45 protein-coding genes (2 of these 45 cut by a window edge) are annotated in these 57671 nt (G+C 42.7%); 30 read left to right on the forward strand and 15 right to left on the reverse strand.

Features of this window, described 5'->3' with window-relative positions:
- Both DZC72_RS14430 and DZC72_RS14435 read left to right on the forward strand, forming a co-directional pair.
- Positions 1–1172 carry the 3' end of a VCBS repeat-containing protein gene (locus DZC72_RS14430; RefSeq protein ID WP_125223605.1) on the forward strand. Its footprint begins 2146 nt before the window's first position, so 1172 of the gene's 3318 nt are visible here — the last part of the coding sequence; its start codon lies beyond the left edge, outside the window; it ends in the stop codon at positions 1170–1172.
- Between the two features lie 128 nt (positions 1173–1300).
- Positions 1301–2797, forward strand: a complete 1497-nt coding sequence (locus DZC72_RS14435) for an FG-GAP repeat domain-containing protein (RefSeq protein WP_165869331.1) — start codon at positions 1301–1303, stop codon at positions 2795–2797.
- 31 nt (positions 2798–2828) lie between these two features.
- Here DZC72_RS14435 and DZC72_RS14440 read toward each other — a convergent pair whose 3' ends face one another.
- From DZC72_RS14440 to DZC72_RS14450, 3 genes are all read right to left on the reverse strand, one after another.
- Positions 2829–4313 (reverse strand): sulfatase family protein, encoded by a 1485-nt coding sequence (locus DZC72_RS14440; protein ID WP_125223607.1) that lies wholly within the window; start codon positions 4311–4313, stop codon positions 2829–2831.
- Between the two features lie 28 nt (positions 4314–4341).
- On the reverse strand, positions 4342–5061 hold the full coding sequence (locus DZC72_RS14445; RefSeq protein WP_165869332.1) for a carboxylesterase family protein: 720 nt from the start codon (positions 5059–5061) through the stop codon (positions 4342–4344).
- Positions 5062–5238: 177 nt separating this feature from the next.
- Positions 5239–13836 carry a T9SS type B sorting domain-containing protein gene (locus tag DZC72_RS14450; protein ID WP_125223609.1) on the reverse strand — a complete coding sequence of 2866 codons (8598 nt, stop codon included), beginning with the start codon at positions 13834–13836 and terminating at the stop codon, positions 5239–5241.
- 138 nt (positions 13837–13974) lie between these two features.
- Between DZC72_RS14450 and DZC72_RS14455 the strand changes: the two genes are divergently transcribed.
- Positions 13975–15096, forward strand: coding sequence for a PQQ-dependent sugar dehydrogenase (locus DZC72_RS14455; protein WP_125223610.1), 1122 nt, complete (start codon positions 13975–13977; stop codon positions 15094–15096).
- A gap of 116 nt (positions 15097–15212) precedes the next feature.
- Here DZC72_RS14455 and murQ read toward each other — a convergent pair whose 3' ends face one another.
- Complete coding sequence (gene murQ, locus DZC72_RS14460) at positions 15213–16022, reverse strand: N-acetylmuramic acid 6-phosphate etherase (protein WP_125223611.1); 810 nt, start codon at positions 16020–16022, stop codon at positions 15213–15215.
- 7 nt (positions 16023–16029) lie between these two features.
- Complete coding sequence (locus DZC72_RS14465; protein ID WP_125223612.1) at positions 16030–16779, reverse strand: DeoR/GlpR family DNA-binding transcription regulator; 750 nt, start codon at positions 16777–16779, stop codon at positions 16030–16032.
- 196 nt (positions 16780–16975) lie between these two features.
- Here DZC72_RS14465 and nagB point away from each other — a divergent pair, with 196 nt between their 5' ends.
- The 8 genes from nagB (at position 16976) to acs (ending at position 28394) form a co-directional block, all read left to right on the forward strand.
- On the forward strand, positions 16976–18901 hold the full coding sequence (gene nagB / locus DZC72_RS14470; protein WP_125223613.1) for a glucosamine-6-phosphate deaminase: 1926 nt from the start codon (positions 16976–16978) through the stop codon (positions 18899–18901).
- A 53-nt stretch (positions 18902–18954) separates the two neighbouring features.
- Complete coding sequence (locus DZC72_RS14475) at positions 18955–20487, forward strand: glycoside hydrolase family 10 protein (RefSeq protein WP_125223614.1); 1533 nt, start codon at positions 18955–18957, stop codon at positions 20485–20487.
- A complete protein-coding gene (locus DZC72_RS14480) occupies positions 20471–21736 on the forward strand; it encodes an MFS transporter (protein ID WP_125223615.1) in 1266 nt (421 codons plus the stop codon). Before DZC72_RS14475 ends, DZC72_RS14480 begins: the two co-directional genes overlap by 17 nt.
- 1 nt (position 21737) lies before the next feature.
- Positions 21738–23300, forward strand: a complete 1563-nt coding sequence (locus tag DZC72_RS14485; RefSeq protein ID WP_125223616.1) for a glycoside hydrolase family 3 protein — start codon at positions 21738–21740, stop codon at positions 23298–23300.
- Between the two features lie 7 nt (positions 23301–23307).
- Entirely contained in the window at positions 23308–24384 is a 1077-nt protein-coding gene (locus DZC72_RS14490; protein WP_125223617.1) for an anhydro-N-acetylmuramic acid kinase, read from the forward strand.
- A gap of 44 nt (positions 24385–24428) precedes the next feature.
- Positions 24429–24689 (forward strand): DUF4212 domain-containing protein, encoded by a 261-nt coding sequence (locus DZC72_RS14495; protein ID WP_125223618.1) that lies wholly within the window; start codon positions 24429–24431, stop codon positions 24687–24689.
- Between the two features lie 67 nt (positions 24690–24756).
- Positions 24757–26451, forward strand: a complete 1695-nt coding sequence (locus tag DZC72_RS14500; RefSeq protein ID WP_125223619.1) for a sodium:solute symporter family protein — start codon at positions 24757–24759, stop codon at positions 26449–26451.
- A gap of 35 nt (positions 26452–26486) precedes the next feature.
- Positions 26487–28394, forward strand: coding sequence for an acetate--CoA ligase (gene acs / locus DZC72_RS14505; RefSeq protein ID WP_125223620.1), 1908 nt, complete (start codon positions 26487–26489; stop codon positions 28392–28394).
- Positions 28395–28396: 2 nt separating this feature from the next.
- Here the strand turns inward: acs and DZC72_RS14510 are convergent, their stop codons facing one another.
- Complete coding sequence (locus tag DZC72_RS14510; RefSeq protein ID WP_125223621.1) at positions 28397–29617, reverse strand: multidrug effflux MFS transporter; 1221 nt, start codon at positions 29615–29617, stop codon at positions 28397–28399.
- 109 nt (positions 29618–29726) lie between these two features.
- On the opposite strand from DZC72_RS14510, the gene udk reads away from it, so the two are divergent.
- The 9 genes from udk (at position 29727) to DZC72_RS14555 (ending at position 36604) form a co-directional block, all read left to right on the forward strand.
- A complete protein-coding gene (udk, locus tag DZC72_RS14515) occupies positions 29727–30341 on the forward strand; it encodes a uridine kinase (RefSeq protein WP_125223622.1) in 615 nt (204 codons plus the stop codon).
- A complete protein-coding gene (locus tag DZC72_RS14520) occupies positions 30341–30676 on the forward strand; it encodes an FtsB family cell division protein (protein WP_099543320.1) in 336 nt (111 codons plus the stop codon). Before udk ends, DZC72_RS14520 begins: the two co-directional genes overlap by 1 nt.
- 172 nt (positions 30677–30848) lie before the next feature.
- Complete coding sequence (locus tag DZC72_RS14525) at positions 30849–31622, forward strand: ParA family protein (RefSeq protein ID WP_125223623.1); 774 nt, start codon at positions 30849–30851, stop codon at positions 31620–31622.
- 1 nt (position 31623) lies between these two features.
- Positions 31624–32523, forward strand: coding sequence for a ParB/RepB/Spo0J family partition protein (locus tag DZC72_RS14530; RefSeq protein WP_125223624.1), 900 nt, complete (start codon positions 31624–31626; stop codon positions 32521–32523).
- A complete protein-coding gene (locus DZC72_RS14535) occupies positions 32516–33151 on the forward strand; it encodes a DUF5683 domain-containing protein (RefSeq protein WP_125223625.1) in 636 nt (211 codons plus the stop codon). Before DZC72_RS14530 ends, DZC72_RS14535 begins: the two co-directional genes overlap by 8 nt.
- Positions 33152–33153: 2 nt before the next feature.
- Complete coding sequence (gene dapB / locus DZC72_RS14540; RefSeq protein WP_125223626.1) at positions 33154–33855, forward strand: 4-hydroxy-tetrahydrodipicolinate reductase; 702 nt, start codon at positions 33154–33156, stop codon at positions 33853–33855.
- Positions 33856–33951: 96 nt separating this feature from the next.
- Positions 33952–35652: a signal peptidase I gene (gene lepB / locus DZC72_RS14545; RefSeq protein ID WP_125223627.1), complete on the forward strand. Its 1701-nt coding sequence runs from the start codon at positions 33952–33954 to the stop codon at positions 35650–35652.
- Between the two features lie 12 nt (positions 35653–35664).
- Positions 35665–36291 (forward strand): WbqC family protein, encoded by a 627-nt coding sequence (locus DZC72_RS14550; RefSeq protein ID WP_125223628.1) that lies wholly within the window; start codon positions 35665–35667, stop codon positions 36289–36291.
- A complete protein-coding gene (locus DZC72_RS14555) occupies positions 36284–36604 on the forward strand; it encodes a DUF6122 family protein (RefSeq protein ID WP_125223629.1) in 321 nt (106 codons plus the stop codon). The genes DZC72_RS14550 and DZC72_RS14555 overlap by 8 nt, the downstream gene beginning before the upstream one ends.
- Here the strand turns inward: DZC72_RS14555 and DZC72_RS14560 are convergent.
- The 7 genes from DZC72_RS14560 to DZC72_RS14590 form a co-directional block, all read right to left on the reverse strand.
- Complete coding sequence (locus DZC72_RS14560) at positions 36581–37597, reverse strand: endonuclease/exonuclease/phosphatase family protein (protein WP_125223630.1); 1017 nt, start codon at positions 37595–37597, stop codon at positions 36581–36583. The genes DZC72_RS14555 and DZC72_RS14560 overlap by 24 nt on opposite strands.
- Before the next feature lie 14 nt (positions 37598–37611).
- A complete protein-coding gene (locus DZC72_RS14565; protein ID WP_125223631.1) occupies positions 37612–38487 on the reverse strand; it encodes a rhomboid family intramembrane serine protease in 876 nt (291 codons plus the stop codon).
- Positions 38487–39233 (reverse strand): rhomboid family intramembrane serine protease, encoded by a 747-nt coding sequence (locus tag DZC72_RS14570; protein WP_125223632.1) that lies wholly within the window; start codon positions 39231–39233, stop codon positions 38487–38489. Before DZC72_RS14570 ends, DZC72_RS14565 begins: the two co-directional genes overlap by 1 nt.
- The gene (gene mutL / locus DZC72_RS14575) at positions 39234–41078 is read right to left on the reverse strand and encodes a DNA mismatch repair endonuclease MutL (protein ID WP_125223633.1); all 1845 of its coding nucleotides are present in this window, start codon (positions 41076–41078) and stop codon (positions 39234–39236) included. It lies immediately after the preceding gene.
- On the reverse strand, positions 41078–41377 hold the full coding sequence (locus DZC72_RS14580) for a riboflavin synthase subunit beta (RefSeq protein ID WP_125223634.1): 300 nt from the start codon (positions 41375–41377) through the stop codon (positions 41078–41080). Before DZC72_RS14580 ends, mutL begins: the two co-directional genes overlap by 1 nt.
- A 136-nt stretch (positions 41378–41513) precedes the next feature.
- Positions 41514–41996: a 6,7-dimethyl-8-ribityllumazine synthase gene (gene ribH, locus DZC72_RS14585; RefSeq protein ID WP_125223635.1), complete on the reverse strand. Its 483-nt coding sequence runs from the start codon at positions 41994–41996 to the stop codon at positions 41514–41516.
- Positions 41996–42763: a tetratricopeptide repeat protein gene (locus DZC72_RS14590; RefSeq protein WP_125223636.1), complete on the reverse strand. Its 768-nt coding sequence runs from the start codon at positions 42761–42763 to the stop codon at positions 41996–41998. The genes ribH and DZC72_RS14590 overlap by 1 nt, the downstream gene beginning before the upstream one ends.
- A 122-nt stretch (positions 42764–42885) precedes the next feature.
- Between DZC72_RS14590 and recF the strand changes: the two genes are divergently transcribed.
- The 3 genes from recF to DZC72_RS14605 are packed head-to-tail and all read left to right on the forward strand — an operon-like array spanning position 42886 to position 44681.
- A complete protein-coding gene (gene recF, locus DZC72_RS14595; protein WP_125223637.1) occupies positions 42886–43965 on the forward strand; it encodes a DNA replication/repair protein RecF in 1080 nt (359 codons plus the stop codon).
- 3 nt (positions 43966–43968) lie between these two features.
- Positions 43969–44382 (forward strand): hypothetical protein, encoded by a 414-nt coding sequence (locus DZC72_RS14600; protein WP_125223638.1) that lies wholly within the window; start codon positions 43969–43971, stop codon positions 44380–44382.
- Between the two features lie 2 nt (positions 44383–44384).
- Entirely contained in the window at positions 44385–44681 is a 297-nt protein-coding gene (locus tag DZC72_RS14605; protein WP_099543358.1) for a DUF721 domain-containing protein, read from the forward strand.
- 61 nt (positions 44682–44742) lie between these two features.
- On the opposite strand, the gene DZC72_RS14610 is transcribed toward DZC72_RS14605, so the two are convergent.
- Positions 44743–45162, reverse strand: coding sequence for a nucleoside-diphosphate kinase (locus DZC72_RS14610; RefSeq protein WP_125223639.1), 420 nt, complete (start codon positions 45160–45162; stop codon positions 44743–44745).
- A 133-nt stretch (positions 45163–45295) separates the two neighbouring features.
- Between DZC72_RS14610 and DZC72_RS14615 the strand changes: the two genes are divergently transcribed.
- Genes DZC72_RS14615 through DZC72_RS14625 form a run of 3 tightly spaced genes read left to right on the forward strand, consistent with a single transcriptional unit; the run spans position 45296 to position 48005 of the window.
- Positions 45296–46312, forward strand: a complete 1017-nt coding sequence (locus DZC72_RS14615; protein ID WP_125223640.1) for a DHH family phosphoesterase — start codon at positions 45296–45298, stop codon at positions 46310–46312.
- Entirely contained in the window at positions 46309–46860 is a 552-nt protein-coding gene (gldI, locus tag DZC72_RS14620; protein ID WP_125223641.1) for a gliding motility-associated peptidyl-prolyl isomerase GldI, read from the forward strand. Before DZC72_RS14615 ends, gldI begins: the two co-directional genes overlap by 4 nt.
- Before the next feature lie 8 nt (positions 46861–46868).
- On the forward strand, positions 46869–48005 hold the full coding sequence (locus tag DZC72_RS14625; protein WP_394340655.1) for a peptidylprolyl isomerase: 1137 nt from the start codon (positions 46869–46871) through the stop codon (positions 48003–48005).
- 48 nt (positions 48006–48053) lie between these two features.
- Here the strand turns inward: DZC72_RS14625 and DZC72_RS14630 are convergent, their stop codons facing one another.
- Positions 48054–49508 carry an aminoacyl-histidine dipeptidase gene (locus tag DZC72_RS14630; RefSeq protein WP_125223643.1) on the reverse strand — a complete coding sequence of 485 codons (1455 nt, stop codon included), beginning with the start codon at positions 49506–49508 and terminating at the stop codon, positions 48054–48056.
- Between the two features lie 60 nt (positions 49509–49568).
- Here DZC72_RS14630 and DZC72_RS14635 point away from each other — a divergent pair, with 60 nt between their 5' ends.
- From DZC72_RS14635 to DZC72_RS14650, 4 genes are all read left to right on the forward strand, one after another.
- Positions 49569–50636, forward strand: coding sequence for a DUF3810 domain-containing protein (locus DZC72_RS14635; protein WP_125223644.1), 1068 nt, complete (start codon positions 49569–49571; stop codon positions 50634–50636).
- 215 nt (positions 50637–50851) lie between these two features.
- A complete protein-coding gene (locus tag DZC72_RS14640; RefSeq protein ID WP_125223645.1) occupies positions 50852–53806 on the forward strand; it encodes an amidohydrolase family protein in 2955 nt (984 codons plus the stop codon).
- Between the two features lie 28 nt (positions 53807–53834).
- Positions 53835–55127 carry an amidohydrolase family protein gene (locus DZC72_RS14645; RefSeq protein WP_125223646.1) on the forward strand — a complete coding sequence of 431 codons (1293 nt, stop codon included), beginning with the start codon at positions 53835–53837 and terminating at the stop codon, positions 55125–55127.
- A gap of 230 nt (positions 55128–55357) precedes the next feature.
- Positions 55358–57671 carry the 5' portion of a penicillin acylase family protein gene (locus DZC72_RS14650; protein ID WP_125223647.1) on the forward strand. It continues 83 nt past the right edge of the window, so the window shows 2314 of its 2397 coding nt (coding positions 1–2314); the start codon lies at positions 55358–55360; the stop codon falls past the right edge of the window.

The raw sequence follows: 57671 nt of genomic DNA on the forward strand, positions 1-57671 counted from the left end.
GAAGCAATGAATTTACCCCTGATGACAGCTATTATCTGGATAGATTATTGATCAACGATGGCAATGGCAATTTTACTCCGGCACCGAACAAATTACCAGAAATCAAGAAAAGCGGATCTGTGGTAGCGGCAAATGATTTTAACCACGACGGTTTTGTAGATCTATTTGTTGGCGGCAGAACCCCTTTCGCAAAATATCCCATTGCCGAAAAAAGCTTTCTCCTTAAAAACGAAAATGGAACTTTAGTGGATGTAACAGATTCAATGGCACCTGAGTTACGGGAAATTGGTATGGTAACCGATGCTACTTGGGCAGATATCGATGGGGACGGCCTAAATGACTTGGTTGTGGTTGGTGAATTTATGCCCATCACCGTTTTCAAGAATAACAACGGAAATTTAACAAAATTGGAGGGAACCGGAATTGAAAATTTATATGGTTTTTGGGAAAGCATAATTGCTAATGATTTCGACAAGGATGGGGACCTGGATTTTATAGTTGGAAATTTAGGGGCAAACAATTTTCACCAACCTTCCCCTGAAAGGCCTACCAAACTGGTATCCAAGGATTTTGACAATAATGGCACAGTAGACCCGGTCATGTTTGGTTACTTAAAATATAGCTTTGACAATCCGGAATTTAGGGCATTTCCTTTAAAGTTTTGGGGCGATTTAAATGGTCAGAGTCCTTTATTCCGTTCTAAATACAATACTTACAAAAGCTTCGCTAAAGCGGATATCAATACCTTGTTCACAGAAGAGGAAATGGAAGGTGCACTAGTATTGACAGGAAATTATGATAGAAGCATTTACTTGGAAAATTTAGGAAATGGTACGTTTAATTACAAAGAGTTACCTTGGGAAACCCAAGTGGCACCAATTAATAGTATCGCCATAACCGATTATAACAATGACGGACATGATGACGTCCTGCTTGTTGGAAACGATTACGGCAATGAGGTATTTATTGGAAAATATGATGCCTCAAACGGGTTTTTATTGGAAGGGGACGGAAAGGGTAATTTTTCTGTTGTAGATATCCAAAAAAGTGGATTTGTAACCCAAGGTGATACCAAGGATATTACCATTGTAAATAATGCCAATGGGGGCAATCCATTCATTGTGGTTTCACAGAACAGGGGCCCGTTAAGGGTTTTTCTTAAAAATGAGTAGTCTTTAATTAATCTGCCTTTATCGAAAACTTTTAGGGATATCTATTCACTTTGATTAGGATTGAAGCAAAGGAAAGATTTCTTCTTTAAAATAGTATGACAATGTCTACCAACATGAAATTCCTTTTTTTGCTTTCAGTAGTAACATCCCTAATTTCATGTAGGTCAAAGGAAAAAAAGGCCATCGCACTTTATGAATCCTATTGTGCAAGTTGCCACCTGCTTCCGGACATCGATAACTTACCTAAACATATTTGGAAAGATGGCATTTTACCGGATATGGGCGCGCGTATGGGAATCAAGGACAGTGCTTATGACCCCTATGAGGGTATTTCACGCATGGAACAATTTGCCATTGTTCAGTCCGGGGTGTATCCTGAAAAACCTAGTATATCCATAGAGGATTGGAATTTACTCAAAGACTATATCCTTAAAATGGCCAGTGATTCCCTTGATATGGGCACTGTTAAGTCACCAACCAATATAATATCCCAATTTAAGGTTCAACCAATTGTTCTGGATAGTATCAAGGGGGCACTATTTACATTTTTGAAATTCGATTCGGTTCAAAAAAAAATATTAACTGGAAATCTAAATAGCAGGTTAATTCATTATGACCCTATTCTAAAAAAAGTTACCAAAACAGATCGTACTGAACAGGCACTTACCTCCTACTCTAAAAAGGATACCTTAAAATATTTTACTTATGTGGGATATCTTGACCCTTCCGAGCTACCACAAGGCAGTTTAAGTGTTATCGAGCCAAGCAAAAGAAAAATAAACCGAGCTAATACTCAACTACATAGACCTGTTCATAGCCTTGTCCATGATTTTGACAAGGATGGCAACGACGAAGTTGTGGTCTGTGAATTTGGGGATTTGACAGGGAAACTTACCCTTTTAAGCCATAATGGGGATTTTAATTATAAAGACCAGGTAATATTGAACCAACCAGGAAGTACAAGGGCTATGGCAAAGGACATGAATAAGGATGGCCTGGATGATTTGGTGGTACTAACTTCACAAGGTAGGGAGGGCATCAGCATTTTTTACCAAGAGGCCGATTTAAAATTTAGAATGGAAACCCCCATACACTTTAGTCCGGTTTATGGTTCTAGTTGGTTTGAGATTATTGATTATAATAATGATGGATATAACGACATTGTAACGGTTCAGGGCGATAACGCCGATAAAAGTTATGTTCATAAACCCTATCACGGATTACGAATCCATATCAACGATGGGAGCAATAATTTTGAGGAAAATTATTTTTATCCTATGAACGGTGCTACCAGGGTTGTTTCAAACGATTTTGATCAAGATGGGGATATCGATTTTGGAATCCTATCTACTTTTCCAAATTATAACCAAACACCTTCTTATTCATTTGTCTACCTTGAAAATAAGAAAAGTGATCGATATCTATTTGAGCCTTATCGTATGGACACGAGCGATTTGGGCCGATGGATGTTAATGGATGCGGGAGATGTGGACCAGGACGGAGATACGGATATTATTCTTAGCGCCTTTAGTTATTCTTTCACTCCCGTTCCAGATAATCTCAACGAGGCCTGGAGAAAATCCGAAGTGGATCTCTTGATTCTTGAAAACAATTTAAACCCATGATTTTCTAAAGGGGGTTCCCAATCCCTAGAACTTAATGCTCATTCTTATGTTTGTAATCGCCAAAGCGGTACTTCACGGTCCGCTTTAAAGGAATCTGCATCCCTCCAGTTTCTTCCAACCAATCATATATGGCGGCGGACATCGATTTTGCTATCTCCTGTTTATCGGGATCTGCAATGAGGTTATACATTTCCTCCGGATCGTTTTCCAGGTCATACAATTCATTACGATCCCAAATACCATGGTACTTCATGTATTTATATTTGTCGGTTCTCATCCCAAAAACAGTGGGGGTCATTGGAAAATCGTATTCCCAGTAATATTCATAAAACACCTCTTTTCGGATATTTTCATTGTTCTCCCCAGTGAGAATGGGAATAAACGAAGTACCCGGCATGTGCTCAGGTTGCTTTACTCCTGCTTCGGCCAAAACTGTGGGTCCAATGTCAATATTCTGTACCATTTGCTCCGGACGGATACCACCCTGGAACAATTCCGGACAACGCACCAATAAAGGCACTTTTACGGACTCCTCATAAAAATGACGTTTATCGATCAATCCGTGTTCCCCCCAACTAAAACCATTGTCGCCCATATAAATAACCAAGGTCGATTCGTCCAAACCTTCCCTTTTTAAATAGTCCATCACAGTACCTATACTCTCATCAACACCCAAAAGTGTTTCGCAATAATCCACCACCATTTCATGGATATCCCTATTTTCATGGTACATATAATCCACACCGTGCCAGCTTACCCTTTGGTCCGCTACCCATTGTGGCCATTTTAGGTCACGATAAGCGCCTGTTTTTGTTTGCTCATAGGTTGTTGGAAGGTCAATCCGTTTTCCTTTGTACTTTCCCTTGTGCCTTTTGGCCGGCTGAAATCCGGCATGAACCGCTTTATGGGAGAGGTACATGAAAAAGGGCTTTTTCCTGTCCCTTTTTTCAAGCCACCCGATAGCATGATCGGTCAAAAGATCTGTAATATATGTGGAGTCCTTGTAGGATATTCTTTCTCCGTTAATGTTCAAGGTGGGGTTGTAATATACACCCTGACCTGGAAAACTCTCCCAATGCGTAAATCCGGGTTGTGGTTCATCCCCATGGTCACCCATATGCCATTTACCAAAAAAACTGGTTTGGTATCCGGCCTTCTCTAAATATTGTGGAAAATAAGTAAGGTTGCCCGGATCCGGTGCCTGATTGTCCACTATGGTGTGACTATGGGAAAACATACCCGTCAAAATAGATGCCCTGCTGGGGGAGCACAGGGAAGTTGTTACAAAGGCATTGGACAAATAAGCTCCTTCCCTGGCAAGCTTATCCATATTTGGAGTTTCCAACCAAGGAACTTTTCCTGTAAAACCCATGTAATCATAGCGATGATCATCTGTAAGAATGAAAATTACGTTCCTTGGTTGCTTTTTTTTAGGAGCCACTTCATTGGGCATGGAATTTCCAGTATCAATAAAAAACAAAGAGAAGGTAAAAAAAACTAGTGAATATAATTTCATAATGTTAGTTTTTAGTTAGATGTACTAATCAATTATTTAATTTTTGCCTCAAAAACCAATCATAAAGTTCTTCTGTTGCGTACGCTTTTGACCAAGCATCATGGCCTACATTTTCATATTTTGTAAAACGGACATCGTACCCAAACTCCTTGAGTTTATTCACCATGGACTCGGATTCTTCGACCGGAATCACCGCATCGTCTTCGCCATGGAAAACCCAAATAGGCATTTTCTTATTGATCCATGAAGCATAGGGCAACGGGGTCATCCCACAAACAACTGCCATGGCAGCAAAAGTTTCTGGATATTGGACCGCCATCTCCCAAGCCGCACCTCCGCCACGACTTATCCCGGATAGGTAAATCCTATTCCTATCGATACGGTTTTTTGAAACCACGGAATCCAAGAGCTGTTTTACGGCCCGGGTATTCCACCAACTTTTCGCATAGGAATTTTCAGGAGCTAAAATCAAAAACGGAAATTCTTTCCCTTGTAAAATAAGGCTTGGCGGCGGAATTCTTTCGTTGGGACCTAAATCTTCGGCCACCTCTCCCCCACCATGCAGGAACAACAAAACTGGGAATTTCTTTTCGGGTTCCAATTCGTATTCCGGTGGATAGTACAGGTAATACTTTAAGGTTTCCTTTACCGATGTCTCCAACTTCTCGTCCACCAATGTATAACTAGGCTGTGAAGCACAACTATTTATTAAAAGGACAAGGAAAAGAAAGAAGCTATATTTGAGCAAATCAATCGTATTATATCCTTTGAAGATACATAATTCGAATTAAAAATCTATTGAAATACTCATGGCAAAAACCTTGATATACATCAAAACGAGAAAGTGAACTTTATATATGAATACATGAAAAAAGAGTATCATATGAAAAAAAAGGGAAGCTTTCCCAGATTCCCTTACTAAATGTTATCTGTACAATGTAAAGTGTCCCACATAGCGGGATTTACGATTACCCAGTTCATTGACCACATACCAATAGTCGCCGGTTGGAACTTCCTTACCTTCATAGGTACCGTCCCATCCGGTTACCTTATCCAAAACGGCCACTACCCTACCGTATCGATCGTAGATTTTCACCTCCAATTCATCGAAAAATTCAGTATTGCGTATTTGCCATAAATCATTTTGTGCATCTCCATCCGGGGTAAAGAAGTTAGGAATTTCCAACATTCCCGTAAATTCAAAGGGAAGGTCCACTTCTGCAACACAGCCGTTTGCATCCACTACCCGAATATTAACCATACCACTGCGATTTGTGGTATAGGTTGTTTCACTGCCATAGGAAGCACCGTTAAAGAAGTATTCATAACCGCCAAAACCTCCTTGAGCCATCGCCACCAGTTCGTTGGGCCCCGTCTTTTCTGCCGATAGGGTCAATGGGTCATAACCATCCACAGAAAACTCCACAAAATTGGTACATCCGTTCTGATGATAGATGTAAACGGTGTGGTCACCTGGAGCAAGATCCCCCCATTGAAACTCCATTCCCGCGTTTGCCGATATGGCATCAGTTGGGTCTATGGGGTCCAAGGCGAACATTAAATCATCCATGGCTACATCGCCCAACATGTCAATGGTTACCGTACTATTTGGAAAAATTCCCTCGCAGCCATACACAACCAATGGTTCTGCCGTAAGATCGACACCTATTCCAATATTAAAAAGTTCCAATCCTGTACATAGATTGGCATCCCTAATATGAATGGCGTAGGAGGCACCGCCCTGTAAATTCTCAATTAATTGTCCAGGCACGTATGGGGCAAAAGTTCCTGTGCCCGTTTCATCGATAGGGTCTATCATTTCTACCTTATACTCATAATAAGGTATAGCATTTACCATGGGGTCATTAAAGGGAGTTCCCCCGGTTATCTCAAAAGTCATTGTGCCATCATTTGCGCCTATACACAATTCTGGCGTAGTTTGAATGTTGATGGCTTGTAAAACTTCTGGTTCGTCCACAGTGATGAAATCACGTTCAAAACAGCCATTTTCATCCTGAATCAATATTTCATAGGTACCCTGAGCTAAATCCTCGAAGGTATAAGTGCCCGGAGTTGCCGGATCACTAAAGAACTCATTGAAATTTGGGCCTATGGCGAACTGAATCAAACCGATACCTCCAGATAACACCTCAACGGTGATGGTTCCATCTTGCTCCCCGTTACAACTTACCGCTGTAGGTGTAGCATCGAATACGATAGGATCTGGCCTAACAATTTGAAAAGGCCCTGCAATATCCATACACGTGGCCCCACTAGTTACGGCAATATAGTAGTCCGTACCTTCGGGCAAGCCTTCGAAAGTCCCATTATCCTGTGGTCCCCTGAACAAGGTAGCCGATGCGGACGGATTAAAGGCGTCCACTGGGTCCCCGTTGTACAGGTAGAAGGTATCGTCACCCACACCGCCATTTACAAAAGATTCTATTCTTCCGTCCAGCTCCGAAGCACAGGAAATGTCATCCGGCAAATTGGGCAATAACGTAATTCCTGTGGCGTTGGTCATTGTTATACCGTTGGACCTTATTGCCAAACAGGTACTTGCCGCACTGGTCTTTCTAACATCAAATTGATAGGTGATTCCTTGTACTCCAGGTACCAAAACAGAAGTTCCAACCATGGTCTGATAAGGACCCACCACAACCCCATTCTCCACAGGTGCATATTCATAAGTAAAAGATGGATCCGGGTTTTGGATGGACAGGCGCATTTCACCATCACCGCCGCAGCCAGGTACCCTGGTTTGGACCAATAAAGGGGCTACAGGTGGTGGTGGATTTACAAAATAAGGCTCTGTAACGAATAAACATCCAAAACTTGAGGAAACCTCAATGGCATACCATCCGGCACTTATAAAACCACCGCTTGATCCAATAAATGTAGGCGTGTTCTGTAATCCGCTGGTAGATGCGATATCCGTATTATCGTTACCGTTCAAATACAGTAATCGATAATTATATCCAGCGCCTGGAAACCCTCCAGAGGCCCCCGCTGTGGCCGTAGTGGCATCACCCGTTGTGGGGTCAAAAGCTTCCAATACGGCGTTATTTCCATTGGGACAATCCAGACCTTGCGGCTGTCTTATACCGGCATCTATCTGCGGTACTTCGTCCAGTTCAATATCAAAGGTATTCGTACAAAGCTCAGCATCCCGGATCTCCACTCGGTAGAAACCATATTCCAATCCGGTAAACGTGTTATTGTTGGAGAAAGGCGCTACTTCAGTGGTGTAACTTGTACCACCATCGGTACTGAACAATAATCGGTATTCATAAGGCGTACCGTCCCAACCACCTGTTCCGGTAGCCTGAATTTCACCACTGTCATTACCACAGCCCACATTACCCACAGAATTGGCGGTTACCTGTAAGGGCCCGTTAGGGGTACGAATATTGGCAACATTACTATCATTGCTACAAAATGGCACATCCGTAGATACTACTTCCACTATTAAATTACCACCTGGCAGGCCGGTTATCCTAGCCTCCTCCCCATTCACATCGGGGAAATTCGTGGTATCAAAACTTCCGGTAGCTATAGGCGTACTTTTAGTTGTATCGTCAGCCATATAGACCGTATAGTTATAAGTTCCTACATAGTCCGAGACCGTAATGAACAACTCGCCATCATTGGTTCCGAAACAGCTTACCGGTTTGGCTTCCGTAATAAAAACCGTTGGTAATTGCGGGTCGTTGACCGTATGTATGGGAAGTGGATAAGTACATCCACCGGTATTGTCCACAATTTCCATGATATAATCGCCCGATGCCGGCAAATCCACAAACCCAAAGGAAGCACCACTAACATTTACATTGGCTATCGGTACGACCGAGTTAGTGACAATGGTAAAATCCGTAGTACCCACCACATCAATGCGAACGCGTTCATCATTGGCACAGTCCAATGCACTCACTACGCTCAATGTTGGAACAACATCGGTTGGTGGATTGATCGTAGGTAGGTCAAAGGTAGTCTGACACCCATTCCCGTCGATGGCATATACGGTTATATCCTGCGGAGAACCATTGTCCACAATTTCAAAGGTATTACCCGATTGATAGTTGGAAAAACCGGTAATACTATACTGATATCCCGAACCAACGGTCCCAACATCAACTACGTTTACTGTTATTATTGTTGAACTATAGCGATTTGCCCCGGGCTCGCAGGCAAAATCAGGAGCCGAAGCTGTAATGCTAAAGTCGGCCGGATTTGTTATCGTATGCACTGCGGATAATACCTCGCATCCACGTTGTGTCACAACCTGAACCTGATAATCCCCTTGTGGTAAATTGGAGAAGGTTCCCGTATTGTTTCGATCGTGTTCCGTGGATGTCAAAGTATTGTTCAAAATATATGTAATGGGCATATCCTGAGAAGTAAATGGCACCAAAGCATTTGCAGGTCCCACGACCACTTCAATCGTTCCATCGTTGTTATCACGACAGGTGATATCCGTAGCCAATTCTGAAGTAATGATTGGTTGGGCAGCCTGATTCAAATTGATTCCGGCTACATTATATTCGCAGAAATTGGTTCCGTCGAACATGATTCTGTCCACCACCATAACATCATAGGTACCGGGAGTCAATCCGGTGAAAACAGGGTCGTCCTCTTGGGTAATGGGTCCAACCGAAGCACCTGTGTAATCGGTTCCCGAAAGGATGTATCCAAAATCACCGCTGCCGCCAAAAGTCGCAATCGTAATCTCGCCATCGGCATCGTTACAGGTTGAATCCGTAGAAAAAGTGCCCGTAGCCGAAAGGAAGTTATAGACGGTCGCTGTCCCCTGACTGGTGCATCCGTTCGCATCGACCACATCGACCACATAATCCCCCGGACTTGCCACGGTAAAAGTATATACCCAATTTGTTCCATTATCCGTTGGAATCTGTTCATCTCCCGCCAAAGTAAAACGTGGTGTGTTGACCGAATTTGGCATGGCCACTGTAATGTCAAAGGATGTTGAACTGGGATTACACTGGTTCACGACCGTAAACGTGGGTACGGGAAGGTCTGGGTCCAGTTGGATCACCGTGGCGATATCAAAAGAGATACAACCACCGCTATCGCGCACATAAATATCGTAGTCTCCGGCAGGGCCCACAAAAGTCGTAGTACTCACATAATCTGCCGGATAGGCGGGTTCCGGGGAACCATCGGGCACAAAAGCATACTCATATGGACCTCCCGATCCGCCACGGCCCTGTACCGTTATCTGTCCGAATGCATTACAATTCGCAGGAACATCGGAAATGACATCTATGGCCGGTAAATTTTGATCTATGATGACAGCTGCAGCGTCCCTACAGGTATCCGTTTCGTTCACCACGATAATTTGGTAATCCCCAGGCAACTCCGGATAAGTATTGTTATAAGGCGGTGCGGGTGCCGTAAATGAAGGAACAATAACCGTTGTGGTATTGGTGTCATTGTTCAATAGTTCTATTCTTAAAACATCCCCAGGATTATAGCCTATGACCTCATAGGCAATCTCCCCATTTCTGTTCACATCACAAGCTCCAGGTGTTGAGGTAGCGGTAATTTCCAATGTGGAAGGTGCATCAACTGGAGGTATTTCCTGCTCGTACAAACAACCTGTAACCACATCCCTCACCTGTACGGTATAGGCAATACCGTATTGAATACCGTCCGTGGCATTGCTAAAGGTATGATCATTAACACCTGGTGTATTGTTCAAGGGATAGAACGATGGCTGCTGTGCCAATTTGATTTCATACGAGCCTGAACCGCCGCTTACGCTAACCGCATAGGTAAATGCACTGTCGTCGCAATTTGGAGGTAGGGGTGGCAATATAGGGGTGATAACAACCTCATTAGAAGTAATGGTTACGGTATCAATATCCGTACATCCATTGGCATCCAACGTAATCACCGTATAATTCCCTGGAATCAAGTTGGTATCGCTAATGGTAATTGGAAATGCCGATTGATTTTCCAAACGCGTAATTTCCGTACCCGTATGGTCCTCGATCCTAAAATCGAAATTTGGAGTTCCATCGGTAACCCCATTGATGGTAATTCCTCCGCTGACAACACCACTACCGTCACAAATAGCTGCATCTTGGGTAACCGATGCATCCGGTGGCAAGGTTGTATCGGTACCTATGACGGCATTTGCCGGTACGGTTTCACATCCTCTTGAATCCCTAACTAAAAAAGGATATGTACCTGCAGGTAAATCTGAGTATACTGTTTGCGAACTCCATCCCATACCGTTAAAGTTGACTTCGTACGGCGGCACGCCACTGGTTCCGTCGGGTATAATGGTTACGACCCCATTATTTGGAGCACCGCAACTTACAGGCCTTGTTATTACCGAAGCAGCGGCAATATTCGCTGGTGGATTCAATATGAGCGGTGCCGATGTGGCCTCGCAACCTGCATTGGTAGTATTATTATCGGTTATTCTAAATATATAGGTGCCATCAACAGCGGTATCGTAGAAGAAGGTAGTGGAGGTATAGGGTGCAGGCGCACTAAACGTTGCCCCGTTATCGGAACTTACTTCAAAGAGACCAGTACTCGAAGCATATCCTCCTGATACATCCACCCGAATCTGACCGGGCGAGCCACCACAAGGTATTTCCGTTACGATTGAAGTATTTACCCTAAGTTGGGGAGCTATATTGATTACTATGGAATCGCTACAGTTGTTACCGTCTACCACCTCGATGGTATAATTACCGGGAGTCAATCCATTAAAGGTACCTGTTGGTTGCAACGCGCCTCCATTGATTCGGTATTCATGGGTTCCCAATGCTGCTGTACCCGCAGTAGAAGTTACCACCGCCGTTGCTCCGGTTCCCGGAACATAACAAAAATCCGAGGCCGCATTGTCCAAGCTTACCGTAGGTGCATCAATTGGAGCAAGAACAAAAACAAAAGAATCCGTACAACCTTCCGCGTCTTCGGCGGTCAATGTGTAGGTACCGGGTATTGTCAGGTTACTAAATGTCCTCCCCGATCTAGGTCCGATCGCAGGACCCGAAGGTGGCGTCAGCGTATATCTGTTTCCGCCCCATCCACCAGTAAAATTGGCCCGTACACTTCCAACGTTTCCATTGGCACAGCTCATTGGGGTCACGGTACTACCGCTAATGTCCAATGCAGGTGCGTCCACAATATCAAAGGAAGCGGTATCCGTACAACCGGTATCAGCATCGGTAACGGTAATGGTATAGGTTCCTATTCCGGATAGCGGCAAATCTACCTCCGCATTGTTTTGCGGGGCACTTTCGGGACCTCCGTTTATATTATAGGTGTAGTTGTTCGCAAATCCGTCGATTATAAAAGTGCCGGTACCATCCGTGGCTCCGTTACAAACCCTTAAATCTCCACCGGATTTGACGCGGGCCCGAATAGAACTGATAACGGCCGGACTAAAACCTTCAGTATACGTACAGTTGTTAGCATCGGTTATTTGAAAGATATAGGACGTGGAAGTACTCAATCCAACAAACGTAGCGCTACCCCCATTGTTAAAGGGAACAGGGCTAACGATGGAATAATTGACAATTGGTGCGTTTGATGTCGGTGTCAGGGTGACATCGGACGTACCGGCCGAGCAGCTAATATTGCTTTGGGCGAAATCAAGGTTCGTTGGAGGATCTACATCCAAAATATCTATCGGTGTCAGTTCCAATCGACAACCACCACCATCCCTGATAATAGGTGTATACGTTCCTGCAGATAAATTCGTATATGAGGTAATCGCGGTAAAATTTACCCCATCAATACTGAATTCATAGCCGCTACCCGAACCTCCAGTAAAAGGCCCCACAAAGTCTATACGACCTCCATTGGTACCTCCACTGCCATCACAGGTTACATCGGAGATTTTGGTTGCCGAGCCGCTGATATTCCCAACTGTGGTTACTGATACGGAAGGAAGGGTTATGGTACATTCAAAACCTCCTTGCTGATATCGAACTTCAATATTGTTATAGGTTCCCGCGGGAACTGAAATCTGGGGGGCGGTCACCCAAGGATCCCCGGAATTCACCCGATAGGAAAGGTTATATCCTCTGGCATCGTTTACGGTAAAATTAATTCGGGCACCCCCATTACTGCACGTTCCGTCAATTCCGGATGCTGTTACATCTGGCGGCAGCAAGTCTTCCACATTGGAAGAGGCCGTGATAATACAACCGTTACTATCTGTTATAACAAAGTCATAAGTTCCTGGGGAGTTTACGGTGTAGATTGTGGTCCCTGTGTCCGTTGCCGCATTTCCATAGGAGGGCTGAACTGGTCCACCGTTCACCGTAAATGTATAAGGTGCAGACCCTCCGGAAGTATTTACAGTGATATCCACACTGGAAATAGTTGAACATCCAAAACTGGAATTTACCTCTGTAGACGCATCCAGTGGACTTATTCCAGACCCAATGGTTATTGGGTTTCCAAAGGTATCAACCGCAATTCTTGGGGGATTGATCCCGTTCAGGGGATCTCCCGTACATTGTTGGGTCTCAACCTGTGCGATATAGGTTCCTGAACCTACGGCGGAAAAGGTATAGGTCTCATCCGGAATAAACGCCGTAAATTCCTGCGCCACGCCCATACTGTTCAAAAGGGTGTATTTGTAGGGCCCAAGTCCTGGGGTAGGCGTCACGGTTATAGTGCCCGTTTCCCCGGGACAATTGATATCCGTAAAATTTACAGATAAGTTCAGGTCTCTTTCAAAAATTTGAATGGGTTCGTAAGGATACTCACAAGTATTTGGAATATTCCTTAACCTAGCCTTTACGATATAGGTACCAGGTGTCAAGTTGGAGAAGATGGCACCTTGCCATGGACCGAAGCCGCTACCACTATCGATACTGAATTCGTAAGCGCTAGACAAATTGGTGATTTGAATACGGCCAGGAACATCACAGATATAGTCTTCCTTTACAAAGGTCTGGTTGATGGTACTCTTTTTAACCTTGAAATAATATATTTGTCCGTCAGCGACGACCCTATATTCGGCACCTACGGTCGATGGGATGGAACTCGCATCTAAACTAAAGGTTTGCCCAGTGGCTACTTGTGTATAACACGATCCTGTATTGGGGCAGTCGTTGTTGATATCCGGAGAACAGGAACCTCCCAAAATTTGCCAGGAGACAGAACCGTAAGGACCGCCGGATAAACTAATGATCCTATCATCGCTATTCCCGCATAAGTTAAACCGGGCTACTGTAAAGCCATTGGTACTACAACCTACCTCCTCATCCGCACCTTGGATGATGGTCATAAACATTGGGGCCATGGCAGAAGCCGACTTAGTTTTGGAGTCTTTGGTCTTTGAAATATCAAAATCCGAAGAGGTTTCTACTTTCTTTTTGGAAACCGTATTTTCGACCACCCTTTCCACTGCAAGGGTTACCTCACTAAAAATTTTTGTAATGCTAGAATCTGCAAGTGCCGTAGAGCCAACCACTGAAAAGAGGATCAGCAGAAGTACATACAGCGATCTTCGCTGTTGTGATGGGTGCATAGGTTAAGTAGTGTTTGGTAAGAAGGATATTGTTTGGGATTCAATATCGTTCCTCGGTGTAATTATTTTTGCTTATATTCTCCGTTTTACTTAAAAAAATATATCTTCACTCATTGAATATTCTTCTAACGTTCCAACATGAAAAAAAGTGTATTATTCTTTTGTTTTTTCGTTGTATTACTAAATTCTTCTTGTGCACAAAACCCTGAAAACAAGGTTTCTACACCGGAGCAAGTTCCTTTTGATGCCGAGCTGTTCGTCGATGACCTACAGATTCCATGGGGCTTTACCTTCCTTCCGGACGGCAGTATGCTGATAACCGAAAAAAACGGTGATTTAATCCGATTTTTTAATGGAAAAAAGACAAAAATCGATAATGCACCCAAAATTTATCAGCGGGGACAAGGTGGTCTTTTGGATATTGAACTGCATCCCGATTATGAAAAAAATGGATGGATCTATATCTCCTATGCATCGCCTGAGGGAGATAACAAAGGTGGAAATACGGCCATTATGAGAGCCAAATTGGACGGTACTAAATTGGTTCAAAATGAAGTATTGTACAAAGCAGTTCCCAATACTACCAAAGGACAACATTTTGGTTCGCGTATTGTATTTGACAAAAACGGATACCTCTTTTTTTCCATAGGGGAACGAGGTGAAAGGGACATAAACCCCCAGGATATTACTAAGGATGGAGGAAAAATTTATAGGCTGAACGATGATGGCAGTGTACCCAAAGACAATCCTTTTGTGGGAAAAAACGGTGCAAAGACCGCTATCTATAGTTACGGACATAGAAATCCGCAAGGACTGGCTGTAAATCCCAACACAGGTGAGATATGGGACAATGAGCATGGCCCACGGGGAGGTGATGAAATCAACATCATTAAAAAGGGGACCAACTATGGGTGGCCGGTCGTTACCTATGGCATTAACTATAGCGGAACACCTATCACCGACAAAACCAAAATGGACGGCATGGAACAACCCATTCATTACTGGGTACCTTCCATCGCACCAAGTGGCATGGTCTTTATAACCACGGACAAATACAACGGATGGAAAGGCAGTGTTCTTGTAGGTTCCTTGGCATTTCAGTATTTGGAGCGCTTGGAACTAGACGGAAGCAAGGTAACCAAAAGGGAGAAATTAATGGACGGCATAGGACGCGTACGTTCCATTGAAGAAGGACCTGACGGACTAATTTACGTGGGAGTGGAAGGAAAAGGGATTTATCGGCTGAACTCAAAAAAATAAAAACCTTTTAGGGCAAAATTTCTATGTATTTTGGAATTTGGTATTCGGAATTTGGCATTCGGAATTCGACGCTTTAATTTTTTGCACCCTATAATCCAAGAAGCAAAACACTTTTCCTATTTACCAGCCTCCAAGGCCTTTTTTACAGAGCCGTGTTTTTTTAGCAATGCCTCGGCCTGGTCGTAAGGAACACCTAGACCTTCGACTATATATCTCGTACCGCGGTCTACAAGCTTGTGGTTTGTGAGCTGCATGTTCACCATTTTGTTTCCTTTTACGCGTCCTATTTTTATCATCAGTGCCGTAGAAATCATATTTAGTACCAGCTTTTGCGAGGTACCACTTTTCATCCGTGTACTTCCCGTTACGAATTCCGGACCCACGTTCACGGCAATAGGAATATCGGAAACCTTTGTAATAGGCGAACCCGGATTGTTGGTGATACAAGCCGTGAGGATATTATTTTTTTGTGCCGATTCAAGACCACCGATAACATAAGGTGTCGTGCCCGAAGCAGCAATACCAACTACAACGTCTGTTTCATTTATTGAATGTTCATTTAGGTCCAACCAAGCTTGTTGGGTATCATCCTCAGCATTCTCGACCGCCTTTCGAATGGCCGTATCCCCACCTGCAATAAGTCCAATAACACGTTCATGGGGCATACCAAAAGTGGGAGGAATTTCGGAGGCATCCAAAATCCCCAAGCGGCCACTGGTTCCCGCACCTATGTAAAACAAACGTCCCCCTTGTATAAAACGTTCGGCAAGGGCATCCACCAACTGGGTAATCTGGGGGATTACCAAGGCGACCGCATCGGCAACCTTCTTATCCTCTTCATTCATTTTTTGGAGGATGGAAACCGTATCCAATTGTTCCAAATGATCATGATTGGAGGGTGACTCCGTAATTTTTTTGTATTCCATAAGGTATTTATAAGATGCGTATGTCACAGTTGCGGAAGACCTCCAACATTCTGTCGGATGGTTCCAACTCCGTTATCATGGTATTAATGGTATTGATATCACAGGTTTTATACCGATGCTGCGAATTTAGCTTTTCCGAAATGGACAATAAAACCGTTTTTTTTGCCGCCTTTATGACCGCCTTTTTTACCTGTACGATATCCCAATCGAACTCCGTAAGCCCATACACGGCATCCACATATCCAGTACCTATAAAGCTATAGTCGACCCTAATTTCAGAAAGATTATGAATGGCGTTCGCACCTATGGATATTTGGGCCTCCTTGGATATCTGTCCCCCAATGGAAATTACCGTAACATTTGGTTTGTGGGACAATTCCATGGCTACCGGTAGACTGATGGTAAAACAGGTCAGGCGTAAATTATCCGGAATGAGCCGTACCAGCTCCATACAAGTGGTTCCCCCATCGATAAAAATGACCGCACCGTCCTTTAACAAAGTAACCGCCTTTTGGGCGATGATTACCTTTTCCTCTAGGGCGTAAATATTGGTATTCCTGCTATTACTATTTGTAAAACCCAAGGAAATGGCACCACCATGAACCTTCTTCAATTTGTTTTCGGCATCCAGTTCCTTAACGTCCCTACGGATGGTATCAATGGAAACATCCAAGCTTTCTGCAATATCCGTCAATAGAATCCTATTATGCAATTCTACTTCGTTCAAGAGGATTTGTTGGCGTTCTTCCTTCAACATAGGTATTCAAATAAATAGAAATTGGGACAAAGATAACTAAAATTTAAACATGCCGTTTTATTCCGTTATTGTATCCTGAAAATTAATTTAATATTAAATATTGCAAAAAACAGCAATTTAATATTGCAAAAAACAGCAAAATAAATTTTTATTGCCTATCTTTGCATGAATTTAAAAAGTATAATTCCAATTTTCTATGAAAACCACCATGGTCAAAAAAAAGAGGGACATAAGCCACCAACCCATCGGACAATTTGAGGAAACCCGATTTGAAAAAATCCACAACGTCATTTTTTCGGATTCCAATGAAGCGTCCATTCGCGTAGCGGAAGAGATTGCGGAGCTCATCAGAAAAAAACAAAATCAGGGAAGAACATGTGTTTTGGGGCTGGCCACGGGCTCCTCTCCCATTCGTGTGTATTCTGAGCTGGTACGAATGCACAAAGAGGAAGGTCTCAGTTTCCAAAATGTGGTCACCTTCAATTTGGACGAATATTTGCCCATGGAAAAAAGCAATATTCAGAGCTATCACTACTTCATGTACGAACATCTCTTCAACCATATAGATATTGACCCTGAAAACGTGCACATTCCTGACGGTACGGTCGCACCTGAGGACACAGTGGCCTATTGTTTGGACTACGAACGGAAAATAAAGGACTACGGCGGACTCGATTTTCAGTTATTGGGTATTGGTAGAACGGGACACATAGGATTTAACGAACCCGGTTCCCATTATAATTCCGGGACAAGGGTGATTACCTTGGACCACATCACGCGTGTGGATGCCGCACCAGCGTTCCTCGGAATAACCAACGTTCCCAGGAAGGCCATCACCATGGGTATCGCCACAGTTCGCAAGGCCAAACGGATCGTGCTTTTGGGCTGGGGAGAGAACAAGGCAGAAATCATCAAAAAAACGATTGAAGGGGAAATTTCTTCCCAAGTACCTGCCACCTACCTACAAAATCATTCCAACTGTACCTTTATCCTGGATGCAGGGGCCGCATCGGAATTGACAAAAAACAAAACCCCATGGTTAGTGGATGCCTGCGAATGGACGGAAGAACTCAAGGCCAAGGCCATCATCTGGCTTTGCGAAGAGACAGGCAAGACCGTTCTGAGCCTAACCGATAAGGATTACAACGACAATGGCATGGCGGACCTACTTTCCAAAGAGGATTCGTACGATCTAAACATTCAGATTTTCAATAAGCTACAGCATACAATTACAGGGTGGCCCGGGGGTAAACCAAATGCGGACGATACCCATAGACCGGAAAGGGCGGAACCTGCCAAAAAACGGATCATTATATTTAGTCCACATCCGGATGACGACGTAATTTCCATGGGAGGAACGTTTGACAGATTGGTAGAACAGGGCCACGAAGTACATGTGGTCTATCAAACATCTGGAAACATCGCAGTTTCGGATACCGACGCCAGAAAATTCGCTGAAATAGCGATGAATTTGAATCCATCGGAAAAGGTTCAAAAAATCATCAACTCAATCAATAATAAACAGGATAGCCAAATAGATTCTCCTGAATTACGAAGGTTAAAAGGAGATATTAGACGTTCAGAATCCTATGCCGCTACACGATATATGGGGCTAAAGGATTCCCACGTCCACTTTTTGGATTTACCTTTCTACGAGACGGGAACTATAAAAAAGAACAACCTGTCCGAAGATGATATCGCACTTATGGTAGATATTATTAAACAGATAAAACCTCATCAAATATATGCAGCTGGAGATCTTGCTGATCCCCACGGTACCCATAAGGTGTGTTTGGATGCCGTTTTGGAGGCTCTAAAGCGGCTAAAACCGGAACCATTCATTAAAGATTGTTGGTTATGGTTGTATAGAGGCGCTTGGCACGAATGGGACATCAACGAGATTGAAATGTGCGTTCCAATGAGTCCGGGACAGGTCCTAAAAAAACGAAATGCAATATTTTGCCACCAATCCCAAAAGGATGGGGTCATGTTCCAAGGGGACGACTCCCGCGAATTCTGGATGCGTGCCGAGGAACGTAACAGGGACACAGCCAACAAATACAAGGCCCTGGGCATGTCCTCGTATGCCGCCATGGAAGCTTTTGTGAGACATAAATTTTAATACTCTTAAAAAAGGGCCTATTTTCGATATAATAGGCCCTTTTTATTTTTCCAATGCCCAAAAAGCTGTTTGTAATTGTTCTTTTGACCATCGCCAGTTCTTGCGGTGTCTTTAAACCGAATATACCCCAACCAAAAAAGGAATTTCGTGGGGTGTGGATCGCCACTGTGGTGAATATTGATTGGCCAAAAAACGGAACGGATTCCGTTGCAAAACAGAAGGAAGATTACCTTAAAATTTTGGATTTTTATAAAAACTTACATTACAATGCCGTCATTGTGCAAGTCCGTGCAGCCGGGGATGCCTTCTATCCTTCGGAATTTGCCCCGTGGTCCCGATTTCTGACCGGAACCGAAGGTGAGAATACCAAATGGGAGGATGACCCATTACCTTGGATGATTGAACAGGCTCATTTAAGGGGTATGGAATTCCACGCCTGGTTAAATCCCTATAGGGCCACATTTGATCTAAAAACCGATATTCTAAGTCCAGATCATGATTATAACTTGAACCCGGATTGGATGGTCAAATACGGAACCAAATATTATTATAATCCAGGATTGCCACAAGTACAGGAAAAACTGACTTCTATTATAAAGGAACTGACTCTCACGTATGATATTGACGGGATTCATTTTGATGACTATTTCTATCCCTATACCATTAAGGACGAAGTGTTTAATGACAGTATCACCTTTTACAACTGTTCCCAACCTCAGCAGTCTTTGCCCGACTGGCGGCGTAGCAACGTGGACAGCCTTATTAGAAAAAGTTATACCGCGATAAAGGATATCAAACCGTGGGTATCTTTTGGGGTGAGTCCGTTTGGCGTATGGAAGAACAAGTCTACCGACCCACGAGGTTCCGAAACCCAAGCGGGTCAAACGACCTTTGAAAACCTATATGCCGACCCATTACTTTGGATGGAAAAGGGGTGGCTTGATTACATAGCTCCTCAAATATATTGGAGTTTGGACCTTCCTGTGGCCTCCCATAAAACCCTTGTGGATTGGTGGGCAAACAATAGCGAAAACAGTTATGTATATATCGGGAATGGGGCGTATAAAGTCCGAAATAATAGTGATCAGGCGTGGGAGAAAAAGAAAGAATTACCCAACCAATTTAAGTTGGCACGGCAGACCCCAGAGATATCAGGCAATATTTTGTTCAGCGCAAAATCCCTGATGGATAAAAATGAGGATGTGGTCACCTATTTGGGAAGAAAGTATTACAAATGGCCGGCCTTAACGCCCGAGGTGAAGAATGGCTACGAGGAGCATTTGGAAAACGTCAACATTATCGAAAAAGAACAATCACCTGATTTTGTGACACTGACATTGGACCATGAAAATACTACTCAATATGTACTCGTATACAACTCGGTTAAAAAAAATACATCGGAATTAAAAAGCAAAAAACTCTTGGACAAGATTTTTGTTCCTACCGGATCAAACCAAGTTCAAATACGAAAATCGGTTCTAAAGGGAACTAATTTTGCCGTTACTTTTTTAAATCGATATGGACAAGAATCTCAACCAACAATCATACATTTAAATCAAATACCGGGGTATGGCAGAAAAAGATAAGGGTGCATGGGGATGGGTCCCCATTTTATATTTCACACAAGGTCTGCCCTATGTATTGGTGGTGACGGTTTCCGTTATCATGTACAAACAATTGGGCGTTAGCAATTCAGATATTGGACTGTATACCAGTTGGTTGTATCTACCTTGGGTGTTGAAACCGCTTTGGAGTCCTTTGGTCGATTTAAAAAGTACAAAGCGCAAATGGTTTTTGTCCATGCAGTTTGTTATTGCCGTCGCATTATTGGGTGTGGGCCTTAGCATACCTACCAACATGTTTTTTATCACAACGTTAGCCTGCTTTTGGATGGCAGCATTTGCATCGGCGACCAATGACATTGCTTCCGATGGGTATTATATGTTGGGCCTGACCGAAAAAAAACAGTCCTTCTTCGTAGGGATGCGTAGCACCTTTTACCGTTTGGCCATGGTTACGGGAGAAGGACTTATTGTAATCTTGGCCGGGTTCCTGGAAAACAAATATGGGGACAATTCCAAGGCCTGGAGCATCACTATGATAGCTGCGGCCGTTCTCATGCTGCTGCTAACCATTTCCAATTTCTTTGTGACCCCAAAATATGAGTCGGATGCATCCAATCTTGCCGAAAAGCCAAAAAGCTTTTTGGAAGTGTTCAAATCCTTTTTTGAGAAGAAAAACATTGGTATTGCGTTGGCCTTCATTTTGACGTACCGACTAGGGGAATCGCAATTGGTAAAAATGGCGGCTCCGTTCATGCTGGATAGTCCGGAAAAAGGAGGGCTGGGCTATTCCACGGAACTTATAGGGACCATTTTTGGCACGGCAGGTGTTATCATGCTCTCTATCGGGGGTATTCTGGGCGGCATCCTGATTTCCCGTGACGGACTCAAAAAATGGATGCTTCCCATGGTACTGTCCCTAAACCTGCCCAATATACTCTATGCCCTTTTGGCGATTACAAAAACGACGCATGTCATCCCCGTAACCGCCACCGTTATGTTCGAGAAATTTGGTTATGGTTTCGGCTTTGCCGCCTTTCTCATGTATCTTATTTACATAGCCGAGGGCAAGTCCAAGACAAGCCACTATGCCATTGCCACGGGTTTTATGGCACTCGGCATGATGCTTCCGGGTATGATCAGCGGATATATGCAACAATGGTTGGGCTATGATGGTTTCTTTATTTGGGTAGTAATCGCCGCATTTCCTTCCCTGATTTTATTAAAATACATTACCTACCCAGCGGAATTTGGTAAGAAAACCAACGATTAACATGAAAGAACTGCCTCCTTTTGAAATTGCCAAAACAAGATTAAGTCCCCTAGAAAAGATTGGACAGTTCTTTATGCCGGCGGCATTCATCAATGACACGGAGGAAGAAATACAGACTTTGGAAACCCTGATAAGAGACCACGGCATTGGGGGTATCTGTTTTTTTCATTCCAGGGCCAGTGCGGCAACCAATTTCGAGGGAAAGAAAGAGGTCATTCGGAATGAGGAAAGTTTTGAAACCCTTAAATCCTTGATAAAGAGATATCAGTCGGCATCCAAATACCCCCTATTTATTGCCATAGATGCAGAATGGGGCTTGGCTATGCGAATCGAAAATACACCACAGTATCCTTATGCAATTACTTTAGGCGCATTTACTGGAAAGGAAGAACTTATCTATGAAGTTGGGAAGAACATTGCCCAAGACTGCTTGGCGGCCGGAATCCATTGGAACCTTTCCCCAGTGGTGGACATCAACAACAATCCCAACAACCCCGTGATTGGGTATCGGTCTTTTGGCGACAATAGGGAGCAGGTCACAAAAAAAGCGTTGGCCTACATAAAGGGAACCGAAAGTCTTGGGGTATTGACCAGTATCAAACATTTTCCTGGACACGGGGATACTTCGGTGGATTCCCATTTGGGAATTCCCGTTATCGATAAATCGAAAAAGGAGCTTTTGGAAAATGAACTCTATCCCTTTCAAAAAATAATATCGGAAGGCATAGATGCCGTAATGGTGGGCCATTTGTCCGTACCGGCTTTGGCGAATGGCACCGAAACACCCGCAAGTATTTCCAGGGAAATCTGTACCGATTTGTTACGGGGCGAGATGAATTTCAAGGGCGTTGTCATTTCCGATGCCCTGAACATGCATGCCGTTTCAAAAATCCATCCCGTACCCGGCGAGTTGGAATGGCTCGCCTTCCATGCCGGAAACGACATCCTTTGCTTTGCCGAACACGTTAGAGAAGGTATTGAAACCATCGCAAAAAATAGTACACTGAACCAATTGGAAGAAACCTTTGAACGGGTATGGAAGCTGAAGGAAAAGGCCATGGGAAATCCATACCATCACAAATTTACTGAACTTTCCAAAAGCGCAGCATTGAACAGGAAAATCGCCGAGGAAAGCATTACGTTATACCATGGAAACGAGGCCACCATCAATACTTTCAGCAAAAAAAACTTCTGCACATTTACTTTAAAGCAGCCGAAAGGAAATCCTTCACAAGAGGATATCCTTTCCTTTTTGGAGGAAGCCAAACAGGAAACTAAACAAGAGAAAAATATTCTTTTACTGGTAACCCCGCCCAAGGTGAAGCCAGCGAACCATTTTGGTTTCCATCAAGAAGAAATCGATTTCATCAATTCAATGCTAGAAGAAAAGAACGTGGTACTGTATCATTTTGGAAATCCATATTCCCTAAAACTCTTTAGTGCAAAAAAATCCCTTGCAACCGTATTGGTCTATCAAGATTTTAAGGAATTTCAGGATGTGGCTACGGAACATTTTTTAGGAAAAATAAAGGCGCATGGAAAATTACCTGTTTCTTTAAAATAGCGGAACTATGAAAAAATATAACGTCATTGGAATGATGTCCGGCACCTCCTTGGACGGTCTGGACATGGCCTCTTGCCATTTTTGGAAACATAAGGACCGATGGGAGTTCGAGATCAAGGCAACAAAAAGCATATCCTATACACCGGAAATGCAGAACGAGCTCAAGGATGCCATTCACCTATCGGCCGAAAAATTGCTACAACTGCACAACGTTTATGGAAGTTGGCTTGGGGCGAGGGCCAAGGAATTTATCGTTGAACATAATTTGGAGACCGATTTTATTGCCAGCCACGGCCATACCTCGCATCATAGACCGGAATTGGGACTCACCTTCCAGTTGGGATCGGGGCAGCATTTGGCCAATGCTTCCGGATATCCAGTAATTTGCGACTTTAGAAGCAACGATCTCGCCTTGGGCGGTCAGGGTGCGCCCCTGGTTCCCATTGGTGACCGATTGCTTTTCAGTGAATATGATTTTTGCCTCAATCTTGGGGGTATCAGCAATATTTCCTTTGAATCCAAAGGCAGCAGGATTGCCTATGATATCGGCCTGGCAAATATGATCCTGAATTATATTACACGAAAAATCGGACTGGATTATGATGAAAACGGGATAATGGCAAAATCGGGCAAAATCAACCCAGAGATGTTGAAAAAGCTCAATGACCTTAATTACTATCTATTGCCACATCCCAAATCGATTGGATATGAATGGTTTTTGGAGGAGGTCGTTCCTATTGTAGAAGCTACTAAGGACATTACCGAAAACCTTTTACACACCGCCGTTCATCACATTTGCGAAAAAATTGCCCAGCAAGTGTCCTTGAATTCCGGAAAGCAAAACCAAAAATTGTTCATCACCGGAGGAGGTGCCCTGAACACCTTTCTAATCGAAACATTGAAGCAAAAATTAAATGAAAATATAGAAGTAGTGGTACCCGAAAAAACAATAATCGAATTCAAGGAAGCGTTGGTATTCGCCTTCATGGGCGTATTACGGTCGGAAAGGGAAGTCAACGTGCTCAAAACGGTAACGGGTGCCATAAGGGATTCGTCGAGCGGAGTCATTTTTTTATCCAATTGAAGTATTTTCATTAAATTCCTGTTCTAATCTGTTAATTCCTAAAAATGTCCGATAAACAAAAGCGAGCCTCCGCATATTGGAAGGAAAACGTAAAATATCTCTTCATTCTTTTAACAATTTGGTTCCTAGTATCCTATGGTGCTGGAATCCTGTTCAAAGATGCCTTGGATACGATAAAAATTGGTGGTTTTAAACTCGGGTTCTGGTTTGCGCAACAAGGTTCGATTTACGTTTTCGTAATCCTCATTTTCGTTTATGTTCGACTTATGAACAAACTGGACAAAAAATATGGCTACGATGAATAGCCGCCTAAAATGCTTTTAAACAACGCCAAGACAGCCAAAAACTAAATACCAAACAAACTAAAAAATTATGAGCGTTCAAGTCTGGACCTACCTACTCGTCGGAATTACTTTTGCCCTTTATATAGGAATTGCTATTTGGTCCCGGGCCGGCTCCACCAAGGATTTTTATGTAGCCGGGGGCGGGGTTTCCCCGTTGGCAAACGGCATGGCAACTGCGGCAGATTGGATGTCCGCGGCGTCGTTTATTTCCATGGCGGGAATCATCGCCTTTGCCGGATATGATGGCTCCGTCTACCTAATGGGTTGGACGGGGGGCTATGTACTTTTGGCGCTTTTGTTGGCTCCTTACCTTCGGAAATTTGGAAAGTTTACCGTCCCGGATTTTATCGGTGATCGATACTATTCCAAAACTGCCCGAATCGTGGCCGTCATCTGTGCCCTCATCGTTTCCTTTACGTACGTAGCTGGACAGATGCGGGGCGTAGGCGTGGTTTTTTCTCGATTTTTAGAGGTCGACATCAACACCGGTGTGGTCATAGGAATGATTATCGTTCTTTTTTATGCCGTGCTTGGCGGCATGAAGGGCATCACCTATACCCAAGTGGCGCAGTACTGCGTGCTCATTTTCGCCTTTATGGTACCGGCCATTTTTATTTCCATTCAAATGACCGGAAACCCTATCCCACAATTTGGAATGGGTTCTACTTTAAATGACGGTTCTGGAACGTATCTTTTGGATAAACTGGATGGCTTATCCACGGAACTTGGATTCAATGCGTATACCAATGGCTCTAAGTCCATGGCCGATGTATTTGCCATCACACTGGCATTAATGGTAGGGACTGCCGGACTACCCCATGTTATTGTGCGCTTCTTCACAGTAAAAAGAGTCAAAGATGCAAGAAAATCGGCCGGACTGGCCCTATTACTGATTGCAATACTCTACACTACCGCACCTGCAGTTTCTGTATTTGCAAGAACCAATATGATTAACACGGTAAGCAATAAGGAATATAGTTCCATGCCAGCATGGTTCACAAATTGGGAAACTACAGGTTTATTGACTTTTGACGACAAAAACAAGGATGGAGTAATTCAATATGTAGCAGATCCAGAAAAAAATGAGTTGACCGTTGACAGAGATATCATGGTACTGGCAAATCCAGAAATAGCCAACCTACCTGCATGGGTCATCGCCTTGGTCGCAGCCGGAGGTTTGGCCGCAGCCCTATCCACTGCCGCTGGGCTTTTATTGGTCATCTCCTCTTCAGTATCCCATGATCTTATAAAAAAAGTATTTAAGCCCAATATCTCTGATAAAGGGGAACTTTGGGCCGCACGTCTTGCGGCAACAGTTGCCGTGGTCATTGCAGGATATTTTGGTATTAACCCGCCTGGATTTGTTGCGGCCGTCGTCGCCTTGGCCTTTGGATTAGCGGCAGCTTCCTTTTTTCCAGCTATTGTACTGGGTATTTTTTATAAAAAAATGAATAAGGAAGGCGCCATTGCCGGAATGATTACGGGTACCCTGCTTATGTTATTCTATATGACCAAATTCAAGTTCGATTGGTTTGGTGGGGGCACGCCAGAAGATTGGTGGTTTGGAATTTCGCCGGAAGGTTTTGGCAGTATCGCCATGGTCGTTAATTTTATAGTATCTATTGTCATTATGAAGTTTACGACACCACCACCTGAAAATGTACAGGAAATTGTGGAGGACATACGGATTCCAAGCGGAGCCGGAGAAGCCAGCGGTCATTAAGTATTAATTATTTTAGTTGAAATCAGAATTTAGCAATGAGTAACTATCACATCAAACACCTAGAGGAGTATTATCAAGTCTATAGAAAATCCGTCCGTAATCCTGAGGCCTTTTGGGAAGAAATAGCTGAGGAGCATTTCGTATGGCGAAAACGATGGGATAACGTGCTGAGTTGGGATTTTACAAAACCCGAAATTAAATGGTTTGAAGGTGCCCAATTAAATATAACCGAAAACTGTATCGACCGTCATTTACCCACACGGGGCAACAAAACGGCCATTCTTTTTGAACCCAACGACCCAAAAGAAGAAGCCGAACATATTACATACAGACAGCTTCACGAACGTGTGTGCAAAATGGCCAATGTGCTCTTGGAAAAAGGCGTAAAAAAAGGGGACCGTGTCTGCATTTACCTGCCCATGATTCCAGAATTGGCCATTTCGGTATTGGCGTGTGCTAGAATCGGTGCCATCCATTCCGTAGTTTTCGCCGGTTTTTCATCCAATGCCCTTTCAACAAGAATCAATGATTCCGATTGTAAACTGGTGATTACTTCAGATGGTTCGTACAGAGGTTCCAAGACCATCGATTTAAAGGGAATCGTGGATAAGGCCTTGGAAGCTTGTCCAGGAGTAGAAACCGTATTGGTGGCCAAACGCATCCATAGTGAAATAGAAATGGTTCCCAAAAGAGATTATTGGCTCCAACCTCTTTTGGACGATGCTTATGGCGATAACGTGGCCGAAATTATGAACGCGGAAGACCCTTTATTCATCCTTTATACCTCCGGTTCAACAGGTAGGCCCAAAGGGATGGTGCATACCACCGCAGGATATATGGTCTATACCGCTTATACCTTCAAAAATATATTTCAATACAGGGAAGATGATGTGTACTGGTGTACTGCCGACATTGGTTGGATTACGGGACATTCCTATATCGTGTACGGGCCTTTGGCCAATGGCGCCACTACAGTAATGTTCGAAGGGGTTCCCTCCTACCCTGATTTTGGCAGGTTTTGGGAAGTAGTTCAAAAACATAAGGTCACCCAGTTTTATACGGCCCCAACAGCCATACGAGCCTTGGCAAAGGAAAATCTCGATTATGTTGAAAAATACGACCTATCCAGCTTAAAGGTTTTGGGCTCCGTTGGAGAACCTATAAATGAGGAAGCATGGCATTGGTACAATAACAACGTGGGCAAAAAGAATAGTCCGATCGTAGATACTTGGTGGCAAACGGAAACAGGAGGCATTATGATCAGCCCAATTCCTTATGTGACACCAACAACCCCAACCTATGCTACTTTACCGTTCATTGGAATACAACCAGCCTTAATGGACGAAAATGGAACTGAAATCAAAGGAAATCAGGTGGATGGCAGACTTTGTATAAAGTTCCCGTGGCCTTCCATTGCAAGAACCATATGGGGTAACCACGAACGTTATCGGGATACGTATTTTTCGGCCTATGAAAACATGTATTTTACAGGTGACGGTGCCCTACGGGATGCTGTGGGATATTATCGAATTACAGGCCGTGTGGACGATGTCATCATCGTTTCCGGTCATAATCTGGGTACGGCACCTATTGAGGATTCCATCAACGAACATCCTGCCGTGGCAGAATCTGCGATTGTTGGTTTCCCGCACGATGTAAAGGGCAATGCTCTCTATGGATATATCATCTTAAAGGAAACCGGGGAAAGCAGGGACAAAAACAATCTCAGAAAGGAAATCAATCAGCAGATAACGGAGCAAATTGGCCCCATTGCCAAACTTGATAAAATTCAATTTGTTTCGGGTCTTCCCAAGACACGAAGTGGTAAGATCATGCGAAGAATATTACGTAAAATCGCCAGTGGTGACACCTCAAATCTTGGCGACACGAGTACGCTTTTAAATCCTGAAATCGTTCAGGAAATCATGGACGAGGCACTTTAATTCTATTGGTAGGCCCTATTACTGGCAAACAGTGGTCTTGTTTTAAAGGCAATGAAAAGGACCACTGAAATCAATCCACATATCCCAAGACCTGCAAACAAGGCCCATACAGTGTCGGTAATATACTTTCCAATGAATATGGAGATGGGTATGGACAAAATTGTGGACACAAATCCCGTTATGGCAGCTCCTATTCCCGCAATATGACCGATAGGTTCCATGGCAATGGACCTTAGGTTACCCCAAATAAATCCCAAACACAAAAAAAGAACCGAAAGAAAAGAAATCAAAACGGACACACTGGGGTCTGGTTCGTTCCAGAAAATAATACTGTAAAGAAGGGCGATTGCCGTGAAAGTGGACAAGGCCACCAATGACAGGTTTCGCATACCAAATCGTACCACAAGGGTACCATTGGTCAAGGTAGAAAAGCCTATGGAAATGGCCAATCCAGCAAAAATTAAAGGAAAACTATCGGCCAAACCGTACAATTCCTCAAAGACGTGTTGGGCCGAACTCAAATACACCAGAAAAGAACCCGTAATCAATCCGGAGATTATCGTACAGGAAACCGTTTCGCGATACTTGAAAATTTCCTTGGTTCCCCTAATAAATACGGATGCTTTAAATGGAACCTTGTATTCAGGTTTTAGGGTTTCCTCCTGCCTTTTATAAAACCAAAAGGATACAAGTATTGCAAAAAATAACTGGGCATAAAAGATACCTTCCCAGCTAGAAAAACTCATGATAAATTTCCCAAAAGCAGGTGCAATAACCGGAACTATAATGAAAAACGCTGTAACGAAGGACATGATCTTTGCCATATAATCGCCCCTGTACGTATCCCTGATTATAGAAATACTGATGGTCCTTGGCGCCGATAACCCCACACCTTGGAGAATTCTTCCTAAGATCATGATTTCAAGATTGGGCGCCAAAAGACAGATGATGCTGGCTACACCAAAAACGGTAAAACCAATATAGACAATGGGTTTTCTTCCCAAACTGTCTGATAAGGGCCCAAAGAACAGCTGGCCTACTCCAAGTCCCAAAAATATCATGATGATCAGTAACTGGTTTTGGGTGGCATCCAAACTGTTGATCGCGATTCCAATATCTGAAATCGCAGGAATCAATGCATCAATCGTAAGGGCCACTATGGACATTAAAGATGCCATTAGGGCCACGAATTCAAAGTTTGGTTTTACATGTTCATTGTGCATGGTGCAAAAGTAAACCTTACCATTAGATAGCGAAGTATCCAAGCTTCAATTTTAAGTTTTGTACAATTTTGAGATTCAAATATGTATTTTTGGGCTAAATAATTATTGCATGCTGATTATTGGAATAGCTGGAGGAACAGGCTGCGGAAAAACTACCGTGGTAAATCAAATCATCAACGAATTGCCTAAAAACGAAGTTGGGGTAATTTCCCAGGATTCCTATTATAACGACCTTTCCCACCTAACCTTGGAAGAGCGTCGAAAGACCAATTTTGACCATCCCAGCGCCATAGATTTCAAACTCCTTGAGCAGCATTTAAAGGCCCTAAAAGCAGGGGAATCCATTGAACAACCGGTCTATTCCTTTTTGGAATGTAATCGCACGGAAAAGACCATACCCACACATCCAAGAAAGGTTATGATCGTTGAAGGAATCTTAATCTTGACCAATGCCGAAATTAGAAATATGTGCGACATAAAAATCTTTGTGCATGCGGATACCGATGAACGACTCATACGAAGATTAAAAAGGGATGTAAACGAACGGGGATGGAATCTGAACGAAACCTTGAAAAATTACCAGAATGTCATAAAACCGATGCATGAGCAATTTATAGAGCCCACCAAGGAATATGCGGATATTATCATTCCCAATAATAAATACAATACCGTAGCCGTTGAAATCGTAAGGAGCATTATTAATGAAAAATTAGCCAGGGCCTAATGGGACTGAATGAATTAAAGGAGAAAAAATGGTTCAAGGTCATGACCAATATTTATGTTTTGGTGCTGACGGTTTTTGTTATTTGGATGGTATTTTTTGATACCAACTCGCTCTTGATACATATGGAGCTTAAACGCGAAATAAACAAACTTGAAAAAACACAGGAGTTCCTAAAAAAAGAGATCGCAAAGGATAAAAAAGTCATTGAAAAATTGTCCAACGAGGATGAGTTGGAAAAATTTGCCCGGGAAGAATATTATCTAAAGAAGAAAAACGAGGAAATCTATTTAATTGAATACGAGGACAGTCTCAAACGCAAGGAAAAAAAAGAATAATTTGATTTCTGTCGCGATTTGCAGAAAACATATGAATCCTAGATAACGTTTTGATATCTAAAACTTTAACGCTATATTAATGAAAAGCTTTTGGTTATTCACCTAGTGTTAACAAAATCCTTTTATCAGCCCCACAAATAATCGTATTTTTACACCCTAACTTACTTGGTATATGGGCAAGATAATTGCTATTGCAAATCAAAAAGGTGGTGTTGGCAAAACGACTACGACCGTTAATTTAGCGGCGTCGCTAGGGGTACTTGAAAAGAAAGTACTGCTGATAGATGCTGACCCCCAAGCCAACGCTACGTCTGGGTTGGGTATTGATGTAGATAGTATCGAGTTGGGCACCTACCAACTTTTGGAACATACGAAAACCGCCAAAGAAGCCATTATTCCTACCACTTCCCCCAATGTTGATTTAATTCCGGCCCACATTGATCTGGTGGCCATTGAAATAGAATTGGTAGATAAGGATGAACGGGAATACATGATGAAGAAGGCCATTCTGGAACTGAAGGACTACTACGATTACATTCTCATAGATTGTGCGCCCTCCTTGGGATTATTGACGTTGAACGCCCTTACCGCAGCAGATTCCGTGATTATCCCCATTCAATGTGAATACTTTGCCTTGGAAGGACTTGGAAAACTATTGAATACCATTAAAAGTGTGCAACGGATCCACAATCCACAATTGGATATTGAAGGAATGCTATTGACCATGTACGATTCCAGATTACGCCTTTCCAACCAAGTAGTGGAAGAGGTAAAGAAACATTTTGGCGATATGGTCTTTGAAACGATCATACAGCGAAATGTTCGATTGAGCGAAGCACCCAGCTATGGAGAAAGTATCATAAAGTATGATGCCGCCAGTAAGGGGGCCACGAACTACCTAAATCTGGCAGACGAGGTAGTAAAGAAAAACAAGCAGACAGCATAACATGGCAAAAGCAGTAAAAAAACAGGCTTTGGGACGAGGACTATCGGCATTGTTGAAAGACCCCGATAACGATATACAATCTGCAACGGATAAAAATGCGGACAAGGTTGTGGGCAACATCATTGAACTGGATTTAGAGGATATTGATGTCAATCCCTTTCAGCCCCGGTCCAATTTTAACGACGAAACCTTACAGGAACTGGCCACTTCCATCCGGGAATTGGGCGTTATCCAGCCCATTACGGTCAGGAAACTAGGTTTCAACAAATACCAACTCGTATCCGGCGAAAGAAGGTACAGAGCATCCAAATTGGTAGGACTGGATACCATTCCCGCCTACATTCGCATCGCCAATGACCAGGAATCCTTGGAAATGGCCTTGGTGGAAAATATACAACGGCAAGATTTAGATCCCATTGAAATTGCGCTTTCTTACCAGCGGCTCATCGATGAGATCAATCTGACCCAAGAAAAATTGAGCGACCGTGTTGGAAAAAAACGCTCCACAATCGCCAATTACCTAAGATTGTTAAAGCTTGATCCCATCATACAGACGGGCATGCGTGACGGGTTTTTGACCATGGGCCACGGGAGGGCCTTGGTGAACATCGAAAGCAGACAGGACCAAATAGCCCTTTATGAGAAAATTGTGGGGCAAAATTTATCGGTCAGGGATACGGAAAATGCCGTAAAGAATTACCATCAAAAAGATTCTACCAAACTTACCAAATCAAAGGTGGAAACCCCTACCTATGTAGCATCAGGCATTGAAGAAATCTCCAAACATCTGTCCGCAGGTATTAAAGTGAAGACTTCCGGAACCTCCAAAGGTAGTATTACCATTCCTTTTCATTCCAAAGAAGAATTCGAGCGAATAAAAAAGCTGATTACGGGTGCATAAACACTTCTCAATACTCTCCCTGTTGTTTTTTTTGACCTTTGCGTCCTATTCCCAAGAGGAAGACATTCCAGAGGAAAAAGAAATGGACACCATCACCAATGCCCTCAGTACGGATGTATTGGTCATGGACGATTCCCTAACGGTAATAAAAAGAAAAGCCATAAATCCATTGGCACCCAGTAAGGCAGCTTTTTATTCTGCCGTGCTTCCCGGTTTGGGGCAAATCTACAACAAGCGATATTGGAAAACACCTATAGTTTGGGGTGCTCTTGGGGGAAGTGTATATGCCTATACTTGGAACAATGACAATTACAAGCGTTTCAGGACGGCATTCAAAAGAAGACAGGCAGGTTTTACGGACGATGAATTCAATGGTGAAGGAATTTTTCCCCTCTTGGATGACGGCGATCTAGAAAACCAACAAGAACGTTTCCAACGAGACCGGGATCTTTGGTTGGTATTATCCATTGTAATCTACAGTTTGAACATTATTGATGCCAATGTGGATGCCCACCTAAAGCAATTCAATATTGATAATGATCTTAGCCTGGATTTTGAACCGTATCTTGACCTTAATGCCGTTACCAACAACCCTACCTACGGGATGGCTCTAACCATAAAATTTTAAGTATGAAGATTGCACTTTTCGGCTACGGAAAAATGGGAAAAATGATAGAACGCCTAGCCGTTGAAAGAGGTCATGAAATCGTTGCCAAAATCGATGTGGGTAATGAAGCTTTGGATTTTTCCAAAATGGATGTGGCCATAGATTTCAGCACACCGGATGCCGCTTACGAAAACATAAAAAGTTGCATAGACAATAACGTACCCGTGATTTCGGGTACCACAGGTTGGCTCTCGAAATTTGACACCATTGTTGATTATTGCGAAGAAAATGAAGGGGCCTTTATCTATGCCTCCAATTTTAGTTTAGGGGTTAACATCTTTTTTGAACTCAATGCATATTTGGCCAAAATGATGAAAAACCTTTCCCAATATAAAGTTTCTTTGGAGGAAATCCATCATACCCAAAAATTGGATGCTCCCAGTGGCACGGCCATTACCTTGGCGGAAGGAATAATTGCCCATACCGATTATAACGGGTGGAAGTTGGACGAACCTGGGGATGATCAAATTGGTATTTCGGCCAAGAGAATTGGGGATACGCCGGGTACTCATACCGTGGATTATACCAGCTCGGTGGATAGTATAGAAATTAAGCATACCGCCCACAACCGCAAGGGATTTGCCTTGGGAGCGGTAATCGCGGCAGAATGGATTCTCGGAAAAACGGGTGTTTTTACGATGAAGGATGTGTTAAACCTTGGTTAAAATAAGTAACAAACAAATATTCAACAGACAGATACGATCAGATTACGTTCCTAGGTGGAGCATTAAATATCGATTATCGCGTAAAAATATAGAATCATGAATGGCACACAGTGGATTATTTTCATTTTAGTAGTACAGGTAATTCATTTTCTAGGAACTTGGAAATTATACGTAAAGGCAGGTCGTAAGGCTTGGGAAGCCATTGTTCCCATTTATAATGCAATCGTATTGATGCAGATTATAAATAGGCCCAAATGGTGGGTTATTTTGTTGTTCATTCCCATCATCAATCTATTGATGTTTCCTGTAATTTGGGTGGAAACCATAAGGAGTTACGGAAGGAACAGCCTTTTGGAATCCTGGTTGGTTGTTTTGACCCTTGGATTTTATATCTATTATGTGAACTACGCATTGGATGTAAAATATATTGAAAATAGGAGTCTTCATCCGGGAACCGCCTTGGGCGAATGGGTGAGTTCCATTGTTTTTGCGGTCGTTGCAGCAACATTGGTACATACCTATTTTATTCAACCATATGTAATACCCACAGGATCTTTGGAAAGAACGTTGCGTGTGGGCGACTTTTTATTCGTGAGCAAATTCCATTATGGGGCAAGAACACCCATGACTACGGTTGCCGCGCCCATGGTGCATGATACTTTGCCCATTATTGGAACAAAATCATATTTGAACAAACCTCAACTCCCCTATTTTCGTTTACCGGGATTTACAAAAGTAGAACGAAACGATATCGTGGTCTTTAGCTGGCCTGCCGATACCGTTAGACAATTTTTTAGGGCAGAAGCGGGGGTCAAAAAACCCATTGACAAAAAATCCAACTATGTAAAACGTTGTGTGGGCATTCCCGGGGACTCCTTGGAAGTTCGTGACGGCTACGTGTTTATTAACGGCAAACAATTGGCACTGCCCGGCAGTGCCAAACCCCAGTATGACTATATTATTTATTCCCAAAAAGGGGTATCCTCCAGAATACTGGACCAATTGGGGATTACGGATTTTACCAGAAAATACATATCCGGTCCCGTAAGCCAACAACAGGCACAGGCGATTAATCCCTATTTAAAAGGGTTCAATCAATTAGCCGATGGCCAACTGGAACTCTATACAGGAAACTCAGGTTTTCCTGCTGATGTAATCAGAAACAATCGTCTTTCCCTTAAAGAGGTAACTGATCGGGAACGAATGGTGCCATTGACAGATGAAATGGTATCGACCTTACGAAAGGATGCCAGTATAGATTCTGTTGTGCGACAAGTGGTTCCCAAAGGAAGAAGAGGCATCAACCTCTTTCCTCAAAGTCCGGATTATCCATGGAACTACAGCCAAATGGGACCCATTTATATTCCCAAAGAAGGCACTACAGTATCCTTGGACCTAAAAACATTACCGCTATACAAGAAGATTATCCGCGAGTATGAAGGTAACACCCTAGCCGTAAACGGCAATCAAATTTTAATCAACGGGAATGTGGCCGATAGCTATACTTTTCAACAGGACTATTATTGGATGATGGGAGATAACCGTGACCATTCAGAAGATAGTAGGGCCTGGGGATATGTTCCGGAAAACCATATCGTAGGAACGCCTATTTTCATATGGATGAGTTTTGACAACTTTACGGAACCCATGTCCAAATGGCGACCCCGATGGGATAGAATCTTCACCACAGTAAACGGAGATGGGGAGCCAAAATCCTATTTTAAGTATTTTTTGATTCTCTTGGCGGGTTATTTTGTTGGTAGCTGGTTTTGGAAACGAAAAAAGGCCAAAAAATAACCATAGGTACCTATGACCGTACTCCATCCTGCTTATTTACCCAATGTGGCCTTTTTCTGCGTTTATACGAAAGCCAATGATGTTGTATTCGAAAAACAGGACAACTATCAAAAACAGACCTATAGGAACCGGGCGTATATCTGTACGGATAGGGGAAAACATTTACTGAGTATTCCCATTGTACACACAAAAGGCGCAACTGGTAGGCAACACTACGAAGAAGTCAAATTAGACAATTCCTATGCATGGCAAAGACAGCACTGGAGAACCTTGGAAACGGCCTATAGAACTTCACCCTTTTTTGAATTTTATGAAGATGAGATTCGGCCTTTATACGAAAAAGGGTTTGACCTGCTCTTGGATTTCAATTTGGCTTCCATCCAAACCATTTGTGATTGCCTACAATTGGACTTTGTGGATGAATTCACGGATACCTATTCTCTTGAGTATGAAAAGGATTATCGGTTTTTGGTCAATGCAAAAAAAGAGTTGCCGGACGAATTTCCCGAATATGTTCAGGTTTTTGGAGACCGACATGGGTTTATCCCCAACCTGAGCATTCTGGACGTACTTTTCAACTTGGGGCCCAACACCTTGGAATATCTAGGAAATATTGAAATAGACGGGTCCCATGCTTAGGTTCACCTTGCACTATGGTATTCATTTTATAGTCCCGCTGCTGGTGGCTTTCCTATTTTTTAAGGAACAAAGGCTAAAAGTAGGTTTGATACTCTTGGCCGGGATTCTCTTGGATTTGGACCATTTTTTGGCTACGCCCATTTTTGATGCCGATAGATGCAGTATCAACTTCCACCCATTGCACACTTATTGGGCGATGGGTATATATTGTTTGATGCTTTTTTGGAGAACCACCCGAATCTGGGGTATCGCCTTTTTAATTCACATGGTGGCGGATTTGGCCGACTGCTTATTTATCCGAAGTAATCTGTAGAGTGGCCATTATAGGTTCATGGTCGGACAAGCTTTCACTGTAGTTTTTATGGTCCAACACATCGATACCCGGATCGGTTAAAATGAAATCGATTCGCAAGGGGAATTTCCAAAAGTTAATGGTTCTCCCATAACCGTATCCCTTTTCTACGAAGCTGTCCTCCATATCCTGTTTAAGCTCCTGGTAGGCATAGGAATACTGGGTATTGTTCATATCCGCACAGACAATTTTTCTAAAGCTGACCCCTTTCATGTGTTCCCGAATCAAATCTGCCTGTTCCTGTTGTTTCGCAAAAGAATTGCGCAATCTGCCCAGTAGTCTATCCGATCGTTCCCGTTTAAGGCTTCTGGGTCGAACTTTTAAGGATTCCAAATGTAAATTATATGCGCGAAGGGTATCTTTTTTATACAATACATCCACAAAACTTGCTCCGTTCAAGGAGTTTGGAAACTCAATGTCACCTTTATTTATAATCGGGTATTTGGAATATATGGCCATTAAAACCCCTTTTTCTTCGGAACCGACCTCATAATTCGTGAAACTGTAGGGATAATTTTGAAACACTTCATTTCTCAATCCCCAATACCCGAATTCCTGAAAACATAGAATATCCGGGTTTTCCTTTTGAATGAAATCGGCTATTTCCGGAACAATGGGTCGGTCATAATTTCGCGGAAACCCTTCAAAACCCTGTATGTTGAAACTCATGACCTTTAGGGCATTATCGTCATAGGACTCCCCGGTATTGAACTGAACAAAAGAACCCAAGCTAAAATAGCCAACCACCAAAACGATAAAGGAGAGCCACAAACGTTTTGGCTTGACCATGAGCCAATATAAAAGAAATAGAAAGTTTGAAATCACCAACACCGGAACAGGGAGGCTTAAAAAGGAAAGGTTGGCCGACTTTGTATAAGGAGCAATACAAGCCAAAAGCATTCCAACAGAAAAAACGATATTCAACCCGTAAACGGTCTTACCCCAAAAAGACATACAACAATTTGTATCTATTCATTACCCGCCTTAAAAAGAAAATCTTTTTCCGCTTTGGAAAGACTTTCGTATCCGGACTTGCTGATTTTATCCAAAATGGCATCTATCTTTTTTTGTTTGCTTTGGGCATCATAGTCTTTGGTACTTCTATTGGATGAAGTGCGTTGGTTCTTGTAAACCGTCTTTAATGGCGCTTTTTTTTCGGTACGCTTAAACATATTGGCAACACTGTCGAAAAAATTAGAAAAACCAGCCCCAATATCATTCCCTTTGAAAAGTTGGCTAGCATAAAGATATCCCAATAGGGCACCTCCTAAATGTGCCAAATGCCCCCCGGCATTGCCACTGGTGGGAAGTTGTATCAAATCCATCAACACGACGAACACACCTATATACCAAAGCTTCACATTGAAAAAAATGACCCTGACCTCTTGGTTGGGAATGTAGGTACAAATAAAGATAAGAATAGCACTCGCACCTGCCGAAGCCCCAATCAGTGCGGCGTTCACATTGAAAAATGCCGGAAAAATGTTATATCCTAACATAAAAAATAAGCCCCCAAGGATAACGCCTAAAAAGTACACGTTCAGAAAACGTCTACCATCAAATAGGTTCAAAAAAATCCTGCCCACAAAATAGATGAGCAGCATATTCCAAAATAAATGTCCAAGACCCCCATGGAAAAAAGAATAGGTTATAATGGACCAAGGTTGCATCAAAAATCCAAAGAAATCATTGGGAAGTTCAAACCACTGTACGATACTATTTTTTGAAAAGCCCAATAGAAAGGGAATGAGTGCGCTAACTATATACACTGCCACATTAATGGCGATGAGTTTTTCCGCCACGCTCAACCTTGCATATTGATATTTTATATTGACACCTGCCATTATCTGTCCCAGCGATTATTGTTAAACTGATTCTTTTTCCAATACCACATCATTAGAAAACCTACTAGCGCTCCTCCTACATGTGCAAAATGCGCAATACCCTGTCCAAAAATCCCGTAACCCGTAATCCCCGAAAACAAATCAAGACCAATCAATACAGGAATGAAATACTTTGCCTTGATGGGAACAGGGAGAAAAATCAGGAAAAGTTCGCTGTTGGGGTATGACATACCAAAAGCTACCAACACCCCATAAATGGCTCCCGAAGCACCGACTGCCGGGGTATGATAGGCACTTAAAAAATTATCAATGGTAGATTTTCCGGCAATATTATACCATTCCGTGTTGTACTGTCCCCTTGTAACGATATCCATCACGGAACTTTCGGTGACTCCAGAATCCACGATGGCATTAAGCCCTTTCTGAAAGTAATAATAGTTGACCCCCGTATGCAGCAAAGCTGCACCTAAGCCTGCGGAAAAATAAAAGAACAGAAACTTGTTGCGCCCCCACATTCGCTCCAAGGGCGTACCAAAGGCGTATAAGGCGTACATATTAAAAAGAATATGCATAAACCCACCATGCATGAACATATGGGTAACGATTTGCCAAATCCCGAAATTCTCGTTTTTTGGAAACCAAAGGGAAAACCATTGATACATTTGGTCCCCATAAATATTGGTCGCAACGAAAAACAAAATATTGATGATCAACAAGTGTTTTATCGCTTCAGTAAGTCTGCTCATTTATATAAATTTTCTATCAATATCGCTTTCTGTAATCGTTGTATATGTTCGCTTGTTGAAAGGGCTCAGGGCACTTTCCTTACAGGCAAAAAGGTCATTGACCAACTCCATCTGTGAACGTTGGTCCAACACCTCCCCGGTTTTGAGCGATAAGGTCTTCGCCAAGGTCTTGGCCAACATATCAACTTGGGAAAAACTATCCTCCTCCAACTCCATTTGGAAATCGGAAATAAGTTGCTCCATCACCATTTGCACCTCGCTTTCCGTCACCACTACGGGCACACCCTTTACTTCCACAGTTTCTGAAGTTATATCGCCAAAAACAAATCCAACGGCACTTAAGCTTTCCTGTATTTCCATCAAAATGGCAATTTCTCCCCGGGTAAAATTGAGGGTCAGGGGAAAAAGTAATTGTTGGCTCACCGCTTCCTTGATCGTAATGTTCCTTAAAAATCCCTCGTAGAGTACACGTTGGTGCGCCCTACTTTGATTGATGATCAACATCCCAGATTTAATGGTAGAAACGATGTACTTTTTTCGAAGCTGAAAGGTTGTAGTGATTGTTTCTGCGGTATCCGCAGATGAACCAAAAATAGAACTATTGATTCCTTCGGATTCCATTTCTAGGATACCGATATCCCGTTGGGGCAACTTACGTTCCAAGCCTTGGTACATAGTTTCCCAACCCTTGGCACTAGGTTGTCTGGAATACCCAGATTCTTTGGGAGCCCTTGATTTTTCAAAGGGATTGAAATCAGCATCTACCGATATACTCGGTAACGATACGGCTTTGTCCTTAAAGTTGTAGGGGGTCTCCAAATTTTGGTCCTTATCAAAGTCCAAGGAAGGGGCCACATTGAACTGGCCCAAGCTATGTTTAATGGTCGATTTCAAATAGGCATACAGGGTATGCTCATCATCGAACTTTACTTCTGTTTTGGTTGGGTGTATATTAATATCTATAGTCGCCGGATCTACCTCCAAACAAATAAAATAACCAGGATGTGTACCCGGTCTGATCAATCCTTCAAAGGCACCCAAGACCGCATGATGCAAATAGGGACTCTTAATAAATCGGTTATTGGCAAAAAAGAATTGCTCCCCTCTACTCTTTTTGGCAAACTCGGGCTTTTGAATGTATCCCGATATCCTAACGACATTGGTCTCTTCGTTCAAAGGGACCAACTTTTCATTGGTCTTTCTGCCAAAAATTTGAACGATCCTTTTTTTAAAATCGTTACCGGGAAGATTGAAAACATCGCTCCCATTGTTGTAAAAACTGAAGGATATTTGTGGATGGGCCAAGGCTACCCGATGGAATTCATCCACAATATGCCTAAATTCCACTTGGTCCGACTTTAAAAAGTTGCGTCTTGCAGGAATATTGAAGAAAAGGTTTTTTACCATCATCGAGGTTCCCTTGGGAACTACGGCCACTTCCTGGCTTATTATCTTACTCCCCTCAATTTTTATATGCGTGCCCACTTCATCATCCCCCGTACGGGTCATCATTTCCACATGAGCAATGGCTGCTATGGATGCCAATGCTTCGCCCCTAAAACCCTTGGTATGTAAATTAAAAAGATCTTCGGCCTTTTGGATCTTTGAGGTCGCATGCCGCTCAAAGCTCAGGCGCGCATCCGTATCGCTCATTCCCATCCCGTTGTCAACAACCTGAACCAAGGTTTTCCCACCGTCCTTAACGATTAATTTTATATCCGTGGACTGGGCGTCAATGGCATTCTCCAACAATTCCTTTACCACAGAGGCTGGTCGCTGAACTACTTCTCCCGCTGCGATTTGGTTGGCAACGTGATCGGGCAAAAGTCTAATAATATCCGCCATTATCGGGAAAAAAATATGGAGAGATCGAAATCAATTATATAAAGGAAGATTAGGATGAGAATGGCCAAAATGATCACGAACCGAATTTTTACGTTTCTATCGCCTTCCCTTCGGGAATCTTCCAGGACATTGCTAATTTTGTTCTTTAAACCCCGTTGGTTTTGTAAGGTACTGCGAAACTGGTCAAACTTGGGTTCTATCCTGTAGGGATTTCCTTTTCCTTTGTCATCATAAAATCTTGGGTTGTATTCGAACCTTCTATTTTTTCGTAAACGTGTTATTTTACTCAGGAATCCCATAAGTTCAAAGTTACTCAAAATAGCAAAAAGCCTCGTATAAGGATCCCTAAAATTTGTTAACAGAACCCTATTGCCGAGCAATTTGGAATGTTGGGAATATCAAATTGAAAATGTGGAATGGGTAGCGGGGCAATGCCTATTTTCCCAATACGGCCATCTTAATGGCGGCAATGGCTGCCTCAGACCCTTTATTTCCGTGCTTTCCACCACTGCGGTCTATGGCCTGTTGCATGGTATTATCGGTCAAAACACAGAAGATGACCGGAATGTCCATTCGCACATTGAGATCCTTGATGCCTTGGGCCGTAGCACTACAAACAAAATCAAAATGCTTGGTCTCCCCCTGGATGACACTTCCTATGGCGATAACGGCATCCAATTTTTCCTGTTGTATCAGTTTTTTACAACCAAAGGTAAGCTCAAAACTACCCGGTACGTTCCATCTGATAATGTTCGAGGCCAGGGCACCGCAATCCAAAAGGGCGGTCTCCGCGCCAAGATAGAGGCCTTCGGTTATGTTGGAATTCCACTCAGAAACAACGATCCCAAACCGAAGATGCTTCGCGCTTGGGATAGTGTCCTTATCGTATTCCGATAAATTTTTGTTTTCCGTGGCCATTATGCCCCAGTTTTGGCGATTCCAATAAAGGCATCTATAGATTTGGCCGCATCAGAACTTGAAAACTCATCCTTGATTCTTTGGAAATACTCCAAGGCCTTTGATTTATTGCCCATTTCCAAGGCCGTAACACCCGCCTTGTACAAAAATTTGGGAGTGGTATATTCGTTCGTACTATGTTTAAAGGCCGCTTCATAATACCCCAAGGCATCGGAGGGTTGGTCAAGCTGCATGAAGGCATCCCCAAGACCACCTTTTGCCAAAGACCCCAGAATAGCATCATCGGATTTAAAATCCTCCAAGTAGTCTATCGCCTCTTGGTACTTGTTCATATTCAGATAGGACATTCCGGCGGAATAATTCGCCAAATTCGCCGCTTTTGTACCACTGTATTCTTCTATTATGTCCAAGAAACCGTATTTACCTTCCGCACCTTCCAAAGCCAGTGTAAATAAGGAATCCTTGGCCGTTGTGCTGTTCAAGGCTTGGTCAAAGTACTGTTGTGGATAATACATTTCGTTTGCCGCGTTCGCTTCCTTTGGTTTCAATACGAACTGATTGTAGGCCAAATATCCCAATACCGCTACAGCGACCACTCCAATGATTCCCAAAATATAGTTTTGATTCTTTGAAACCCATTCCTCCGTTCTGGAAGCACCTTCATCCAAAGAACTGAATACTTCCGCGGTAGTACTTTCCTGCTCTTCAATCTCCTGGGCCTCAACCTTTGTTTTGGGTTTAAATCCTCTTTTCTTGTATGTTGCCATCTCTATTTTTATTGGTCGCGCAAAAATAAAGTTTTTATTGAAATCCAATAGTGTATTTATTCGTTATTTTTGGAAGTCCAAGCAACGGATGCCCTTTGCGAACCAAAAACTCGGAACTTTTAATGTATTTAAAGACCCTATCCCTTCTTAATTACAAAAATTTTGAATCCAAAAATCTTGAGTTCGATTCCAAAATCAACTGTTTTGTGGGGGATAATGGCGTTGGAAAAACCAATATTTTGGATAGCATCTACCACCTTTCTTTTGGTAAAAGTTACTTTAATCCCGTATCCTCCCAAAACATACGACATGATGCCGATTTCTTTGTGATAGAAGGGCACTTCCAAAAAGAGGAAAAGGAAGAAAAAATCGTCTGTAGCCTAAAAAAGGGCAATAAAAAAGTAATCAAAAGGAACGGAAAACCCTATGAAAAATTCGCCGACCATATTGGTGTCCTGCCACTGGTAATCATTTCCCCTGCTGATAGGGACCTTATATTGGAGGGCAGTGAGGTGCGAAGAAAATTTATGGACGGCGTTATTTCTCAGTCGGACAAAGATTACCTACAATCACTTATCAATTACAACAAGGTACTATCCCAAAGAAATGCGCTCTTAAAGTATTTTGCCGTCAACCATACTTTTGACAGGGCAACCTTGGCTGTCTATAATGACCAATTGGAAAGGTACGGTTCAGAAATATTTAAAAAAAGGGTACTTTTTTTGGAGAGCTTTATCCAAATTTTCAAGGAGCAGTATAAGGCCATAACAAACAATACGGAAGAGGTAAACCTGACTTATGATAGCAAAATGTTATCCGATTCCCTAGGGACATTATTGTTGGAAAGTCTTGAAAAAGATCGTGCGTTACAGTATACAAGTGTAGGGATACATAAGGATGACCTAAACTTTACCATTAGGGAATATCCCATAAAAAAATTTGGCAGCCAAGGACAGCAAAAATCTTTTTTGATTGCCTTGAAATTCGCACAGTTCCATTTTATGCGCAAATTGTCACGCTCCAATCCTATTTTACTTTTGGACGATATTTTTGACAAGCTCGATGAAAATAGGGTTTCTCACATCATTTCCTTGGTGAACAAGGAAAATTTTGGTCAGATATTCGTAAGCGACACCCATGCGGAACGTACCGAAGCTGTAGTAAAAAAAATTCATCAGACTTATAAAATCTTTAAACTTTGATTTATGCGAAGGTTCCTAATTTTGTTCGCGATATCGATGGTTTCCTGCTCCGGTAGGGTTTCATTGGAAGATTTACATCATTTGAACGGGTATTGGGAGATAAAGGAAGTGGAATTTTCCAATGGCAGTACCAAGGAATATCCAATGAATACAGTGGTGGACTATATAGAACTTAAGGATGGCAAGGGTTACCGAAAAAAAATGGTACCTAGGTTCGATGGCACCTTTGAAACCTCTGATGATGCGGAACCCTTTAGTATCGTTGAAGAGAATGGTATGTTTTTTATGCGCTATGAAAATCCCTTGAGCGAATGGCAAGAAAGGTTGTTATCTTTATCAGGAGATTCATTCTCCGTGGAAAATCCGGAGGGAATCACCTATTATTTTAAACGTTTTGAACCTATAAAATTAGATTGATAATGTCCAGAAGAGAAAACGACCACTTAAGTTTACAGGATGCCCTCTCCGCCTTTATCAAAAAGAACAACCTAGAGGAAGGTATGAATAAAGTGGATGTGCGCACCGCATGGGCCAACCTTATGGGAAACGGCGTATTAAATTATACCACAGATGTGGAACTCAAGAGAGACACGCTCTTTGTATCGCTATCGTCATCCGTACTCCGCGAAGAACTCAGTCATGGAAAAACCAAAATTATTACGATGTTGAACGAAGAGTTGGGAAAAGAATTGATAAAAAAATTAGTGCTACGATAATTTAAACCATAAAAAAACCGGCCCAAAGGACCGGTTCATCTTCGTTTACTTTTTCTATCTCTTAGTAAATTTCCCTACCGGAAAAATGAAAAGCACCTTCAATAGCAGCATTGGCATCACTATCCGAACCGTGTATCGCGTTTTCGGCAATGTCAGTCGCGAACATTTTACGTATGGTTCCTTCCGCAGCTTCTGCAGGATTGGTCGCCCCTATCAACGCCCTAAAATCCTCCACTGCATTTTCCTTTTCCAAAATAGCGGCAACAATGGGGCCACGTGTCATAAATTCCACCAATTCCCCAAAGAAAGGTCGTTCTTTGTGAATAGCGTAAAACTCCTGAGCGTCCCGTACGCTTAACTGCGTATATTTCATGGCGATTATCTTAAATCCAGCCGCCGTAATTTTTTCCAAAATAGCCCCAATATGTCCGTTTTCCACGGCATCGGGCTTTATCATGGTAAATGTTCTATTTGTAGTCATTTATTGAAATTTTGCGCAAAAATACGCTTTTCCCAAAGAACCACAACTTTATATGGATTTACAAAATGCGTATACGCAATGAAAAGAACCGGTCCATACATTCCCTTTCCCATTAAATTGTATCTTTGCGGCCATGAATTTTGAGCAAGTAGCAGCATTGAAGAATTTGCTTTCCTCTCCAAAAAGGATTGCCATAATACCGCACAAGAATCCGGATGGGGACGCCATTGGCTCTACCTTGGCGCTTTCCAAGTATCTTTCAAAAAAAGGACATAATACCCAGGTGCTCGCTCCCAATGATTTTCCAAAGTTCCTGAAATGGATGCCAGGAGCCGATCAAATCCTAAACTACGAAAGGCACAACGCTGAAACCAAAAAATTCATTGCGGAGGCCGACGTCATTTTTACCTTGGACTTTAACGACTTTGGACGTGTAGGTCACATGGCGGAATGCTTGGAAAATGCGAAAGCGAAGTTTGTCATGGTGGACCATCACCAACAACCTTCGGGATATGCAGTCATTACCTATTCAGATATAAACATGAGCTCCACCTGCGAAATGGTTTATACGCTGATCGATGCCATGGGGGACCGGGATTTAATTGATCAAGACATCGCCAATTGCATTTATACAGGTATCATGACGGATACCGGCTCTTTCAAGTTCAGGGCCACCACCAGTCAGACACATCGTATCGTGGCCGAGCTTATGGACAAGGGAGCGGACAATACGGCCATCCACCAACGGGTATATGATACCAACTCTCCCAGCAGATTGCATCTTTTGGGCTGTGCCTTGAAAAATATGGTTATTCTTGAAGAATTCAATACAGCATACATTACATTGACACAAGAAGAACTGGATCGTTACGACTATGAGAAGGGAGATACGGAAGGCTTTGTGAATTACGGCCTTACTCTGGACAAAATTCGATTTGCCGTTATTTTTATAGAGAATAAAGAGGAAGGTATCTTTAAAATTTCCTTTCGATCTGTGGGTGATTTTTCAGTAAACGAGTTTGCGAGAAACTATTTTGATGGAGGCGGACACACCAATGCCGCCGGAGGCAAAAGTGAAAAATCGTTGGAGGAAACCATCGATTATTTTGTATCCCTATTGCCCAAATATAAAAAAGCGTTGACAGCATGAGAATTATTGGCGTATTTCTTGTTTTAATGCTCCTTTTTAGTTGTGAAGGTCCGGAACCTCGAAAACCGGTCCAGAGAAAAAGCGGTAGTTATTTTAAGGAATCCATTGAAAGAAGCAGAAAATTGTTGGAGGCCGAAGAAAAAAAGATTCAGGAAATCATCAAAAATGATTCCTTGAAACACTACACCCATAGTGCATCAGGTTCCTGGTATCATTATCTTAGGGTAAACGATTCCACGGAGTATACGCCTCAGACCAATGACATCGTAACGTTTGAGTACAATCTTTTGACCTTGGATAACGATACGATCTATTCAGAAGCGGATATTGGAACATTTACCTACAAAGTGGACAAGCAGGAGTTATTCCTAGGAATGCGGGATGCGATAAAGCTATTAAAGGAAAACGAAAAGGCCACTTTTCTATTTCCATCCTCCATTGCCTTTGGCTATCATGGAGACAACAATAAAATTGGGACCAATGTTCCCTTAAAATCAACCATAACAATTTTAAACATAGAAAAACAACAGGATAATTTAGAAGAATAACCATTATGATAAAGAAAACGTACTTATGGGCGGCACTTGTCCTAATCATGGCAAGCTGCAAAACCAGTCAAAGAGCAGATTTGGGAGATGGCCTTTTTGCCGATATCAAAACCTCCCATGGGGATATTATCGTTAAGTTGGAGCATGAAAAAACACCGGTAACTGTCGCCAATTTTATTTCATTGGCCGAAGGCAATAGCCCCTTTGTCAGTGAACAGTTCAAAGGAAAAAAATACTACGACGGACTTACCTTTCACCGTGTGATGAAAGACTTTATGATACAGGGTGGAGATCCATTGGCCACGGGTACGGGAAATCCCGGTTATAAATTTATGGACGAGTTTAACGACTCTTTGATCCATGACAAAAAGGGTATACTATCCATGGCCAATTCAGGACCTGCGACCAACGGTAGCCAGTTTTTCATCACCCATGCCCCTACCCCATGGCTGGATAACAGGCATAGTGTTTTTGGCGAAGTGGTGGAAGGCCTGGAAGTGGTGGATTCCATTGCAAATGTTCAGGTAACCCCAGGCAACAATAAACCTGTGGAACCTGTGAAAATGAACACCATTGAAATTATTCGTAATGGAAAAGAGGCCAGGAAGTTCGATGCCGTAAAAATCATGACGGAATACTTTGATGGTGAAGAAGAGCGTCTTGCCGCCATTGAAAAGGAAAAAGCCGCAAAAAAAGCCGAAATTGAAAAAGTGAAAACTGAATTTGCTTCAACCTTGCAGACTCAAAAACAAGAGGCTAAAACTTTGGATTCCGGTCTAAAAATTTTGGTGTTGAAAGAAGGTGAAGGAGAAAAGCCTACTGTAGGTCAAAAAGTTGGTGTAATGTACGCCGGATATTTGGAAGACGGAACCCTCTTCGATAGTAATTATGAAGAAATTGCCAGGAAATATGACATGTTCGACGAGAGACGTTTACAAGGCGGTGGTTACATGCCGATACCTATGGACTATAGTCCGGAATCACCGTTGATTGCCGGTTTCAGAGAGGGCCTTTTGAGCATGAAGGTTGGGGACAAAGTGCGTCTGTTCATACCACCACATATTGGATACGGATCGCAGGGTTCCGGCCCCATTCCTCCTAATTCGGATTTGGTATTTGATGTGGAGATTACAGGGATTCAATAATAGACATAGAACTAATACTAAAAAGCCCGATTTGAAATCGGGCTTTTTTTATGGCGTATGCTGTAAAATTTCCAACAAGAACTTCCAGAATTTCTGTACCGAGGGTATGCTTACGCGTTCATCAGGGGAATGGGCTCCTTTGATAGTTGGACCAAAACTGACCATATCCATCTCTGGATAATTCTGTCCTAATATTCCGCATTCCAATCCGGCATGGCAGGCAACAACATGGGGCTTTGAATCAAATAATTTTGTGTATACCGATATGACGACCTTCAATATTTCAGAATCCATATTGGGATTCCATCCAGGATATGACCCAGTAAATGTCACGGAAAAACCGCCCAGCTCAAAGACCGATTTTAAAGCATTGGCCAAATCCATTTTTCCCGATTCTATTGAAGACCTAGTTAAACACCCAATTTCTATAGTTCCATCGGCGACGGTTACCTTGGCCACGTTATTGGAAGTTTCAACCAAATTGGCCATGTTGGTACTCATTCGATAAACACCATTTTGCAATCCGTATATAGTTTTAAGAAGTAATTCTTGAGCCTCCAGTCCCATTAATTGGTCAAAAGGTCGGTCCAAAACCTCTATGACAATTCCAAGTTTTGGATCTAAACGAGCTAATTCCCCCTTGATTGTTTGGGCTTCCTTTTCTAAAGTTTCCAAAAAGGAGTTCAATTGATTTTCGTCCACATTTAAATGACAGGTACTTTCCCTGGGAATGGCGTTTCGCAAACCACCACCTTGGATGGACGAAATCCTGAAATCAAAAGCATTTCCATGGAACAATAATCGGTTCATGATCTTATTTGCATTGCCCAGACCCTTGTGGATATCCATACCGCTATGTCCACCCGTTAGTCCTTTTATAGAAATCCTCAAACCGACTTCCCCCGGGATTACCGGAGTCTGGCCATAGGTTTTAGTAGCCGTAACATCTATTCCACCGGCGCACCCAATGTCAATTTCATCATCCTCCTCTGTGTCCAAGTTCAGTAAAATTTCCCCTTGTAACAGACCGCCCTTTAACCCAAAAGCTCCCGTCATTCCGGTTTCCTCGTCTATGGTGAACAAGGCTTCCAAGGGTGGATGCGCAATTTCTTTGGATTCCAATAAGCTCATAATGGCAGCGACCCCCATACCATTGTCGGCTCCCAACGTGGTACCATTCGCCTTTACCCAATCCCCGTCCACATACATCTGGATTCCGGCATGCTCAAAATCAAAGTCGGTTTCAACGTTCTTCTGGTGCACCATATCCAAATGTGACTGTAGGGTAATCATTTTTCTATTTTCCATCCCAATGGTTGCAGGTTTCCGGATAATGACATTACCAACGTCGTCCGTAAAGGTTTCCAGACCCAGTCCCTTTCCAAAATCGACCATAAATTGGATTACTTTCTCCTCCTTCTTGGAAGGTCTGGGAACCGCGTTCAATCTTGAAAAGTTCTTCCAAACTGTTTTGGGTTCTAATTCGAGTATCTGGTTTTCCATAAGATTGAAATTTTTCAGTAAAAATACATACCATAAAATCAAATCCCTATTTTTGGAATCATGAAGATGTCCCTCAAAACCGTAATCGCGGTTTCTTTGATTCCCCAAATCATCCTTGTAAAATGGCTTGGTAAAAACACGGATTTCATAGAATCCTATTACAGTTTGGGCCTATATCCCTATGTATCGAGATTCTTTAGGATGCTCTTTGGATGGGTCCCTTTTTCCATTGGGGACTTGCTCTATTTCCTACTTATTTGCATTGCTATTTTTTATGTGTACCGACAATGGGGCTATATTAAAACACATAAGATGAAGTTCCTAAGGGATGTTTTCATGATACTCTCCATTGCCTACTTGACATTTCATTTAGCTTGGGGTTTTAATTATTATCGAAAACCGCTATCTGAGAAATTGGCATTGACGGAAACCAAGGACTATCAAGAATTATTGGACTTTACAGATCGACTTATCAACAAAACAAATTCCATCCAAGAATATATTGTTGGTGACACCCTTAAAAAAGTAGACATTCCTTATTCCCACGATGAAATGATTCAAAGGAGTATTGACGGCTATAACGAGCTTGCAAAAGAGTTCAACTTTTTGGAATACCATCGTCCTAGCGTCAAAACGTCCCTTTTCAGTACCGGACTGACCTATATGGGATATGCAGGCTATCTGAATCCGTTTACCAACGAGGCACAGGTAAATGGAATCCTGCCAAATTTTAGGTTTCCCATAGTGGCCGGACATGAGATAGGGCATCAATTGGGATACTCGGCAGAAAACGAGACCAATTTCATTGGCTATTTAGTGACCTCAAAAAACAAGGACCCGTACTTTCAATATGCGGCCTATGCCTATGTCTTGGGATATTGTCTAAGCGATGTACGCCGAGGAAATCCTGAGACTTTCGACCAACTGTTCCATAAACTCAATCCCGGTGTTCGGGCAAATTTTCAGGAAATGGCCCTGTTTTGGCAACGCTATGAAAACCCTATGGAACCCGTATTTAAGTCCATCTTCAATTCCTTTCTGAAGGCCAATAACCAAACACAGGGTATTCAGAGCTATAATGGCGTGGTTTCCCTATTGATAGCCTACCATAAAAAGTATCCGATGTAAAAAGCATAAATATTCAATGGATAACTTTGTAATATTAAGAAAAGTACCTACCAATCTGATATAATTATAAGTATAGGATCATCGAAATGATTTATTTATAAAAATTCCTATTCAAATATTTATTTCCCGATTTTCCAGTGTTAAAAAAAACCAAAATCAAGGGAAAGCAGCTATTAAACCTTAATTTTAGAAAGACTAATCAAACGAACTCAAAAATGAAAAAAATTATTTTTTCACTATGCCTATTTTGGTGTAGTGCTCTTCTCTTTTCTCAAGATTATTTCCCTGAAAATGAAGGCGTAAAGGCGAACAACAATAACTATACTGCCTTCACGAACGCCAAAATTTTTGTAACACCTACAGAAGTTATTCAAAAAGGGACACTTTTAATTCAAAACGGAAAAGTCGTCAACGTAGGCAGCTCCGTAAACCTGCCCCAAAATACCATTGTGGTAGATTTGAACGGAAAATCCATTTATCCTTCCTTCATAGACGTTTATTCAAAATTTGGGGTGGAACAGCCAAAGCAAAGTGGTGGAGGTAGGCGTTCCCCTCAATTTGAGCCCACTAGAGAAGGTTTTTACTGGAACGACCATATCATGCCAGAAAACGATGCCATTAGCAGCTTTAAGTATAACGAAAAGGAAGCAAAGGAATTGATAGAGGCCGGTTTTGGCGCCGTAAATTCACACATTCATGACGGAATCGCAAGAGGTACAGGGGTGTTAATTGCCCTGAACAATGCAGGTACGGACGCAAATAGAATATTGGATGATAATTCCGCCCAATACTTTTCTTTGGAAAAGAGTGTTGCCAAACAACAGTCGTACCCAACTTCCCTTATGGGCTCCTTGGCCTTGTTGAGGCAGATGTATAGCGATGCAGATTGGTACGCGAACGGAAATGCATCCACTACGGACAGATCATTGGAAGCTCTGATAAAAAACAGAAATCTTGTACAGATCTTCGAGGCCAAGGACAAGGGCAACGTCCTCAGGGCAGATAAAATTGGTGATGCCACTGGTATACAATACACCATTTTAGGCGGTGGCAACGAGTTTGAGCGAATCGATGAGATTAAAGCGACCAATGCCAAACTAATTATTCCTTTGGATTTTCCCGAAGCGTATGATGTATCCGATCCATATCAAGCGGGCTATGTGTCCCTGGAGGATATGCGCTATTGGAACCAGGCACCAACGAACCCCAAGGTGTTGGCGGAAAACGGGGTTTCTTTCTCCTTGACGCCTTTCGAACTAAAATCTATGACCAAATTCAAGGAGAACTTGATGAAGGCCATAGAATATGGATTGTCCAAAACAAAGGCCTTGGAGGCACTCACTACCATACCAGCAGAGATTTTGGGGAAATCGGGTGAGCTTGGCTCCCTAAAAAAGGGCGCACATGCTAACTTCCTGATCACCTCCGGAGATATTTTTGACAAATCCACCACACTTTATGAAAACTGGGTCCAAGGCAATAAAAACATTATTAATGACAAGGACACAAAAGATATACGAGGAGATTACAGCCTAACGGCCCAAGGAAAAACCTATAATGTATCCATAACCGGTGAAATAGCTAAACCAAAGGTAGAAGTAAAACAGGATACCCTAAAACTTACCTCCAAGATTTCCTATGACGGTGATTGGCTGACCTTTTCATTTTCCACGGATAAAGGCGAAAAGACCTATCGCATGATAGGACCGGTACTTCCGGAAACAGATGACCTCTCTGGCAGGTTACTATTACCGGATGGAACGGAGACCTTTTTCACGGCAACTAAAAAATCAGGGTTTGAAGAGAAATCCAAGAAGGAATCGGACAAACCGGACACTCCTAAAATCATGCCTGTAACCTATCCAAACGTTGGGTATGGCTATGCCTCAAAACCTAAGCAGGAAAACATATTGTTTAAAAACGCCACGGTTTGGACCAGTGAGGAAGCAGGTATTTTGGAAAATACGGATGTACTGGTAAAAAACGGTAAAATCGCCAAAATTGGTACCGATTTAAGTGCCGGTGGTGCCAAAGTCATCGATGCTACGGGAAAACATCTTACGGCCGGTATTATCGATGAACATAGCCATATCGCCGCACTAGCGGTCAACGAGGCCGGTCATAATAGTTCTGCCGAGGTAAAAATGGAAGACGTAGTAGATCCAGAACACATGGGTATTTACCATTCCCTTGCGGGAGGCGTTACTTCCATCCAGTTATTGCACGGTTCCGCCAATCCCATTGGTGGTCGCTCCGCCATTTTAAAATTAAAATGGGGCGAGGAAGCAGATGGCCTTATTTACGATAATTCCCCCAAATTCATAAAATTCGCCTTAGGTGAAAACGTAAAGCAATCCAACTGGGACAGTCGTTCACGTTTTCCTCAGACCAGGATGGGTGTTGAACAAGTTTTTATGAACTACTTTCAACGCGCCAAGGAATATGACGAAAAGAAAAAAAGTGGACAACCTTATAGATATGACGAGGAGTTGGAGGTACTGGCAGAAATCATAAATGGCGAAAGGTTCATATCCTGCCATTCCTATGTTCAAAGCGAAATAAATATGATGATGAAGGTTGCAGAAAAATTCGGTTTCAAGGTAAATACCTTTACGCATATTCTTGAAGGTTACAAAGTTGCCGATAAAATGGCCGAACATGGTGTGGGCGCCGGTTCATTTAGTGACTGGTGGGCCTACAAATACGAGGTGAACGACGCCATCCCTTATAATGCGGCCATCATGCAATCACAAGGCGTAACTGTAGCCATTAATAGTGATGACCGTGAGATGATGAGAAGGTTGAACCAAGAGGCTGCCAAAACCATCAAATATGGAGGGATGACGGAACTTGAAGCATGGAAAATGGTGACCATCAATCCCGCAAAGCTTTTGCACTTGGATAATCGCGTGGGAAGTATCAAGGAGGGTAAGGATGCCGATCTGGTATTATGGTCAGGCCACCCCCTGTCCGTTTACTCGAAAGCCGAAAAAACGATGATTGAAGGAACTACCTATTTTGATTTGGAAAAGGACAAAGCCCAAAGGGAAGTCATAAAAAAGGAACGCAACGAACTGGTGAAAATGATGCTTGAGGAAAAAGCGGGTGGTGGCAAAACCCAAGGTCCAAAACAAAGTGTAAAACAAATTTTCACTTGTGAAACTCTTTAAAATCTTAAAATTGAAAATATTCAGCAAAATGAAAAACGTCATATTAATCTTTTTGGCATTCATGATTTATTTGCCAAGTAAAGCCCAGCAAACACCTGCCCCAAAGCAGACAGAAGCTATTACCATAGAGGGCGCAACCGCCCATCTAGGAAATGGCGAGATCATTGAAAGTGCCTTGATCATGTTCGAAGAGGGTAAACTTACCTTCGTTGGGGATTCAAAAATGAAGATTGCCAGAAAAGGTAAGGTAATCGACGCCACAGGCAAACATATCTACCCTGGCTTTATTGCGCCGGCCAAAACCTTGGGATTGGTTGAAATCAATTCTGTAAGGGCCACGAACGACCAGGACGAAATTGGGGAATTGATTCCCCATGTGCGTAGTTTAATCGCTTACAATGCAGAATCAAAGGTCGTGGAAAGTATGCGGCCCAATGGTGTTTTGCTTGGACAGATAGCACCTACCGGTGGGAGAATATCGGGCACATCCTCCATTGTACAGTTCGATGCCTGGAACTGGGAAGACGCCGCACTCAAAGTCGATGACGGAGTACACTTGAATTGGCCAAGAAGCTTTAGGCAGGGCCGTTGGTGGATGGGCGAAGAAAGAGGTTATAAACCAAATAAGGACTATCCAGAAGACGTTGAGACCGTTGTTAATTTCGTTAAAAATGCCATTGCATACGGAAAAGGAACCGCTAAAGAGATGAATCCCGCGTTTGCGGCCATGCAAGGAGTTTTGGATGGATCTCAAAAAATGTATGTTTATGCGGATGGCGAAAAGGAAATTATAGATGCCGTAAACACGTTAAAAGCTAATGGAATCAAGGAAGTTGTTTTGGTAGGTGGCTATGAGGCCCACAAAATAACGGATTTCCTAAAAAAGAACGAGATTCCCGTATTGGTACAGTTTACACACAACCTTCCTGTTTTTGATGACGATGATTATGATCTTCCCTATAAATTACCTAAACTATTGGTCGAAGCCGGTTTGTTGGTAGCACTTCAAAACTCTGAGGCCGAGAATTTTCAGACACGAAACTTGCCCTTTTATGCAGGCCAAGTAGGACAACAGGGATTGGACAAGGAAAAGGCCTTACAGCTCATCACAGGTAATACGGCTAAAATTTTAGGTATTGATGATAGCTACGGCACCTTGGAAGTAGGCAAAAGCGCTACACTATTTATCTCGGAGGGTGATGCCTTGGATATGCGTACCAATCAATTGACCCATGCCTTTATAGATGGCAGGAATATTTCCTTGGAAACCCATCAAACAGAATTATGGAAGCGGTACATGGGGAAATATGAGGGTGAGTAACCTACCACTGGGCGAGACCACTAGGCATTCTCGGTAAACATAGTTTTATTTTCAAGATAAGCTTCGTGGAATTATACCCATTGGCGGTGCCAAAAAATCGTTTCAATAACCGAATATAAAAATGTACATTTAAGTCGGTAGGTATCGACACATACGGTTAGTGATTACAACAACAACTAAAGCTCGATAAACTATCGGGCTTTTTTTTTGACCACAAAACACTTTTAAAGATGAAAAAAATAATTCTAATGGGTCTTTTGACCGTAATATTTTCATGTAAAAAAACCACAACCTCAACAGAAGGTCTTCAAATAGAAGGACTGAAAGAACCTGTAGAAATTGTACGGGATGAATGGGGCATTAACCATATTTATGCCAATAATCAGCACGATCTCTTTTTTGCCCAAGGGTATGCGGCGGCGGCGGACCGGCTGTTCCAGTTCGAAATTTGGCGAAGACAAGCGACCGGTACGGTAGCTGAAATTCTTGGGGAACGAGAATTAAAACGTGATATTGGCACCCGCCTTTTTAAGTTCAGGGGCGATATGAAAACCGAAATGAACCACTATCATGGCGATGGAGAAGAAATTATTACCGCATATACGGATGGAGTGAATGCCTACATTGAGGAGGTATCGAAAAACCCCGATGAGCTTCCCATAGAATTCAAGATATTGGACATACAGCCCCAAAAATGGACTCCTGAAGTGGTGATATCCAGGCATCAGGGATTATTGGGAAACATAAACGAAGAGTTACAAATAGGCAGGACGGTCGCAGCATTGGGTGCGGATAAGGCAAAGGAATTATTTTGGCTGCACCCCAAAGACCCGGATATAACCATGGATAAAAAAATAGATAAGGCATTGTTGTCCCAGGATATTTTGGAGCTATATAATGCTTATCGAAAATCGGTGAAATTTGTTCCGGAGGATATACAACCTGAATACAGAGGCCAGGAAATAGCCGATACTTTCATTAAAAATCAGGCTAAAAATAGGGATTCCTTGTCAATTGGAAGCAATAACTGGGTAATAAACGGTACACGCACCAAGGATGGCAATACCTATATGGCGAACGATCCGCACAGGACCATTGCGGTACCCTCCTTGCGCTACATGGCACATTTAGTGGCTCCGGGATGGAACGTTATAGGTGGCGGAGAGCCAGAGATACCCGGAATCTCCATTGGCCACAATGAATTTGGTACATGGGGACTCACTGTTTTTGAGACTGACGGTGAAGACCTGTACGTTTATGAACTCAATCCGGAAAACCACAATCAGTATATGTATCAGGGAGCATGGATGGATATGAAAACCATACAGGAAACCATTAAAGTAAAAGGTCAAAAAGACACCATAGTCAATCTTTACTATACGCAACATGGTCCAGTGACAAGAATCGATAAAGAACATCATGTAGCCTACGCGGTTCGTTGCGCTTGGTTGGAACCAGGTGGCTCGCCTTATTTGGCTTCCCTTCGGATGGATCAGGCCAAAAACTGGGAGGAATTTAGGGAAGCCTGTAATTACAGCCATATTCCAGGGGAAAATATGGTCTGGGCGGACAAGCAAGGGAATATTGGCTGGCAAGCAGTGGGCATCGCTCCTATCCGAAGAAATTTTAGCGGGTTGGTGCCCATTCCCGGGGATGGCAGTTATGAATGGGACGGTTATTTACCCATTATTGAAAAACCGAACGACTACAACCCAGACAAAGGCTTCATAGCTACCGCCAACCAGAATGTAACACCATCTGATTATGTACATTGGGATGCCATAGGCTTTTCATGGTCCGATCCTTACAGGGGCAACAGGATTGAAGAGGTTTTGAGTAGTAAATCGGACTTTACCATGGAAGATTTTAAGGCCTTGCAAACCGATTATCTTTCCCTGCCGGCCAGGGAACTTGTCCCCTACTTGAAAAATATCAGTTTTGAAGGGAACTATGAGGAGGCCAAAATGAACTTGGAGGATTGGGATTTTACCTTGAGTCCGAATTCCATCCCCGCGGCCATCTATGTAGCCTGGGAGGATTCGTTGGCAGAAATGATGGAGGAATTAGTCATTCCCGAAGAAGCAAAACATATTGTGACCTCGTTGCAACTCAAAACAATCATTGACTATGTTTCCTCTCCTCAAACTGTATTTGGAGCCAATGCCGAGCGGAAAAGGGAAACGTTATTAAAAAATTCTTTTCAAAAAGCCATCGATGACCTGGAAAACAGGTTAGGTCCTAATATGGAAAAATGGCAGTACGGTCAAGCAAAGAACAAACACATATATTTGGAACATGCTTTGGGAAAGGTTGTCAAAAAGACAATGCGCGACACCCTTTTTAACCTGGGACCTTTACCTAGGGGCGGCAATGGTACCACCCCGGGCTCTACGGGAGGAAATTTAAACCAATCGAGCGGTGCCTCCTTCCGAATGATTGTAAATACAGGGGATTGGGACAAGGCCCAAGCCACCAATGGGCCTGGGCAATCAGGAAATCCAGAAAGTCCCTTTTATAGCAATCTATTTGAGCCTTGGGCGAAGG

Origin of the sequence: Maribacter algicola, assembly GCF_003933245.1 — a bacterium.
GTDB classification, from domain to species: domain Bacteria; phylum Bacteroidota; class Bacteroidia; order Flavobacteriales; family Flavobacteriaceae; genus Maribacter; species Maribacter algicola.

Bases quoted from the DNA above. Each gene is read 5' to 3' on its own strand.
- nagB (WP_125223613.1), top strand. From the start codon at position 16,976: ATGAAAACCACCATGGTCAAAAAAAAGAGGGACATAAGCCACCAACCC.
- udk (WP_125223622.1), top strand. From the start codon at position 29,727: ATGCTGATTATTGGAATAGCTGGAGGAACAGGCTGCGGAAAAACTACC.
- DZC72_RS14600 (WP_125223638.1), top strand. From the start codon at position 43,969: ATGCGAAGGTTCCTAATTTTGTTCGCGATATCGATGGTTTCCTGCTCC.
- DZC72_RS14500 (WP_125223619.1), top strand. From the start codon at position 24,757: ATGAGCGTTCAAGTCTGGACCTACCTACTCGTCGGAATTACTTTTGCC.
- lepB (WP_125223627.1), top strand. From the start codon at position 33,952: ATGAATGGCACACAGTGGATTATTTTCATTTTAGTAGTACAGGTAATT.
- DZC72_RS14555 (WP_125223629.1), top strand. From the start codon at position 36,284: ATGCTTAGGTTCACCTTGCACTATGGTATTCATTTTATAGTCCCGCTG.
- DZC72_RS14550 (WP_125223628.1), top strand. From the start codon at position 35,665: ATGACCGTACTCCATCCTGCTTATTTACCCAATGTGGCCTTTTTCTGC.
- DZC72_RS14495 (WP_125223618.1), top strand. From the start codon at position 24,429: ATGTCCGATAAACAAAAGCGAGCCTCCGCATATTGGAAGGAAAACGTA.
- DZC72_RS14610 (WP_125223639.1), bottom strand. From the start codon at position 45,162: ATGACTACAAATAGAACATTTACCATGATAAAGCCCGATGCCGTGGAA.
- DZC72_RS14465 (WP_125223612.1), bottom strand. From the start codon at position 16,779: ATGTTGAAGGAAGAACGCCAACAAATCCTCTTGAACGAAGTAGAATTG.
- DZC72_RS14440 (WP_125223607.1), bottom strand. From the start codon at position 4,313: ATGAAATTATATTCACTAGTTTTTTTTACCTTCTCTTTGTTTTTTATT.
- DZC72_RS14490 (WP_125223617.1), top strand. From the start codon at position 23,308: ATGAAAAAATATAACGTCATTGGAATGATGTCCGGCACCTCCTTGGAC.
- DZC72_RS14615 (WP_125223640.1), top strand. From the start codon at position 45,296: ATGAATTTTGAGCAAGTAGCAGCATTGAAGAATTTGCTTTCCTCTCCA.
- DZC72_RS14475 (WP_125223614.1), top strand. From the start codon at position 18,955: ATGCCCAAAAAGCTGTTTGTAATTGTTCTTTTGACCATCGCCAGTTCT.
- DZC72_RS14520 (WP_099543320.1), top strand. From the start codon at position 30,341: ATGGGACTGAATGAATTAAAGGAGAAAAAATGGTTCAAGGTCATGACC.
- DZC72_RS14645 (WP_125223646.1), top strand. From the start codon at position 53,835: ATGAAAAACGTCATATTAATCTTTTTGGCATTCATGATTTATTTGCCA.
- dapB (WP_125223626.1), top strand. From the start codon at position 33,154: ATGAAGATTGCACTTTTCGGCTACGGAAAAATGGGAAAAATGATAGAA.
- DZC72_RS14635 (WP_125223644.1), top strand. From the start codon at position 49,569: ATGAAGATGTCCCTCAAAACCGTAATCGCGGTTTCTTTGATTCCCCAA.
- DZC72_RS14480 (WP_125223615.1), top strand. From the start codon at position 20,471: ATGGCAGAAAAAGATAAGGGTGCATGGGGATGGGTCCCCATTTTATAT.
- recF (WP_125223637.1), top strand. From the start codon at position 42,886: ATGTATTTAAAGACCCTATCCCTTCTTAATTACAAAAATTTTGAATCC.
- DZC72_RS14455 (WP_125223610.1), top strand. From the start codon at position 13,975: ATGAAAAAAAGTGTATTATTCTTTTGTTTTTTCGTTGTATTACTAAAT.
- DZC72_RS14525 (WP_125223623.1), top strand. From the start codon at position 30,849: ATGGGCAAGATAATTGCTATTGCAAATCAAAAAGGTGGTGTTGGCAAA.
- DZC72_RS14580 (WP_125223634.1), bottom strand. From the start codon at position 41,377: ATGGGATTCCTGAGTAAAATAACACGTTTACGAAAAAATAGAAGGTTC.
- DZC72_RS14560 (WP_125223630.1), bottom strand. From the start codon at position 37,597: ATGTCTTTTTGGGGTAAGACCGTTTACGGGTTGAATATCGTTTTTTCT.
- DZC72_RS14565 (WP_125223631.1), bottom strand. From the start codon at position 38,487: ATGGCAGGTGTCAATATAAAATATCAATATGCAAGGTTGAGCGTGGCG.
- gldI (WP_125223641.1), top strand. From the start codon at position 46,309: ATGAGAATTATTGGCGTATTTCTTGTTTTAATGCTCCTTTTTAGTTGT.
- murQ (WP_125223611.1), bottom strand. From the start codon at position 16,022: ATGGAATACAAAAAAATTACGGAGTCACCCTCCAATCATGATCATTTG.
- DZC72_RS14630 (WP_125223643.1), bottom strand. From the start codon at position 49,508: ATGGAAAACCAGATACTCGAATTAGAACCCAAAACAGTTTGGAAGAAC.
- DZC72_RS14485 (WP_125223616.1), top strand. From the start codon at position 21,738: ATGAAAGAACTGCCTCCTTTTGAAATTGCCAAAACAAGATTAAGTCCC.
- DZC72_RS14590 (WP_125223636.1), bottom strand. From the start codon at position 42,763: ATGGCAACATACAAGAAAAGAGGATTTAAACCCAAAACAAAGGTTGAG.
- DZC72_RS14530 (WP_125223624.1), top strand. From the start codon at position 31,624: ATGGCAAAAGCAGTAAAAAAACAGGCTTTGGGACGAGGACTATCGGCA.
- mutL (WP_125223633.1), bottom strand. From the start codon at position 41,078: ATGGCGGATATTATTAGACTTTTGCCCGATCACGTTGCCAACCAAATC.
- acs (WP_125223620.1), top strand. From the start codon at position 26,487: ATGAGTAACTATCACATCAAACACCTAGAGGAGTATTATCAAGTCTAT.
- DZC72_RS14640 (WP_125223645.1), top strand. From the start codon at position 50,852: ATGAAAAAAATTATTTTTTCACTATGCCTATTTTGGTGTAGTGCTCTT.
- DZC72_RS14605 (WP_099543358.1), top strand. From the start codon at position 44,385: ATGTCCAGAAGAGAAAACGACCACTTAAGTTTACAGGATGCCCTCTCC.
- DZC72_RS14570 (WP_125223632.1), bottom strand. From the start codon at position 39,233: ATGAGCAGACTTACTGAAGCGATAAAACACTTGTTGATCATCAATATT.
- ribH (WP_125223635.1), bottom strand. From the start codon at position 41,996: ATGGCCACGGAAAACAAAAATTTATCGGAATACGATAAGGACACTATC.
- DZC72_RS14450 (WP_125223609.1), bottom strand. From the start codon at position 13,836: ATGCACCCATCACAACAGCGAAGATCGCTGTATGTACTTCTGCTGATC.
- DZC72_RS14510 (WP_125223621.1), bottom strand. From the start codon at position 29,617: ATGCACAATGAACATGTAAAACCAAACTTTGAATTCGTGGCCCTAATG.